Origin of the sequence: Peteryoungia rhizophila, from assembly GCF_004912145.1 — a bacterium.
GTDB classification, from domain to species: domain Bacteria; phylum Pseudomonadota; class Alphaproteobacteria; order Rhizobiales; family Rhizobiaceae; genus Allorhizobium; species Allorhizobium rhizophilum.
This window is the reverse complement of sequence record NZ_STGT01000005.1, coordinates 394,477-452,147: the sequence shown is the minus strand read 5'-3', so window position 1 is coordinate 452,147 and position 57,671 is coordinate 394,477. Positions and strand designations below refer to the sequence as shown.

Genomic DNA, 57,671 nt, shown 5'->3' with positions numbered 1-57,671 from the left:
AATGCATCGGCATGACGCCCTTCGACGGCAGGAGGTAGTTCAAGACGGTGAAGACAGACTTCTTCATTTCGCCGGCATAGGACGTGCCGCCGATGAGCACGATGCCGTTGGTCAGGTCGCAGGCAATCACAGTCTCTGTGCGGCAGCCGTGGCGTGCCGGATCGGCGCGGAAGCTCGGCAGGTCGATGATCGTCAACTTGGGCAGGAAGCCTTCCAGAGCCGCACGGTCGGGGCGAATCAGCAGGTTGCGGATGAAGAGCGAGTGCCAGGCGAGTTCCGTCACGACGCGCGTCGGCAGAGCGTTGTCCGTGTCGGCCCCTCCGATCAGGTCCTGAACGAATAGGTCCTTGCCCTCGACATGGGCCAGCATGTCCTGATGCAAGACGGCGAAATGCTCCGGCGACATCGGCTTGTTGTTGTCCCACCAGATCTGGTCACCAGTCTTTGCGTCGCGAACGACGAACTTGTCCTTCGCTGAGCGGCCCGTATGCTGACCGGTCAGCGCGCGCAGAGCACCGTCAGCAGTCAGTTCGGCTTCACCGCGACGGACCGCCTCTTCGTAAAGAGCAGCTTCAAGGAAATTGTAGCGAACACTGTCGGCCTTTCCCAAGCCGATTTCCTCGATCCCCGCAGCCGGGTTCCTCACGCCGAATTCCTCCATGGTGCGCTTCCTCTCACATGGGCCAAAACTTTGAATGAGTGAAAACTAAACGGCACAGCCCCGAAAAGCAAGGCGACACCTGAAAAAATATAATGATATCAATTATTTAATCGATTTAAACTGGAAAATGACCTTTTTAAATCGTTTAGTTCCGCTTCCATTCCACTTCGACAGGCGGAGATTAACGAACCGAATTTGCAGTTTGACGGAAATCTGCCCGGCACGCCCCTTCCCCTCTGCCACAATTTGTTCCACCTTTATCCCCATATCGCACTGCCATGGAACCAGAGCTGGCTGGACAGACCAGGAGCAGCGCAACGATGACGGAGACGTATATCATGCAGACGATCGCCCTCGTGGATGACGACCGCAACATTCTGACTTCGGTGTCCATTGCGCTCGAAGCGGAAGGCTACAAGGTCGAAACCTACACCGACGGCGCCTCGGCTCTCGACGGTCTCCTCGCCCGTCCGCCGCAGCTGGCCATCTTCGACATCAAGATGCCGCGCATGGACGGAATGGAACTCTTGCGCCGCCTGCGTCAGAAGTCCGACATTCCGGTGATCTTCCTCACGTCGAAGGACGAAGAGATCGATGAACTCTTCGGCCTGAAGATGGGCGCGGATGACTTCATCACCAAACCTTTCTCGCAGCGGCTGCTCGTCGAGCGCGTGAAAGCGATCCTACGCCGCTCGGCGAGCCGCGAGAGCTTTGCGGCCGGCAACGGACCTGCAAAGGGCAGCCCCGAGCAGCAGGCCCGGACACTTGAGCGTGGCCAGCTCGTGATGGACCAGGAGCGTCACACCTGTACCTGGAAGGGTGATCCGGTGACGCTCACGGTGACGGAGTTCCTGATCCTGCAATCGCTTGCGCAGCGCCCCGGTGTCGTGAAGAGCCGTGACGCGCTGATGGATGCGGCTTATGACGAGCAGGTCTACGTGGACGACCGCACGATCGACAGCCACATCAAGCGGCTGCGCAAGAAGTTCAAGATGGTCGATACCGACTTCGACATGATTGAAACCCTGTACGGCGTGGGCTACCGGTTCCGCGAAGCAGCGTGAGATCTCGTCGACATGGCCCCTACTGACGAAAAGGCGGGCCATGCAGACGGGCGAAAGGCAAAGGTTTGACCCAGCAGGTTGACGAAGGACATATGGAGGAGCCGGAAACCGGCTCCGAACAGCGTCGGCTGTTCACCCATCCCTTCACGCTCATCCGGCGGATCTTCGGCCATGCGCTTTTTTCGAGCCTGACGCGCCGCATCGTCTTCTTCAACCTCGCTGCGCTGATCGTGCTGGTTGCCGGCATCATGTATCTCAATCAGTTTCGCGAGGGGCTGATCGATGCCCGCGTGGAAAGCCTGCTGACCCAGGGCGAGATCATCGCTGCAGCCGTCTCGGCCTCGGCCTCGGTCGATACGAACTCGATCACGATCGACCCCGAAAAACTCCTCGAACTTCAGGCCGGCCAGAGCATCACGCCCGTGCCGAAGGATGAGGATCTGGAATTTCCGATCAATCCCGAGCGTGTTGCGCCCGTTCTGCGGCGCCTGATATCGCCGACGCGGATTCGCGCGCGCCTGTTCGACGCCGATGCCAATCTGCTGCTCGATTCGCGGCATCTCTATTCCCGCGGGCAGGTGCTTCGCTTCGACCTGCCGCCTGTCGACAACGATTCCACCAGCTTTACCGACTGGATCACGCGCCTCTTCAACACCATCCTGCAACCGGGAAACCTGCCTGTTTACCGTGAAGCACCAGGCGGCGACGGTTCGATCTATCCCGAGGTGATGAACGCATTGACCGGTGTACGCGGTGCCGTGGTTCGCGTGACGGACCAGGGTGAACTGATTGTTTCCGTCGCAGTCCCTGTCCAGCGATCGCGTGCGGTTCTCGGCGTGCTGCTTCTGTCGACGCAGGCCGGTGACATCGACAAGATCGTGCATGCCGAGCGTCTGGCCATTTTGCGCGTGTTCGGTGTGGCGACACTCGTCAACATCGTTGTTTCGCTGCTGCTTTCGTCTACCATTGCCAATCCCCTGCGCCGACTGTCGGCCGCCGCCATTCGCGTGCGTCGTGGCGCAAGGGAGCGCGAGGAAATCCCGGATTTTTCCATTCGCCAGGACGAGATCGGCAATCTCTCGATCGCGCTTAGAGAAATGACGACCGCACTTTACGACCGGATTGATGCCATCGAGAGCTTCGCCGCGGATGTCAGCCACGAGCTGAAGAACCCGCTCACCTCGCTGCGTTCCGCCGTCGAAACGCTGCCGCTGGCAAAGACCGACCAATCCCGGCAGCGGTTGATGGATATCATTCAGCACGATGTACGGCGCCTGGACCGCCTGATCAGCGACATCTCGGACGCCTCGCGCCTCGATGCGGAACTCGCCCGCTCGGACGCCAAACCGGTTGATCTGGAGGTTCTGGTCTCCAGCCTTGTCGACATCTCGCGAGAAATCCGCAGCGGCAAGAAAGCGGTGAAGATCGACTATATGATCGACCAAAAGCAGGGGTCGAACCAGAGCTTCATGGTGAATGGCCATGACCTCCGTCTCGGCCAGATCGTCACCAACCTGATCGAAAATGCGCGGTCCTTCGTGCCTGAGGACAGCGGTCGCATCCTCGTCAAACTCTCGCGCAACCGAAGCCGCTGCCTGATCCAGGTAGAGGACAACGGACCCGGCATCCAGGCCGAAGACATCGACCGCATCTTCGAACGCTTCTATACGGACCGGCCCGAGGGCGAGAGTTTCGGACAGAATTCGGGCCTTGGGCTGTCTATCAGCCGGCAGATTGCCGAAGCCCATGGTGGCACGTTAAGAGCCGAGAATGTGATGGATCCCGCAACGGGTCGCATCGTTGGTGCACGCTTCATGCTCTCCCTGCCCGTCGAGACATCGACGTGAACACAACACCCGCCAACATTCATGGCACCGCAATTAGCGTTGACGGCATCGGGCTCTTGTTCCTCGGTCCGTCGGGCAGTGGCAAGTCGAGCCTTGCCTTCGACTGTCTCGCCGAGGCTCGACTGGGACATCAGCCCGGCGCGCTGATCGCGGACGATCGTGTCTTCATCCTTCCAGACCGGAACAGGGTCATCGCCCGCTGCCCTGATGCAATTCGGGGCCTGATAGAGCTCCGATACTCGGGCATCGTCTCAGTCGACCACGTCACTGAAGCAGAAATTCACTTTGCGGTCTTGCCGGTTCCCTCCAACGAAGTGGAACGTCTACCGCCGAATGATGAGCAGGCCGAGATCGCTCCTGGTGTTCGGCTGCCGGCCATCCGGGTGCCTCTCTGGAGCCGATTTCCGCTCAGCCTTATCTTCGCGCGCATTCAAAGTCTGAGAGAGAACGGCTAGGACACACGCTGTTTTGGCTTGCACTTCGCGCTTCGATGGACATGATGGCGTCCCACTGATGGACGAAACGCCAATCTTGAGCTATCTGGCGATAGTTGCGCTAAGGGGCAGTAGAGAATGATCGGACTTGTGCTTGTCACGCATGGCAAGCTGGCTGAAGAGTTTTACCATGCGGTGGAACATGTCGTCGGCCCACAGAAATGTATTGAGACCGTTTCGATCGGCCCCGAAGACGACATGGACCAGCGTCGCCAGGATATTCTTGATGCCGTGCTGCGTGCAGACGATGGTCACGGGGTGATCATCCTGACCGACATGTTCGGAGGCACGCCTTCGAACCTCGCGATTTCCGTCATGAACACAGGTCGGATCGAAGTGATCGCCGGCGTCAATCTACCCATGCTGATCAAGCTCGCCGGTGTTCGCGGCGACAATGACATGGACAGATCCCTCGTCGAAGCCTCCGAGGCCGGACGCAAGTATATCAACGTCGCAAGCCGTGTTCTCAGTGGTAAGTGACGTCATGACTGATCCGATCTCTCGTGATCTTCTGATCATCAACAAGCGCGGCCTGCATGCTCGAGCCTCGGCGAAGTTCGTCCAGATGGTGAGCGGGTTCGATGCGAAGGTCAGTGTATCCAAGGATGGCACGACCGTCGGCGGCACCTCCATCATGGGGCTGATGATGCTCGCCGCAAGCCCCGGCTGCTCGATCTCCGTCTCTGCCTCTGGCAACCAGGCGCAGGATGTGATGAACGCCCTCGCGGCGCTCGTCGCTGATCGCTTCGGTGAAGAGATGTAAAGCATCGCGACATAAAGACATAAAGACTTCTTTATGTCAGATTGCGTTCAAGGCCTTTCCCTGCTAGAAGACAGCCCAAGCCCTGCAGAGACATCTGCGGGAGAGCCAGTTAATCCGTCCGCCATCAGATGCGGATCGGGTCGGATCCAGCCGGAGAATCCCATGAGCAAACATGACTACGTGATCGCAGATATCGGTCTTGCCGATTTCGGCCGCAAGGAAATCAGCATCGCTGAAACCGAAATGCCGGGCCTGATGTCCTGCCGCGAAGAATTCGGCACCAGCAAGCCGCTGAAGGGCGCGCGGATCACCGGCTCGCTCCACATGACCATCCAGACCGCCGTTCTGATCGAGACGCTGGTCGCTCTCGGCGCCGAGGTTCGCTGGGCCTCGTGCAACATCTTCTCGACGCAGGACCATGCCGCTGCAGCAATCGCTGCTGCCGGCATTCCGGTTTTCGCCATCAAGGGCGAATCGCTCACGGATTACTGGGAGTACACCGACAAGATCTTCCAGTGGACCGATGGTGGCGTGTCCAACATGATCCTCGATGACGGTGGCGACGCCACCATGTACATCCTGCTCGGCGCCCGTGCCGAAGCCGGCGAGGACGTTCTATCCAATCCCCAGTCGGAAGAAGAAGAAATTCTGGTTGCGCAGATCAAGAAGCGCCTGGCTGCAACGCCCGGCTGGTTCACCAAGCAGCGCGATGCAATCAAGGGCGTCACCGAAGAAACCACCACCGGTGTTCATCGTCTGTACGAACTCGCCAAGAAGGGCCTCCTCCCCTTCCCGGCGATCAACGTCAACGATAGCGTCACCAAGTCGAAGTTCGACAACAAGTATGGCTGCAAGGAATCGCTGGTCGACGGCATTCGCCGTGGTACCGACGTGATGATGGCCGGCAAGGTCGCCGTCGTCTGCGGCTACGGCGACGTCGGCAAGGGTTCTGCGGCCTCGCTGCGTGGCGCCGGCGCCCGCGTCAAGGTGACGGAAGTCGACCCGATCTGCGCCCTGCAGGCTGCCATGGACGGCTTTGAAGTGGTCACGCTCGAGGACGTCGTTTCCTCGGCCGACATCTTCATCACCACCACCGGCAACAAGGACATAATCCGCATCGAGCACATGCGCGAGATGAAGGACATGGCGATCGTCGGCAACATCGGCCACTTCGACAACGAGATCCAGGTCGCCTCGCTCAAGAACCTGAAGTGGACGAACATCAAGCCGCAGGTCGACATGATCGAGTTCCCCAAGGGCAACCGCATGATCCTGCTCTCGGAAGGCCGCTTGCTGAACCTCGGCAACGCGACGGGCCATCCGTCGTTTGTCATGTCGGCCTCGTTCACCAACCAGGTTCTCGGCCAGATCGAGCTGTTTGCGAAGAACGACGAATACAAGCCGGGCGTCTACGTTCTGCCGAAGCACCTGGACGAAAAGGTCGCCCGTCTGCATCTCGAAAAGCTCGGCGTGAAGCTGACGCAGCTTTCGGACGAGCAGGCAGCCTATATCGGCGTCACGACGCAGGGTCCGTTCAAGTCTCAACACTACCGCTACTAAAATATAGCTGGATAATATCTACATCTAGTAGGCGGCGCCTTGACAAGGGCGCCGCTTTCTTTTTTGGGCTCCGGCCTTCCCGGCCCTATCCATCGAAGGTATTGTTTTAGGACTTGATTCGTGAACTGCACGAGCGGTCCGCGGATACGGATGTCTTGTCGACGATGCGGCACATAATAAGACGGAGACAGACCGAAAATGTCGGTACATCAACGCGCCCCGCGTCAGCGGGATACGGCTATGACGGCCGGTTTTCCAAGCCTATGGCGGCCAACTTCAGACCTGACGACCGGTGTGCTGCGTAGAGTGGCGCAGCGCCCCGCCGTGGCGGGGATGCGGTACTTGCTGACCTGCGGCAGCGCCCTTGCGGGCCTCCTGGTCCCTGGCTTCGCTCATGCACAATCCGCCGGCGCTCCAGTGCGCGGTTTCAACAGCATCGATGTAGCGGGCTATGCGGTCCTTTTGGGTACGGTTTCCGCTGCGCTGATCTTCGCCGCCGTGCTTCTTCGCCAGCGCAACAGGCTCGATGGCGAAGTGCGTGAACTGCGCTCGGCCTATTCCGACAGCCAGCACAGAATTTCTCGATACGAGACCCTCATCGCCCACAACAATCGGCGCACCGTGATCTGGGAGGGCCATAACGGCAAAGCAGAGCTTCTCGGCCAGTTGCCCGCAGAGACCGGTGCCCCGCAGCAGGATCCAGACTTCCTCGCTTTCGGACGCTGGTTGAAGCCGCAGTCGGCAAGTGAGGTCGAGCGCGCCATCGAAGGGCTGCGCCTGAATGCCAAGTCCTTCGAGCTGGTGGTAGAAACCCAACGTGGTGAAGTGCTCGATGTCCAGGGTAACCTCTATGGCGGCCGGGCCTTCGCGCATTTCGTCGCTCTCGACAACCTTCGCGCCGAGCTCGCCGAGCTGAAAATCGAACGAAATCGCCTTCGTAGCTCGATTGCGACCTTCGAATCGCTGCTCGATTCGATCGAGCAACCGGTCTGGCAAAGAGATGGCGAGGGTCGCCTCGTCTGGGTCAACCAGGCCTATAGCGAAGCCGCCGAGGCCTCCTCGCCCCAACTGGCGGTGCAGGAAGGGCGCGAGATCCTGGGCACGCTGACCCGCGAGAAGATCAAGGCGTCCGCAACACCGGAATCACCGTTCCATGACACGGTTTCGACGGCCGTGCGCGGCGCGCGCACCTTCTTCGACGTGGTGGACGTTCGCGGTCCGGGGGGCTCCTGCGGCATGGCGATCGATGTGTCATCGGCGGAGACGCTTCGCGAAGAATTGACCCGGACGCTCAAAAGCCACGCCGACACACTGGACCACCTCGCGACACCGGTGGCCATCTTCGATGCAGACCGCCGTCTGCAGTTCTACAACCAGGCCTTTCAACAGCTTTGGGGCCTCGAAGCCAAATTCCTCGAAAGCCGGCCCGATCATGCCGAGCTGCTCGATCGGCTGCGTGCCGCGCACAAGCTGCCGGAACAGCTGAGCTGGAAAGCCTGGAAGGAGAATTGCCTCTCCGTCTACCGCGCTTTGGAGACGCAGACGGATCTCTGGCATCTGCCGAACGGCCAGACTCTTCGCGTGATTGCCTCCACCCACCCTCAGGGTGGTGCCACCTGGGTCTTTGAAAACCTCACCGAGCAGGTCAATCTGGAAACCCGCTACAACACACTGGTCCAGGTCCAGGGCGAAACCATCGACCATCTGTCGGAGGGCGTTGCCGTATTCGGGCCCGATGGCCGGATCCAGCTTTCCAACCCCGCGTTTCGCGCGCTCTGGGGCATCAGTGAGGCGCAGGCGGCCGTAGGGACTCATATCCGCCTGCTCGAAGCCGCATGCGGGCCATCCTATGACAAACCGGACGGCTGGAAGGCCTTCGGCAAGATGATCACCAGCTTCGAGGACGAGCGGCCGTCGAGCCAGGGCACGCTGGAGCTCTACTCCGGCCTCGTGCTCGACTACGCCGTGACACCGCTGCCGAATGCGCAGACCATGCTCACCTTCGTCAACATGACAGACAGCGTGCGTGCGGAACGGGCGCTCAAGGAGAAGAACGAGGCGCTGCAGAAGGCCGACGAGCTGAAGAACGATTTCGTCCAGCACGTCTCCTACGAGCTGCGCTCACCCCTCACCAACATCATCGGATTCACCGACCTCCTGAAAACGCCGACAATCGGCCCGCTGAACGAACGGCAGGCCGAGTATATCGACCACATTTCGACTTCGTCTTCCGTGCTGCTCACCATCGTCAACGACATTCTCGATCTCGCGACCGTCGATGCCGGGATCATGCAGCTCGACTATTCTGAAATCGATCTGAGCGATCTGCTGGACGATGTCTCGATGCAGATGACCGACCGATTGCAGGAAGGTGGCGTGACACTAGAAATCGCAGCGCCCGCGCAACTCGGCCATCTGATCGCCGACCGGCAGCGATTGAAGCAGATCCTCATCAAGATCCTCACCAATGCCGTCAATTACGCCCCCGAAGGCTCGGTTGTCTCGATGAAGTGCTGGCGCGAGGCCAATGATTTTGCCTTTTCGGTCAGCGATAGCGGCTGCGGCATGAGCCCGGATCTCGTATCATCAGCCTTCGATCGCTTCTCGACGAGCGCCAAAGGCGGCAAGCGGAGCGGGCCGGGCCTCGGTCTCTCGATCGTCCAAAGCTTCGTCAATCTGCACAAGGGCGACGTGAAGATCGAAAGTGCACCTGGAAACGGAACGACGGTTCAATGCCGAATTCCTTCTGCCAGTCTACCGCAGTTGATCGCCGCCGCCGAATGAGCGCAGAGGCCACCCCGCTTTCCATCCACCTCGCCGACGATGCAGCGACTGCACTCTTCGGCGAGGATTTGCTTCTTGCCCTTCAGATCGGTGATTGCGTCGCGCTCTACGGTGATCTTGGTGCCGGCAAATCGACGCTCAGTCGCGCCCTGATCCGTGCCTTGGCGGGGGATCCCGATCTCGAAGTCCCAAGCCCGACCTTCACGCTGGTTCAAAGCTACGACCTCAAGATTCCCATTGCGCATTTCGACCTCTACCGGCTTTCCGATGAAAGCGAACTGGACGAACTTGGGCTGGAGGAGGCTCTGGCTGAGGGCATATGCCTCATCGAATGGCCAAGCAAAGCCGGTCGTGCGCTGCCGAAGAACCGAATCGAGATCCATCTCGCATTTGCCCCTGATGGTGGCAGGACCCTCACCATCCAGGCGCCGGAGGGCAGACTCTCCAGGCTGCGGCGAGTGATCGAGATCCGGCGCTTTCTCGATGGCCATGGTCACAAAGAAGCCCACAGGCAGCACCTGACGGGCGACGCCTCTAACCGGGCCTATGAGCATGTCTACCCTGTCGACGGGAGCGCGCGTCTTGTTCTGATGGATGCGCCGAAGCGCCCAAACGGTCCGCCGATCCGGGACGGCAAGCCCTATTCACAGCTCGTGCATCTTGCCGAGGACGTGCGTCCCTTCGTAGCGATCGGACAGGCGCTCAGGGAGCGGGGCTTTGCGGCACCCAACGTGCTGGCACAGGATCTCGACGCGGGCCTGCTGCTTCTCGAAGATCTTGGCGAAGACGGCGTGCTCGATAGTGAGGGCCGGCCGATCGCAGAGCGCTACCGTGCCAGCGCTGCATGCCTGGCTGCCATTCATGACAAGCCATTTGACAGAGAAATTGTCCTTCCGGGCGGCCATCGGCACAGGATCCCGGATTTTGATCGCGCCGCAATGAAGTTTGAGGGCGAACTTTTGCTCGACTGGCACCTGCCCTGGAAGCGTGACGGACAGCTGGCAACGGTGGAAGAGCGAACGCGTTATCTCGCCATCTGGGATAAACTGATCGACGAGATATCGGATGCGGACACATCCATCGTGATGCGTGACTTCCACTCGCCGAACATCATCTGGCGTGAAGACCGCGACGGCTATGACCGTGTTGGCTTGATCGACTTTCAAGATGCAATGATCGGGCCGGCCGCCTATGATCTCGTGTCGCTGGTCCAAGATGCCCGAGTGACCATCGAGCGACCCCTGATGGATCAATTGATGGCCGACTATCTTTCCCTCCGCGCCATGGGGCCGGACTTCGACGAATCCCGGTTCCTCAAGAGCTGGGCGATCATGTCGGCGCAACGCGCCTGCAAGCTGAACGGGCTCTGGGTGCGTCTGAAGGATCGTGATGGAAAACCAGGCTATATGCGCCATCTTCCGCGCACGCTCTGGCATCTCACGGTGGCTTTTGAACATCCGGTTCTCGCCCCCTTGCGAAACTGGTGCATAGAGGCTGGAATCGAGCTTCCCGAATCACCGGCCTAAGGCAAGATGATCATCAAGCAAGCCATGGTGCTGGCGGCCGGACTCGGTACGCGGATGCGCCCCATTACAGAGACGATGCCGAAGCCGCTGGTTCGTATCGGCGGAAAGCCGATGATCGACTATGTGCTCGATGCGCTTGTTGCGGCCGGTGTGCAGACTGTCGTCGTCAATGTCCATCATCATGCCGACCAAATGGAGGCGCATCTCGCTAAAGAGAAGCGCGCGGAGATCCGGGTCTCGGACGAGCGAGACAGGCTGATGGATTCTGGCGGCGGCCTGGCCAAAGGTCTCAAGCTGCTCGATCAATACCACCCAGCGCTGGTGATGAATGCCGATCTGTTCTGGATTGGTGAGCCGGAGGGTGAGCCGAGCAATCTTGTCCGGCTAGCAGGACAGTTCGATCCCTCGCGCATGGACATGTCCATGCTCTGCGTGGATCAGGAGCGCACCACAGGCCACAATGGCAAGAATGATTTCTCGATGGCGGAAGACGGGCGGCTCACCCGCTATGTTGCCGACGCCCCGAACCCGGTCGTGTACGCTGGTGCTCTGGCTCTGATGCCGCGTCTCTTCGACGATGCGCGTGACGGCCCCTTCAACCTGAACATCTATTTCGATCGTGCGATTGCCACCGGTCGCCTGTTCGGCACCGGCCTTAACGGTCAATGGCTGACCGTCGGCACACCTGATGCGATCGCGCCTGCCGAAGCCGTGGTCGCTCGATACGGCGGGAGCCGTTGAGATGGTGAGCAAGGCGCCGCGTCTGCTGACGATCCCTCCGGGCCGGCCCTTTCTCAGGACGCTGACGGAGGCGCTTCTCGATGGCCGACTGATCGACGGCTTCCGCTATGATCCGGATCATCCGCTGGCTCTGGCCGGCGTCACCCTGCTCGTGCCCACCCGACGTGCAGCGCGCGCGCTACGCTCCGAATTCGTCGACCTGCTGGGCGGGCGGGCTGCCATTCTGCCCGATATCCGGACACTCGGTGAGACCGACGACGACAGCGGTTTCTTCGATCTCGATGCGCCCTCACTGATGGACCTCGCGCCGCCGGTCAGCGGGACCGTCATGCTTCTGGAGCTCGCGCGCCTGATCCTGGCCTGGCGCAACCAACTGCCTGACATCGTGCGGTCGATACATGCCGATACGCCGCTCGTGGCACCGGCGAGCCCGGCAGATGCCGTCTGGCTGGCGCGGGCACTCGTCGAACTGATCGAGGCGGCGGAGACGGAAGGATGTGACTGGAGCGATCTGGAAAAGCTTCAATCCGCAGACTTCGGGTCCTGGTGGCAATTGACGCTGGAGTTTCTCAAGATCGCCACAAGCTTCTGGCCGGCGCGCCTGCAGGAATTGGTGCGATCCTCTCCGGCGCGCCACCGCGATGCCGTGCTTCGGGCCGAAGCAGAGCGTTTTCGCAGACAGGGTGCGGATGGGCCCGTCATCGTTGCGGGTTCGACAGGTTCGATCCCGGCAGCAGCCGAGTTGATCGCTGCAATTGCCGAACTCGACCACGGCGTCATTGTCCTGCCGGGGCTCGATCTCGACATGCCCGACGAGGACTGGCTGAAGCTGAACGACAGGGATGTTTCTCTGATACGACCTAGCCCTGCGGTGCGCGGGCATCCGCAATATGGCCTCGCCCATCTGCTGCGCCACATGAAACTCGAACGATCGGATGTCCTGGTCCTTGAACCATCTGAACCCGCGTTGCGGGATCGTGCCGAATTGCTGTCGCGCGCCATGGCCCCTGCGGAGGCAACCGACACCTGGAAGATCTGGCGACAGAGCATCGAGGACAGCCGTATGCTCGATGCGTTCCACGATGTAGCGCTGATCGAGACGGCCAATGAGCGCGAGGAGGCGACGGCAATCGCGATCGCGCTTCGGCTTGGGCTCGAAGATGCTTCTGATAACCCAGAAAGCCGCGTGGCGCTGATCACACCCGATCGCGCGCTGGCGCGGCGGGTGATGTCGGAGCTCGCACGGTTCGGCATCGAAGCGGACGATTCGGCGGGTACGCCGATGACCGGAACCCAGGCCGCCATGCTGACCCAAGTGGTGGCCGAGGCATGCCTGCGTCCGGGCGATCCGGTGGCGATCGCATCCTTGATCAAGCATCCGCTAGCCCGTTTCGGCTTCTCCGCCGAAGAGATGCGCAAGGCTGCGGACACGCTGGAACGTATTGCGCTCCGTGGCGGGCTGGCAGTACTCGATCTCGCGGAGATGGAGACGCTCTTCGCGGGAGGGCTCGAAACGCATCTAACGGACCGTCACAAGCCGCAATGGCGTATTTCGATCAGCCCCGAAGAGATCGAACTTGCAAGAGAGCTCGCCAACCGGATGACTGTGGCGGTCGAACCGCTCGTCTCGGCGCTGGTGCGCTCGCGCGACGGACGCGTTCTGTCGCAGCAACTGACGCTCAGCGACTGGGCGGAACGCACAGGACGCGTGCTTGAGGCCGTCACCATCGACGAGCGCGCCGATCTCGCCGGTCTCTGGGGCGATGCGGCGGGCGAGGCCCTCGCTCGGCTTCTAGCCGAAGTGCTGGAGACGGACGGCCAGATCGAGGCGGATGGCCCGCAATGGGTGGATATCCTCACGGCGCTCATGGCCGGCCAGGCGGTGAAGCCGCGGGCCATGCGACATCCGCGCGTCTTCATCTTCGGTACGCTGGAAGCCCGATTGCAGAACGTCGACATGATGGTGATCGGGGGGATGAACGAAGGCAGCTGGCCTAGCCAGACCAAGAACAATCCCTTCCTGTCGCGCGTGATGAAGACGGAAGTTGGTCTCGAGCCGCCGGAACGGCAGATCGGCCAGGTGGCCCATGACTTCCAGATGGCTTGTGGCACGCGGAAACTGATCTTCTCGCGTTCGCTGCGACAAGGATCGGCGCCGACCGTTGCCTCGCGCTGGCTCCAGCGTTTGATGGCTCTTGGCGGGCCAATGCTTGAAGACGAGATGCGAAAGCGCGGCCAGATCTATCGGCGCTATGCCGACCTGATCGACCAGGGTGAAAACCAGGCTCCGGCTCAGCGCCCCGCGCCACGGCCGCGCGCCGAGCTACAACCCCGGGCCTTCAGCTTTTCCGAGGTCGGGCGCTTCCGGCGCGATCCCTACTCGATCTATGCGCGGCGCATCCTGCGTCTCGATCCCGTCGATCCCTTCAACCAGGATCCGGGGGCGGCCGAGCGCGGAACGCTCTACCACCGCATCGTCGAGCGCTTCATTCGGGAGGACCATGATCCCGCCCGTCTCGATGCGCTCGCGATACTCCATCGAATCACCGACGAGGAGTTCCTGGCCGAGGCCCTGCCGCTCCATATCGACATCGTCTGGCGCCAACGCTTCTACAGCGTGGCTTCGGCATTCCTCGACTGGGAGCGCCAGCGGAGACCGGAGATCAAGCGATCGCTGACGGAGCTGCGCGGCAAGGTCTTGCTGCGCCCGATCGATGTCACCATCAGCGGGATTGCCGACCGTATCGATATCCGGGGCGGCGGCTTCGCCGATATCATCGACTACAAGACGGGTCTCAACCCGAGCGCCAGTCAGGCGCGCAGCCTGCTCGACCCGCAGCTCGCGCTCGAAGCTGCGGCCCTTTTTGAAGGTGCCTTCAACTCTGCGGGTGAGGTGAAGCCGCTCAACCTCGTCTATGTCCGTCTGCGGCCCGGGGACCGGTTCTCGGCGGACCAAGTGAACAACGAGATGGCAACCCGGGGCGACAGCAAGAAGTCTGCGCTTGAACTGGCCACACAATCCGTCGGCGAACTCGGTCGCTTCGTCCAGGCACTGCAGAGTGGTGAACGCGGCTATGTCTCCCGTCTGATCCCGGCGGAGCAAAATAGCTATGGCGGCGAATACGATCACCTCGCGCGCGTCGCGGAGTGGTCGACGGCGGAAGCCGAGGAAGGAGCCGGGGATGAGTGAAGAACGCTTTGCCCTGGACGAACTCCCGACCGGCAGCGACCCCGCCGCCTGGCTCGGCTGGACGACGCTTGCCCAGTCGCGCGCCTCCCATCCCGGCCAGTCGGCCTGGGTTTCTGCCAATGCCGGCTCCGGCAAGACACATGTGCTGACGCAGCGGGTAATCCGGCTCCTGCTGGCTGGCGCCCGCTCCTCGTCCATTCTCTGCCTCACCTATACCAAGGCCGCAGCGTCCGAAATGTCGAACCGCGTCTTCGAGCGGCTGGCGGAATGGGCGACACTTGACGATCGGGAGTTGGCCAAGCGGATTGCAGCCATCGAGCAGAAGGAGCCGGACCGCGCGACGCTTGCCGCCGCACGCCGACTGTTCGCAAAGGCGCTGGAAACGCCGGGTGGCCTCAAGATCCAGACCATCCACGCCTTTTGCGAAGCGCTGCTGCATCAGTTTCCGCTGGAAGCCAATGTCGCCGGGCATTTCAATGTGCTCGACGACCGGGCCGCCGTAACCGTTCTCGCCGAAGCGCGCAGATCCCTGCTCACCGCCACCTCGACGGAGAATGATGCGGCGCTCGCCGAAGCCTTCTCCCAGGTGTTGAGCATCGCAGACGAAAGCGGGCTCGAAGCGCTGATTGCCGATACCGTGGCCAATCGCCATGCTGTCAGAGACTTCCGGCAACGGGCGGAACGGTCCGGTGGCCTTGATGCGACCTTGCGAAAGGGCCTGGGCATCGGTCCGCTGGAGAGCGAGAGCAGTCGCGCCGAGGATTACTGGCCTCTCGCGGGGCTGTCGGGGGGCAATTTCAGCCGCTACATCCAGCTTGCGCTTGAAAAGGGCGGCGAGAAGGTGCGGGCCGTGGCGGACGTGCTGGAGCGGGCGCTGGTGGAGGCGGATCCGCTGGAGCGTGCGAAGCTGCTCGATCAGGCCTTCCTGACGGCGCAGGAAGCCCCAAAGGCCGACAGCTCGCTGATTGCCGCCGCCATGACGAAGGTGGTGCCGGATCTCAAGGATGCCGTGATTGCGGCTCGCGATCATGTGGTCGCCATGCGGGATCGGCTGCGGATCTTCCGCATGTACGAGGCGACGCGTTCGGCACTGACCCTGGCCGTGCGTCTCGACACCGACTACGAGGAGCTGAAAAAGCGGCGTTCGCAGCTGGATTTTGAGGATCTGATTGTGCGGACCGCGCGGCTTCTGACACGCGGTGATGTCGGTGCCTGGGTGCATTACAAGCTCGATCAGGGCATCGACCACATTCTCGTTGACGAAGCGCAGGACACGAGCCCGGTGCAATGGGACGTCATCCGGTCACTGCAAGAGGACTTCTTTACAGGCTTGAGCGCGCGGCCGGGGATCCGGACATTCTTTGCCGTGGGAGACGAGAAGCAGTCGATCTATTCCTTCCAAGGCGCACGCCCGGAGCAGTTCTCTCAAGAAGCGCGCCAGACCGCACAGGCGGTGACCGAGAGTGGACAGAGCTTCAACACGGTGCGCCTGCCGCTCTCCTTTCGCTCGACGCAATCGGTTCTCACCGCTGTCGACCAAGTCTTCAGTCTGCCGGAAAACAGCCGTGGCTTGAGTGCCGGCGGCGATCCCGTCATCCATCAGTCGAGCCGCATCGGGCATCCGGGGATTGTCGACGTCTGGGACATGATCGCGGCGGAGAAGCAGGAGAAGGACGAGGACTGGACCGCGCCCTTCGACGCGACGCCTGAAAGCGCACCGTCGGCCATTCTCGCACGGCGCGTGGCGCACCAGATCAGCCTGATCGTCGGACGTGAGACGATCATCGAGAAGGGCAAGAAGCGGCTGATCCGACCCGGCGATATCCTCGTCCTCGTCCGCAAGCGCGACGGTTTCGTCAACGCGCTGACACGTTCTCTGAAGCGACCTTACAACATACCGGTCGCCGGTGCTGACCGGCTGAAGCTGACAAGCCATATCGCCGTCCAGGACATGCTGGCGCTTGGACGTTTCCTGTTGCTGCCTGGGGATGATCTTTCACTGGCTTCGCTCTTGAAGAACCCGCTCTTCAATCACAGCGAAGAGGATTTGATGGAGCTCGCTGCGGAGCGGCCGGAAGCCCAGAGCCTCTGGGCGAGACTGACAGAACAGGCGCAGACTGACGGTGCGTGGAAGAAGACATGCGACCGGCTCAACCTGTTTCTCGAACAGGCGCGGGAGTATTCGGTCCATGATTTCTACGCCCGCGTGCTCAGCGTCCATGGTGGCCGCAGAGCTTATCTCGGCCGCCTCGGTTCCGAGGTCAGCGACATCATCGACGAGTTCCTGACCTTTGCACTCGCCTTCGAGACCAGCGGATTGCCCGGGTTGCAATCTTTTGTCTCGACGCTGGAAATGGAAGCGCCAGAGGTCAAACGCGAACAGGACAAGGAACGCAACGAAGTCCGGATCATGACGGTGCATGCCTCGAAGGGTCTCGAGGCCCCGATCGTCTTCCTGATCGATGGCGGCTCGAAGCCGTTCAATTCGAACCATGTGGCAAAGCTCCGGATCATCGGGACGGCGGAAGGCACCCCCTTCCCCATCTGGGTGCCGTCGAAGTCGCTTGGCAATTCGATCTCCGCCGCCGACATGGATCGGCGCAAGGATCAGGCCGAAGAGGAGTATCGCCGCCTGCTCTATGTCGCGATGACACGGGCCGCCGACCGCCTCATCGTTGGCGGCTATCGCGGCGTGCAGGATACCGGCGAGATCTGGCACAAGATGATCGCGCGTGCTCTCAGCGCCGACGAAACGCGCTGCAGGCCTGTCGAATTTACCGGGCCGGATGGACGCTGGAACGGATTGCGCTGGTCGCTGGGCGAGGCAGAGCTCGATCTGCCCGTTAGCGAAGAGAGCGCCGAAAGCGAAGAGAGCCATGGACTTCCCTCCACGCTCTGGAAACCGCTGCCGCCTCCAGTCAGTCTGCCCAGGCCGCTCAGCCCATCGGGTGCCGGCAGTATCGTGGTCGACGAAGACGAGGACGCGCTGACGGCGTCCGCGCTGTTTTCAACGGCGGAAAAGGCCGATCTTGCCTTGCAGCGAGGGCGGCTGATCCATCGGATGCTGCAGAATTTGCCGGGCTTTGCAGAGAGTGACCGACGAGAGGCAGCCGAGCGGTATGCTGAGCGCGCCGCCCGTTTCTGGCCGGCAGAGCAACGCCAGCGACTGGTTTCCACCGTCATGACCGTCCTGGAAGACGAGGCGCTTCGCCCACTTTTCGATCACGGCAGTCGCGCAGAAGTGTCGGTCATGGGCACGATGCGCCTCAAAGGAGAATTGCGCGCTGTCTCGGGACGGATCGACCGCATGGCCGTGCTTGCCGACCGGGTGATTATCGCGGACTACAAAACGAACCGGAATCCACCGCTGGAGGCGGCCCAATCCCCCCTCTCCCACCGAGTGCAACTCGCAATCTATCGCGAGATCCTGAAGCCGCTCTATCCCGGCAAGCAGGTCGAGTGCTGGCTGATCTATACCGAAAACGGCAGTCTCATTCCCCTCGATGAAAGCCTTCTTCAGCGCTCTCTTGCCGACCTCGAAACATCGTGAGATACCGCATATTGAAATTGCTGCCCTGCGGCATCACATATCTAGTCAATTCCGTATCTATGAAGGGAGAGCCCGATGGCTACCGTTAAAGTCGACAAGTCCAATTTCCAGGCCGAGGTTCTCAACGCTTCCGAACCGGTTGTCGTGGATTTCTGGGCCGAATGGTGCGGCCCGTGCAAGATGATTGCGCCGAGCCTCGAAGAAATCTCCAACGAACTCGCCGGTAAGGTGAAGATCGTTAAGCTCAACATCGATGAAAACCCGGAACTGGCTGCCCAGTTCGGCGTTCGCTCGATCCCAACGCTTGCCGTCTTCAAGGGTGGCGAAGTGGCCGACATCAAGGTGGGTGCAGCCCCGAAGACCGCGCTGTCCAGCTGGATCGCCGGCGCGGCATAAGCTTCGTGGCATTGATGAACAAAGAAAAAGCCCGGTTTTGACCGGGCTTTTTTCATGTGGGGATGGTGCCGTTTTCGGAGAGCACATTGCCCGCGAGATAAAGCGAGCCACCGATCATAATTCGGGGTGGGACCGATCCCTCCATCTTCTGCCGGATTGCTTCAAGAGCTTCCCCCACGGAGCTCATCGGCAAGGCCTTCAAACCCGCCTCGGCAGCGGATTGGGCCAGGGCTACGGGATCAAGCCCGACATCCGAGCCGAGGATCGGCACTGTGTAGACGTTGTGCGCAATATCGACGAAGGCGCGGAGATAGCCGATCGGATCCTTGGTGTTGATCATACCGATGACCAGGCACAGCGGCCGTGCCTGACGCTCTTCCATGGAAGCCATGGCTTCCGCGATCACCTCGCCAGCGCCGGGATTATGGCCACCGTCCAGCCAGATCTCGGAGCCTTCAGGCGCCCTTTCCACCAAACGACCTTCCGTCAGCCTTTGCAGGCGGCCCGGCCATTCGACAGAGAGCATGGCTTTTTCGGCAGCCTCTTCGGTCACCGAATAGCCGGCAGCCTTCACGGCACGGATGGCGGTTGCAGCGTTGCCGATCTGATGGCGACCGGGCAGTCGCGGCAGTGGCAGGTCCATCAGGCCGTACTCGTCCTGGTAGACGAGTCGACCGAATTCCTCATAGGCGAGGAAATCCTGCGCGAAGACGGTGAGCGGACAGCCGAGACGCTCGGCTGTGTTGATCAGAACGTCCTTGGCACCGTCGAATTCCTGGTGACCGATCACGACGGGAACGCCGCGCTTCATGATGCCGGCCTTTTCGGCGGCGATCAGCTCGACCCTGTCGCCGAGATAGGCCTGATGATCGAGCGAGATCGGCTGGATGATACAAACAGCCGGTTTTTCGACGACATTCGTGGCGTCGAAGCGTCCTCCAAGGCCCACTTCAAGCACGATCACATCAGCGGGCTGCTCGGAGAAAAGAATGAAGGTGACTGCTGTCAGGATCTCGAAGACGGTGATCGGTTTGCCGCCATTGGCATCGGCCACGCGGCGAAGGGCATCGGCGAAGAGCGCATCGTCGACGATCTGCCCGCGGCGGCCTTTGACCCCGATGCGATAGCGCTCGTGCCAGCGCACCAAGTGCGGAGACGTGTGGACGTGGACGGATAGGCCCTGAGCTTCCAGAAGGGCCCGGCAAAAGGCCGTCGCCGAACCCTTGCCATTGGTGCCAGCCACATGGATGACCGGCGGCAGATTCAGATGCGGATTGCCCAGAACCTCGAGGAGGCGCCGGATGCGGTCGAGCGAGAGATCATAGCCCTTGGGGTGCAGCCCCATAAGCTTTTCGATCTCGGCGTCGGCCAGGCTGACGATGGGGGCTGTCATCACATTCGTTCCGCGAGCGCGGCCTCACAGAAAACGCGGCTCAGGCCGAGGCCTTCTCGACCGGCTCCGCCACCTTCGCGGGCACCGCCACATCGTTGGCAGGTCGCTTGGTCATGATCTTCAGGACGCGCGCGAGCGTGTCCGGAATTTCATGACGCTTGACGACCATATCGACCATGCCGTGCTCAAGAAGATATTCCGAAGTCTGGAAGCCTTCCGGAAGCTTTTCGCGGATCGTCTGTTCGATGACGCGCTTGCCGGCAAAGCAGATCTCAGCACCCGGTTCTGCGATGTGGAGATCGCCCAGCATGGCATAGGATGCGGTTACGCCGCCGGTGGTCGGGTTCGTCAGAACGACGATGTAGGGCTGTCCTGCTTCCTTCAGCATGTCGACAGCAACCGTCGTGCGGGGCAGCTGCATGAGCGAGAGGATGCCTTCCTGCATGCGTGCTCCACCCGAAGCCGGGAACATGACCAGCGGGCACTTCTCCTTGATGGCGCGCTCGAAGGCCTTCACGATCGCTTCGCCGGCGGCGATGCCGAGCGAACCACCCATGAAATTGAACTCGTGGACGACAGCGACGAGCTTCAGGCCCTGCACGGTACCTACGCCAGCGAGGATCGTGTCTTCCTGATCGGTCTTGACGCGGCTATCCCTCAGGCGATCGGTGTATTTCTTGGAATCGCGGAACTTGAGCGGATCCTGCGCCACCTTCGGCTGCGGCAGGGCTTCAAACTGGCCACCGTCGAAGAGGTCTGTCAGGCGAGCCTTTGCCGGCATCTTCATGTGATAGCCGGAGGCCGGGATGACCCACTTGTTCTCTTCCAGGTCCTTGTGGAAGACCATCTCGCCCGTCTCAGGGCACTTGATCCAGAGGTTTTCCGGAACTTCGCGGCGACCCAGCATGGAATTGATGCGCGGGCGCACATAGTTGGTGATCCAGTTCACGCGGCTTACTCCTGATGTTTCGAGCCCATATGGGGTGCTTATTCGGCAGCAGCAAGGCGTGCGGAACGCACGCCGCTGGCCAGTCCGCGCACCAGCGTGACGACGGCCTGAACCGTGTCCGCCGTTGCCTTCCCATCGGCTGTGAGATTGATGGCAACCTGATTGACGATTGCGGTACCCACCACGACGCCATCGGCATTTGCGCCGATCAGGCGAGCATGCTCGGCGGTCTTGACTCCGAAGCCAACGCAGATCGGCAGGTCCGTGTGAGCCTTGATGCGCTGCACGGCGCCGGCCACACGCGAGGGATCCGGAAGTGACGAACCGGTGATCCCGTTCATCGAGACGTAGTAGACGAAGCCCGAGGTGTTCTTGAGAACCGTCGGCAGGCGCTTCTCGTCAGTCGTCGGTGTCGCCAGGCGAACGAAGTTTATATCGCGGCTGCGGGCCGGAATGCAGAGTTCATCGTCCATTTCCGGCGGCAGATCGACGACGATCAGGCCGTCGATACCGGCAGCCAGCGCGTCATCGAGAAAGCGCTCGACGCCATAGACGTAGATGGGGTTGTAGTATCCCATCATGACGATCGGCGTTTCATTGTCCGTCTTGCGGAATTCACGCGCAAGATCGAGCGTGCGCACGAGGGTCTGGCCGGCCTTGAGGGCGCGCTGGCCAGCAAGCTGGATCGCGGGGCCATCGGCCATCGGATCCGAGAAGGGCATGCCGAGCTCGATGACGTCGGCGCCGGCTTCCGGCATGGCCTTCATGATCGCGAGCGACGTGTCATAGTCCGGATCGCCACCCATGAAATAGGTGACGAGTGCCGGGCGGCCTTCTGCCTTCAGGGCAGCGAAACGTTGGTCCATACGCGCAGTCATGATCAGAGCCCCATACCGAGAATCTTGCCGACAGTGAAGATGTCCTTGTCGCCGCGGCCGCAGAGGTTCATCACGATGATCTGGTCCTTGTCCATGCCAGGCGCACGCTTGATGACTTCGGCGAGTGCATGGCTCGGCTCGAGCGCCGGGATGATACCTTCGGTGCGGGTCAGCAGCTGGAAGGCGGCGAGCGCCTCGTCGTCCTTGATCGGAACATACTCGACGCGCCCCATGTCCTTGAGCCAGGAATGCTCGGGGCCGATACCAGGATAATCGAGGCCGGCGGAGATCGAGTGACCTTCCTTGATCTGGCCGTCGCCATCCTGCAGCAGATAGGTGCGGTTTCCATGCAGGACGCCGGGCGTACCTGCGGTCAGCGAAGCGCAGTGCTCCTCGCCTTCGAGACCCTTCCCACCGGCTTCGACGCCAACGATGCGGACACTCTCGTCATCCAGGAAGGGATGGAAGAGGCCGATCGCGTTCGATCCACCTCCGACGGCAGCAATCAGCATGTCCGGAAGACGGCCTTCAGCTGCCATCATCTGCTCGCGGGTTTCGCGGCCGATCACCGACTGGAAGTCTCGGACCATTTCCGGATAGGGATGCGGGCCGGCTGCCGTGCCGATCATGTAATAGGTGTCGTCGACATTGGTGACCCAGTCGCGCAACGCCTCGTTCATGGCGTCCTTGAGGGTGCCATGGCCAGAGGTTACCGGCTTCACCTCGGCACCGAGCAGCTTCATGCGGAAAACGTTCGGCGCCTGGCGCTCGACGTCGGTCGCGCCCATGTAGACGACGCAAGGAATGCCGAAACGAGCCGCAACCGTGGCTGATGCCACGCCATGCTGGCCAGCGCCTGTTTCGGCGATGATACGGGTCTTGCCCATGCGCTTGGCGAGCAAGATCTGGCCGAGGCAGTTGTTGATCTTGTGCGAACCGGTGTGGTTGAGCTCGTCGCGCTTGAAATAGATCTTCGCGCCACCGAGTTCTTCCGTCAGACGCTCTGCATAATAGAGCGGGCTCGGACGACCGGTATAGTGGGTGTTGAGATGCGCCAGTTCCGCCTGGAATTCCGGATCCGTCTTCGCCTTTTCCCATTCCGCCTGCAAATCGAGGATCAGCGGCATCAGCGTCTCGGCGACGAAACGGCCACCAAAGATGCCGAAACGGCCGTCTTCGTCGGGACCTTCACGGAAGGAATTAGGTTTCGGTGACTGGTTCACTTGACACTCCCTGAAACCGGCTGTGCTCGACTTGCCTCGGCAACTGCCGCAAAAAACTCGTCCATCATCTGAAGATCCTTGACGCCCGGGGCGGATTCCACGCCAGACGACACATCGATCGCCCGGGCTCCGGTTTCGCGCAGGGCCTCTGCGAGATTGGCCTTGTTCAGGCCTCCGGAAAGCATGTAATCCACGCTGTCGTCAAGCGAACGCAGCAGACGCCAATCGAAGGTGACACCGTTGCCGCCCGGCAAGTCGGATCCCAACGGCGGCTTTGCGTCAAAAAGGAAACGATCGGCGATACCAATATAGGGCTCGATACGCTTAAGGTCATCGGCATCACGAATAGAAAAAGCCTTCATGATGGGCAGCCCGGTCACGGCCTTTACCGTCAGCAGGCGCTCAGGGGTCTCGTGGCCATGGAACTGTAGGATATCGGGGCGCATCAGCGCGATGATTTCGTCAAGATCGTCATTGTCGGCATCAACAGTCACCGCGACGCTCTTGACCCGGCCGCGAACACGGTCGGCGAGCGTACCTGCAATATCCGGTTCGATATTGCGCGGGCTCTTTTCGAAGAAGATAAAGCCAATATGGCTCGCGCCGCGAGCAGCCGCACGATCGACCGCCTCCGGCGTCTTCAGTCCGCAGATCTTGATATCGGGTCTCATGGCAGCGAAGTCGCACGAAATCAAAAAAGAGTCGAGCCAATTTGCGACAAAGGCTGAATGGTCGCGGATCGCTTAAGCGAAGTCGATGGCGTGGAGGGCCGAGCCGTGGCGCTTCAGCCAGGCCTTGGCCTCATCCATCTGGGGGCAAAGCTCTTTACAGAGTGCCCAGAAGGCCGGGCCGTGGTTCATCTCGCGCAAATGCGCGACCTCATGCGCGGCGAGATAGTCAATCACCAAAGGCGGCGCCATGACGATGCGCCACGAGAAGCTGAGCTTGCCATCCCAGGAACACGAGCCCCAGCGGCTGCGGGTATCCTTGAGGGTCATGCTCTTGACCGGCTTGCCGACATTGCCGGCATGAAGAGCAACGAGCCGCTCGAGGTCATGGCGCGCTTCTTTCTTGAGGAAATCAGCGACACGACGGGGCAGGTGATCCTCAAGGCCGCTGACGCTCAGCACATAGCCTATCTCGCTGTCGATCGATTGGGTGAGCCCCCTGACCTGCCCGGTATGGATAATGCGATGGGGAACACCGCGCAGCATGATTTCTCCACCATCCTCAATGCTTCCAGCCGGTTTCTGCCGCTTGAGCTTGGTGCTGAGCCAGCCTTGATGACGGTCGAGAAAGTCGTCGATATCCCGTTCGCGTAATCCCGGCGGAATGGTCATCTTCAGGGCACGACCACCGGGCTCGATCCGCAGAGTGATGCGGGTCGCGCGGATATTCTTGCGGATGGTCAAAGGGACGGACTGTCCATCGACGGCAATCGCGCGCTCCAGCCGGATCGCCGGGGCTCTCTGGGGTGTGAGCTTTTTCAGCAGGGGAAACATGATCCGTGTTTTAGCCGATTCGTCGTGGGGTCGCGCATTAAAAAAGGCCGGCGCGCAGGCGCCGACCTCCATTTCATCTCGTGAGTACCCGGCACATCAGTTGCCGGTGAAGCCCTGGGTTGGACCCGCTTCACCTGCAGTCTTCATCTGCTGGCGGTCACGCATGAAGCGGTCGAATTCTTCCTGATCCTTCGCCCGGCGCAGCTCGCGGGCGTAGTTGTCGAATTCAGCGCGCATCTCGTCGAGACGGCGACGCTCTTCATCAAGACGCTCGAGTTCTGCCTTGCGCCAGTCGTCGAAGGCGACATTGCCGGTCGGGCTGGCAGCGGTATAGCTGTTCGTGCGGCACCAGGCGAAAGCGCTATCGGCTTTCTGATTGGCTTCGCGCTTGAAGTTCTGGAACTTCTCACCGAACAGGATATAGGCAAGCATGGCCAGACCGAGCGGCCAGAAGACCATGAAGCCGAGCACCATCAGAGCGACGGTTGCCGGAGTCCAATCCGGCCGGAGCAGTGCTGACTGGTTCATCATCGATAACCTCGTTTTGCGCGGACAACGGAATGCTGTCCGATGGTTTCGATGTGGGAAATGGAGCCCTGCCCTTCAAGAAAAAAGCGGACCCAATCGGAGAACCGACTGAATCCGCTGCTTAAATTCGAAACGACGAAGTATCAGTTGGCCTTGCCACCCTTGATGACACGCTTCACAGGCGTTGCCGCCTTGACGTTCTTCGTGTGGGTCTTGGCAAACTGGACGATGCGCGGAGCGATCTCGCGACGGAAACGCGAACCGTTGAAGACGCCGTAGTGCCCGACATCGGGCTGCATGTAGTGCAGACGCATGTGCTCGGGAATGTTCGTGCAGATGGTCTGCGCCGCCTTCGTCTGGCCAAGACCGGAGATATCGTCGTTTTCGCCTTCCACAGTCAGAAGCGCGACATTGCGGATTGCGGATGTGTCGACCCGCTTGTCACGATGCATCATCTCACCCTTCGGCAAGGAATGCTTGATGAAGACGGTGTCGACCGTTTGCAGATAGAATTCCGCCGTCAGGTCCATTACCGCCAGGTATTCGTCATAGAAGTCGCGATGTTTCTCGGCGGGTTCCCCGTCATTCTTGACGAGGTGCATGTAGAATTCCTTGTGGGCGACCATGTGCCTATCGAGGTTCATCGACATGAAGCCCGACAGCTGAAGGAAGCCCGGATATACGGCGCGCATGACGCCCGGCTGCGGCCACGGCACCTGCATGATGACATTGTCGCGGAACCATTCGAGCGGCTTGTCTTGTGCCAGCTGATTGACGGCCGTCGGGTTGATGCGGGTGTCGATCGGACCGCCCATGAGTGTCATCGATGCCGGAGCACAGGTGTCTCCGTCAGCTTCCATCACGGCGACAGCGGCCAGAACGGGTACGGATGGCTGACAAACGGCGACGACGTGCGTGTCCGGCCCAAGGTGGTGAAGCATGTCGATGACGTAGTCGATGTAGTCATCCAGGTCGAAGTCACCCTCGGTCACCGGCACCATGCGGGCATCGATCCAGTCGCTGATGTAGACATCGGCGCTTGGGAGCAATGCTTCCACCGTACCGCGCAACAATGTTGCATAGTGGCCGGACATGGGCGCCACAATCAGGATGCGCGGACCCTTGTCAGCGCCGGCCGGCAGGTGACGCTTGAAGTGGATCATGTCGCAGAAAGGTTTGCGCCAGACGATCTCTTCCTCGACCCTAACACTCTCCCCATCGACCGTCGTCGTCGGGAGACCGAAGGCCGGCTTGCCGTATCGGCGTGTCACACGTTCGAAAACCTCGAAACCTGCGGAGAAAGTACGCCCAACGACAGTGTGCGACCATGGGTTCAGGGGGTTTTTCCAAGCGAGGTTCATCGCGTCAGCGCTTGCCCGGAACGGTGCCATGAAAGCGTGGTTGAGTTCGTAGAGCTGATAGAACATGGGGTCGATACCTCTGCCTCAGACCAAACTGGTCTGCGTTCATTCGCTAGACTAACAGACTTTGTGCATTGCAAAAGCCCGGATTTCTCCTCGGCCATCGCAGCCTGTTGTCAATTGCCTGCCTATGATGATGACCAACAAGGCTTAAAGTTCCACCCTCAGCACTCGGTTAATCAGCAATCACAGTGTTCACCCGATTTTGCATCCCCTACCCTTTCCGAGGCTTGCGATTTGCTGTTTGTTCCCAAACGTCATCCCAAGACACGAATGAAGGAACATCATGACCTCCAGCAACAACCGTACATCCGAATACAATGTCGATCCGATCTTTCTCGATCGATGGTCGCCGCGTGCCTTCGACGGCAGCGTCATGCCCAAGGAAGATCTGCTGACGATTCTCGATGCAGCCCACTGGGCGCCGTCCGCGTTCAACTATCAGCCTTGGCGGTTCGTTTATGCGCTGAAGGGTACGGCCGAGTTCGATAAGTTTCTCGACATCCTGATCGAGTTCAATCAGGGCTGGGCAAAGAACGCGTCTGCGCTGGTCTTCGTTTTCTCGGACACGCTGAGCCGGCCTGCAGACGGGTCGGAACCCAAGTCCTATCGCAGCCATAGTTTCGATGCGGGTGCCGCCTGGGGGCTTCTTTCGCTTCAGGCGATCAAGTCGGGCTATTTCGCCCATGCGATGACGGGGTTCAGTTTCGACCGTGCGCTTTCTGAACTGGGCGCACCGGAAGGATTTCATGTGAATGCGGTGGTCGCCATCGGCAAGCCCGGAGACAAGGAGGCCCTGCCCGAAGGCCTACGTTCGAGGGAAGCTCCGAACGATCGCAAGCCTCTGGCCGAAGTCGCCTTCGAGGGCCGCTTCTGAACTGACGCGTTCATCGTTTCACGTGAATCACGTTAACCATGCCGCCGGTAAAGTCTGTTGAAAAAGAAAGGGCCGCTTCACTCGAAGCGGCCCCATTTTGTTCGATGTGAAGTGGATCAGATATCGAGGTTGGCGACGCTCAGGGCGTTTTCCTGAATGAACTCACGCCGCGGCTCGACTTCGTCGCCCATCAGGCGCGAGAACAAGCCATCGGCGTCGGTCGCATCATTGACCTTGACCTGCAGCAGCGAACGAACATTCGGATCGAGCGTGGTTTCCCAGAGCTGCTCGGCGTTCATTTCGCCGAGACCCTTGTATCGCTGCATCGACAGGCCCTTGCGACCGGTGGCGAAAATCGAGTCCAAAAGCGCGCGCGGTCCCGACATCTCGCTTCGGCCGTCCTTGCGGGTCAGAACCGGCGGTTCGGAATAGATCTCACGCAGGCGTGCCGACATCTGGTCCATGTGGCGGGCGTCGGCGGAGCCAATCAGCGCCACATCGACCGACGCAACTTCCTTGACACCACGGACAATGCGCTCGAAGCGCAAGCCACCTTCGTCGGTGACGAAGCCCTGCCAGCCCCGCTCCGTCTCTTCTGCGATCATATCGAGGCGGCTCGCAACCAGAGCTGCGGTAGCCTCGGCCTGCTGGCGATTTCCGGTCAGTTCCGGATTGAGGGCCCCAGCGATGGCCGCCTGTTCGATGACGTTGCGGCTATAGCGGGAATGTAGGCCGTCGATCAGCGAGCGCAGACGCAGCGCATCCTGGATCACCTCTCGCAGGTCCGGTCCGGCACGGACCTCGCCATTGGCCAGCGTCAGGGTGGCTTCCTCGAGGCCCATGGTAATCAGGTAATCTTCGAGTGCCTTTTCGTCCTTCAGATACTGAACGGACTTGCCGCGGGCTACCTTATAGAGCGGCGGCTGCGCGATGTAGAGATGGCCGCGCTCGATCAGTTCCGGCATCTGGCGGAAGAAGAAGGTGAGCAGCAGGGTTCTGATATGGGCACCGTCGACGTCAGCATCTGTCATGATGATGATCTTGTGGTAGCGCAGCTTGTCGGCGTTGAATTCATCCTTGCCGATCGATGTACCCAAAGCGGTGATCAGCGTGCCGATTTCCTGACTCGACAGCATCTTGTCGAAGCGTGCACGCTCGACGTTCAAGATCTTGCCTCGCAGCGGGAGGATTGCCTGGTTTTCGCGGGAACGGCCCTGCTTTGCGGAACCACCTGCTGAGTCACCCTCGACGAGGAAGAGTTCGGACTTGGCCGGATCGCGCTCAGAGCAGTCGGCGAGTTTGCCCGGTAGCGACGCGATATCGAGGGCGCCCTTGCGCCGGGTCAGTTCACGCGCCTTGCGCGCGGCTTCACGAGCGACTGCGGCCTCGACTACTTTGCCGACAAGGATCTTCGCTTCCGTCGGATGCTCCTCGAACCAGGTGCTGAGCGCTTCATTGACGAGGTTTTCGACGACCGGGCGCACTTCGGAGGAAACCAGCTTATCCTTGGTCTGGGACGAGAACTTCGGGTCGGGAACCTTGACCGACAGCACAGCCGTCAGACCTTCGCGGCAGTCTTCACCCTGTAGGCTTACCTTCTCCTTTTTGGTGATGCCGGAGCGATCGGCATAGGAGGTCACCTGACGGGTCAGTGCGCCACGAAAACCGGCCATATGCGTGCCGCCGTCGCGCTGGGGAATATTGTTGGTGAAGCAGAGGACGTTCTCATGGTAGCTGTCGTTCCACCACATGGCGACTTCGACAGTGATGCCGTCTTTCTCGCCCTTGATGGCGACTGGCCTATCTACCAGCGGCTTCTTCGAGCGATCGAGATAGCGGACGAAGGCTTCCAGACCGCCATCGTAGAGCATTTCTTCCTGGCGGATGTCTGACTTGCGCTTGTCGGTCAGCAGAATGCGAACACCGGAATTCAGGAATGCAAGTTCGCGAAGGCGATGCTCCAGTATACCATACTCGAAATCCACATTGGTGAAGGTCTCGGTGCTGGGAAGGAAGGTCACTTCCGTTCCCGAACGACCTTCATATTCACCGATCACCTTTAGCGGCCCATCGGCCACGCCGTGGGTGAAAGTGATCTCGTGCAGCTTGTTATTGCGGCGGATTTTCAGAATGAGCTTGACCGAAAGCGCGTTGACGACCGAAACGCCAACGCCGTGCAGACCGCCGGAGACCTTGTAGGAATTCTGGTCGAATTTGCCGCCCGCATGGAGCTGCGTCATGATGACTTCGGCAGCGGACACACCTTCGCCGGTGTGGATGTCCGTCGGGATGCCGCGACCGTTGTCGGTCACGGTGACCGAGCCGTCAGCATTCAGCGTCACAGTGACGATATCGGCATGGCCCGCCAGAGCCTCGTCGATCGCATTGTCGACGACTTCGTAGACCATGTGATGCAGGCCGGAGCCGTCGTCCGTGTCACCGATATACATGCCGGGGCGCTTTCGGACGGCGTCCAGTCCCTTCAGAACCTTGATCGAGTCTGCGCCATATTCGGCCGGTGCATCATTTTCCACGATCGGCAAGTCGGTCATTCAGCAATCTTTCCAGTCAATTCTCAAAGGCCCGGCTGATTCGAATCAGCAGCTTCAAGTGGCCCGACTATAGGGGTTTTGGCCTGAGTTCCAAAGGCAAGGGCGTTGTTTCTCGTGGATATAGAGGGCATTTCAAGCCCATCACGGCCGTTTTTTGGCGGTATCCAGGATATCCTGCATTTCTCGTATCACATCTGGAGGTAGCTGGCGAATCAGCTTGGCCAGATCATTGGCAAAGGCGGTATACTCGGGCTTCATTCCGGAAGTATCCAAGACGACGCGGGGATCAGACCGACCGGCGGTCGAGAAGAGTTCCTCGGCCTCATCCCAGATGATGTTGAAGTATCCGGCCACGCGCTGCAGGAAGTCGAAGTTCGGTAGGCCGCGCTTGCCGTGCTCCAAGGCCGATAGATAGGCCGGCGACACGCCGATGGCCGCTGCCATCTCCTTCTGGGATACACCCTTGCGCTCCCGCAATTCCCGTAAAGCACTACCGAAGGGTGTCATCGACGGTCCTGCCCGCGACGGGAGAGCCGCACATAGAGGGCGCCCTCCCCGCCGTGCTGACGGCCGGCCGGTTCGTAGGACGAGATGATGAAACGAAATTCCGGCATGGCGAACCAAAGGGGTACCGCACGCTTCAGCGCGCCCTCGCTGCCGAGCGAACTGCCTTTGCCCGTGATGACCAGAACATGTCTCAGCCCGCGCTCATGGGCGCGGATCAGGAAGTCGAGGAGCATACCATGCGCCTCACTCTGGATCAGACCATGGAGGTCGATACGAGCTTCCAGCGCCAGATGACCGCGAGAGAGCTTGCGCTTGACGGGCTTTTCCAGAGGATGATGGATATGCGCTGCCGGTTTACGATCGGCTTCGCTGCTGTTTGTGGGAGACGACAGGGCGGCCCGGCTCAGAGCAGGCACTTGCTTCTCTTCGGCGGGCGTCGCGAACTGCTCCTCGAAGCCCAGCAGTTCTTCCATACGCCCAGGCATGGGACGGGTCGAACGCGCGACCTTGCCCCAGAGGATGCGATCTTCCGGATTGAGCTTTGGTCCACCCGACACTCAGACAAACCTCTCTGCCGCCTGCTTCGGGATCAGTATATAGAAATCCGCCTGATTGTGCACGGCACCGGCCAATTCGCCGGCCTCATCTCCAGACCCCGTAAAGATATCGCCGCGGGCCGGCCCGACGATCGCGGACCCCGTGTCGAGCGCCAGCATGGTGCGTGCGAATTCACGCCCGCCATCCATATGGGTCAGGCCTCTCGCATGGATGAAGAAGGGAAATCCGAAGGTATGGATCTGGCGATCGATTGCGAGAGACCGCCCTGCAATCAGAGGCACTTTCGCGGCGGCAATCGGCCCGCGCGACAGATCCTCCACTTCGGCTTCCCGAAAGAAGATGTAGGACCTGTTGTGCCACAGGATTTCATCGATCCTCTCGGGGTGTTCACCCAGCCAGGTCCGGATCGACTGCATCGAGATCTTCGTCTCCGGGATCTCACCCAGATCGATCAGGAGACGGCCGATGCCCGAGAAAGGGTGCCCGGCCTTCGCGGCATAGGTTATCCGCCGAAGCCGACCGTCCGGATATCGCAAGCGGGCGGCGCCCTGGACATGGGCAAAAAAGACATCGACCTTCGAGCGAGCCCAGGCGATCTCGAGACGCCTGCCCTCGAGCCAGCCCTGATCGATCGCTCGCCGGTCCGGATAAGGCACAAGCCCCTCATCCGTCTGCATGGCGAAGGCATAGGTCGGATCGAGATCAGCCGGTCGATTGGTTTCAGTTACATCCACCAGGTCCAGGGGGCGGCGATAGATTGGATGGCGATACCGGTCATCCTGCGCATCACTGACGGCCACCTCCGGCTCGTAGAAGGCTGTAACGACACCTGATCGGGTATTGTTGGGTTCGATGCGGAAAGGTCGGGTCTCTCGTTCGAAGAAAGACCGTGCCTCTCTGGCATCGCGTGGCGAGGCTCGGCTTGCGCGTTCCAGCAGCGGTGCAAGGTCTTCTGCGGTGAGCCCCAGTGCGCCCGCCTTATATGGTTTGACCGACTGCAGGTAATTCCTGCAGTCGGTCATGGCAGCCCAGAGAGATGAGGGATCGTCGAGCCTCCAGCCCGGCAGGTCTTCGAATGAGACCGGCCTCAGGCGAAACGCGGAACCGGCCTCGCTCATTGTTCCGCTTCGGTCGCGATCAGCTTCCAGTTCGGATCGCGGGAGCGAACGTCGCGCGCGAAAGTCCAGACGTCATTGACCTCAGCCACAGCCTCCGCGTCACCATCGATGATCGTGCCGTCCTTATCGTAGGTCGCCGTGATCAACTGGCTGACGATGCGAACCGTCACCTGCTCCTCGTTGTCGCGCGCGGAAGCCTGAGTGATTTCGGACTTCTCGATACCAACGAAGGTCGACTTCACCGTTTCACCCCTGCTTTCGCGATCTGCAATCGCGCTTTCAAAGCCTTCAAAGACTTCGCGGGAGAGGAGGCCTTTCAGCGTTTTCCGATCGGCGTCCGCGTAGGCCATGACAATCATCTCGTAAGCGATCTTCGCACCATTCAGGAACTCCTTCGGATTGAAGCTCGGATCGTGACGCAGAAGTTCGCGAAGCTGATCGTTCAAGACTGTGCCGGCAGGCGCATATGCGTCGACCGCGCTGAAGCGTTCTTCACCTGTTGCATCTTCACGGCGCGGCAGCGTGACCACCTTGCCGTCGTCACGAGCGGCACCCTTCGGCAGATCACGCTGTGCAAGTGGATCGAAGGGCTGCTTTTCGTTGCCCGTGCGTCGACCCAGAACGCTGCGAAGCTGGAAAAAGATCAGCACCGCGGCGACCAGGAAGAATAATGTAACGAAATCGCTAGATCCCATGAATACCGCCAGGCTTGATTGAATTTGTTTTTTCAATCTCCCATATAGTCTGCAGCGCCGCATCATTCAAATGGCGAGACGCATTCTTTGCAGCGAGTGTGCGCCGACTCTTGCGATATCCGGATCACAATGGCGTTTGGAGTCATCTATGCGCCTACCCCTGGTGCTCTTTCTCATCGCACCGCTCGTTGAAATCGCGAGTTTCATCATCGTCGGTCAAGCAATTGGTGTGCTGCCAACACTCGGGCTCATCGTGCTGTCAGGCGTGGCAGGCGTGGTTCTTCTGCGCTTCCAGGGTGCGGGCATCCTTCGCCGGCTGCAGAGCGAGGCTCAGAAGGGTGTCGATCCGGGACGGGAACTGGTTCATGCGGCACTGCTGGCCGTTGCAGCCTTCCTGCTCATCGTGCCCGGATTCTTCGGGGACATCATCGGCATTCTGCTCTTCCTGCCATTCGTAAGGGACTTGGCCTGGCGCATGATCAAGCCGCGGATCGTGGTGAGCAGCACATTTGCGAATGGTGGTTTTCGCACAGCACGGCCGGCGGACGACAATGTCGTCGACCTCGATGACGACGAGTTTCAGCGAGAGCCCGGCCCAAACTCGAAAAACCCCGACTCCCCTTGGCACGGTCCACGGATCGGCCGTAACTGACGCAGCGCGACCCTTGCCGGCCTCAGGGTTGTAAGGTGAAGGTTCAAATGTTAGATGGCCTTAGCATTTCATCTTCAAGGACACGCCCTATGGCCGACAACAATCAGGGAACGACATCTCCGTCCCTCAACATTCTCGCCCAGTACATCAAGGATTTCTCGTTTGAAAATCCGGGTGCACCGCGGTCGCTTCAGGCGCGGGACAAGGCGCCGGCCATCAACATCAATGTCAATGTTAACGCCAACCCGCTCTCGGACAACGACTTCGATGTCGTGCTGACCCTGAATGCGGAAGCCAAGGACGGTGACAAGGTCGTCTTCGTGACCGAGCTGGTCTATGGCGGCGTATTCCGGATCGCCGGTTTTCCGCAGGAGCACATGCTGCCGGTTCTCTTCATCGAGTGCCCGCGTCTCCTCTTCCCGTTCGCTCGTCAGATCATTGCCGATGCCACGCGCAATGGCGGCTTCCCGCCGCTGATGATCGACCCGATCGACTTTGCTCAGATGTTCGCCCAACGCGTTTCCGAAGAGCAGTCGCGCGCGAAGAACCAGGCAGTTCCCAACTAATTTCTCGACGTCCGAGCATCGATGTGGAAAGGGCCCTAACCGGGCCCTTTTTCACGCGCTGTATTTGGACCAGATCGCCCTATCTTTCAGGCGTGCGACGAGCTTGGCGTGGCCTTCGACTTCAATGGCCGAGAGGCGCGGTGGCAAGGATCGTGGCCTCTCGTAGCTGATCTCCACGATGTCGGTCATCTCGACGGACTGGTTTCGCCGAGTATCGACCGAGGTCAAACCCAAAGCGGCCTGCCGACCTCCGAGCATCTCGATGTAGACTTCCGCCAGCAGTTCGGAGTCGAGCAATGCGCCGTGTTTCGTGCGGTGCGAATTGTCGATGCCATAACGACGGCACAGGGCGTCCAGAGAATTGGGACCCATCGGATGCTTGCGGCGCGCGAGTGAGAGCGTATCGATCACCAAGTCAGACGGCACTGGCGGAATCGAAAGTCGGTCGAATTCTGCGTTGATAAACCCCATGTCGAACGTGGCATTGTGAGCGATCCACTTGGCGCCTTCGAAGAACTCCTGCAGATCTGCGACGATGTTCGCAAAGACCGGCTTGTCCTTCAGGAACTCATCCGTGATGCCATGGACCGCGAGCGCGTCCGGGTGAACCTTGCGGTCGCCTGGATTGATGTAGACATGAAAAGTGCGACCCGTCGGGAAGTGGTTGAGCAGTTCGATGCCACCGATTTCGATGACGCGGTCCGCCTTGTTGTCGAGGCCCGTGGTTTCCGTATCGAAGATGACTTCACGCATGATTTGCCGAGCCTGACTGTTTGCTCAATTCGTTGAGGATGGATCTCACCTGCGCGCGCGCGCTGTCAATCCCTTGACCCGTGTCGATCACATAGTCTGCACGCGCGCGTTTCTCTGCATCCGGCATTTGACGTGCGAGAATGGTCTCGAATTTATCCTGCGTCATCCTCGGTCGGGAGAGCACGCGCTGTCTCTGGATCTCGGGTGCACAACTGACGACGACGATTTTGTCCATTCGCACTTCTCCTCCGGTTTCGAACAGGAGCGGAATATCCAGAACCACGACGGGCGTGCCTTGCTCGCGGTGGTGATCGAGAAAGCGCTTTTCTCGATCACGCACCAAGGGATGAACAATTTCCTCGAGTAGTTTGAAGTTAGCCGGATTCTTCGCCAGATTCTGGGATAACAACTGGCGATCCACCACTCCTCCTACGATGGTGTTCGGAAAAACTTCGGAGATCGGTTTCACCGCTTCGTTGCGGTAGAGGTCATGAACGACCTTGTCGGCATCGTTGACTGGAACGCCTTCGTCAGCGAAGAGCCCCGCCGTGGTCGATTTTCCCATCCCGATGGATCCGGTCAGTCCAATGACGATCATGCATGGTCCTCGATGTCCGCGATAATGAGGTTCCGTAACTCCTCGGTCACCTCGGGCATTCGGCCGAACCATTTCTCGAATCCCGGTGCCGCCTGGTGCAGCAACATTCCGAGCCCGTCGACGGTGCTCAATCCCACCTGCTCAGCCTGAAGCAGAAAGGGTGTCTTCAATGGGACATAGACAATGTCCGTGACGAGCGCATCACTCATCATCCGATCGAACGGGAGCTGCGGAGCCTCAGCCCCATCCATGCCAAGGGAAGTCGTATTCACGAAGAGGCCTGCGCCATCGAGCAGTGAAGGCAACGAGTTCATCCCGTGAGCTTCAAGCGGCGCACCGAAGCGATCCACGAGTTCGCGGGCGCGCTCCAGGGTGCGGTTGACGACATGGATTTCCGCGATTCCGCGATCACGCAATGCCTGAAGAACGGCACGGCTTGCACCTCCCGCTCCTAGGATTACAGCCCTTTGGGCTCGATCCCATCCTGGCTGGCGCGCGTCGAGATTGGCAAGGAAGCCAATGCCGTCGGTGTTCGTGGCGTGAAGGCGGCCCCCTTCACGCCAGAGGGTATTTGCGGCGCCGAGCTCTTCTGCGAGGGGATCGACCTGGTCAGCGAGAAGGCAAGCGGCTTCCTTGTGTGGGATCGTGATGTTTCCCCCACGATAAGGAGAAGCCTCCGTTTTCAGATTGGCGATGAATTCCGGAAATTCGCCAGGGGTGATTGCGATCTTGTCATAGGACCCATCTAGTCCGTACTTGGCGAGCCAATGACCATGGATAAGAGGAGAGCGGGAATGCTTGATCGGGTAGCCGGCGACAAAAGCACGGGGAGAAATTGTTTCACGTGAATCACGCATGGTTAATTCCATGTTGCCGAAGGGCGGCAAGGAGCGGAAGAAGCGGCAAACCCAAAATAGTGAAGTAATCACCGGCGATGGCATCGAAAAGCTGAACGCCCTCCCCTTCCAGCTGATAACACCCAACGCTGGACAAGATTTCCGGGCCGTTCCTTTCAAGATAGCCGGCCAAAAATGCATCAGAGAAATCGCGGACCTGCATGCAAGCGCGCGACACCTCGCTCCAGAGCACTCGGCCATCCTGAACGAGGCAGACGGCGCTATTGAGAAAATGCGCCTGTCCACGCAGACTTTCGAGTGTCTCCCTGGCCTCGTCGATGGAGGTCGCCTTGTGAAAGATCCTCGGGCCGAGTGACATCGTCTGGTCGCAACCTATGACAACGGCGCCGGAGTACTCGCGTGATACGGCTGTCGCCTTGGCGATCGCCAGATGCCTTGCGATCGTGACCGGATCTCGGTTCGCCGCCGGCATTCGTTCTTCGATTGCACGCTCGTCAATCGATGCCGGAACGGCAACAAATTCTAGACCGGCATTTTTCAAGAGCGTCTGGCGGGCCATGCTACCCGACGCAAGAATCAAGGGTGATCCCATGATGGAAACCTTCGTGATGGCAATTTCTCTCGCTTAGCGCGGCTTGGGGCGGAGAGCAACGATGGCGGCGGCCGTCTCTTCTATCGAGCGGCGCGTTACATCGATCACGGGCCAATTGTTGCGCGCACAAAGTGACCGCGCATATTTAAGCTCCTCGGTGATGGAGGCGCGATCGACATACTCGCTTCGGTCATAACCCGGGGTGGCGCCGAGTATCCGATTTTCGCGGACCTGCGAGATGCGATCCGATGTTGCGATCAAACCGACGATCAGCGGTCGCTTGGCCGTGAGCAGCGAGTCTGGCACAGGCATGCCTGGCACGATCGGCAGGTTTGCGGTCTTGATACCCCTGTTTGCCAGATAGATGCTGGTCGGCGTCTTCGATGTACGGCTGATGCCGATGATGACGACGTCAGCCTGGTCATAGTCCTCCGGCGCCTGGCCATCGTCATGATCCATGGTGAAATTCAGAGCCTCGATGCGCGCGAAATAATCCGCGTTCAGGACGTGCTGTGCGCCCATCCTCCCCCGCGACGGTGCTCCCAGATAGGCCTGGAACTTCTCGATGATCGGCGCGAGTACATTCACACAGGGCAAGCCGAGCTCGTGGCAACCGGTCTCGATGAGTGCGGCAAGGTCGTGATCAACGATCGTGTAAAGAACGATCCCGGGTTCGCGATCAATCGCTTCGATCAGTGCCTTGATCTGCTTTTTGCTACGGATGAGCGGATAAACGTGTTCAATCGCATTCGATCCGCGGAATTGCGCCGCCGCCGCACGGCCGGCCGAGATCAGAGTCTCCCCGGTCGAGTCAGATATCAGGTGGAGATGGAAGAAGTTTTTCCGGTTCTCCACGATGTTCTCCGTACCCTGTTGATAGATTGGGATAAACAGAGGTAGCGGCGGCAGGTCGCCGGGAGCAAGAGGAAAAGTGCCAATTTATCCACAATCCGACCATTGGGGGCGTAGGATTACCGCACCCTGTGAATTGTGGTGATGGCGGTCGTTAAGCACGCAGCTATCGACTCATGATGCCCAGTTAATGAATTCATCGACCGGTAGCGAAGAGCTTGGAATCTCGGGTTAATTTCGAGTTGTCCCCATTATCCCCATTCTGAGCCTTGATTATCCTATCAGAGGCGAGAGATTCTCGCTTGGCAGGAACAAGCTGTGATCCAGGATTAATCCTTGATAGTCAGAGACTCTTAGAAATAGAAGAAGATTCAATATCTCTTTTCTTTATTGAAAGGGCTTGAGCCTTGAGCACGCCGAACCGTAAAATCCTGGATGTTCTGAATGGGAAGACGGTCAGTCCGCCTCCGATCTGGCTCATGCGGCAGGCGGGCCGCTATCTTCCCGAGTACCGGGAAACGCGGAAGAAGGCCGGGAGTTTCCTGGATCTCTGTTATTCGCCGGAATTCGCGACAGAGGTCACGCTTCAACCGATCCGCCGCTATGGCTTCGATGCGGCGATCCTGTTTTCCGACATCCTCGTCATTCCGGACGCCTTGAAGCGCAATGTGACTTTCACGGAGGGGCATGGTCCGCAGATGGATCCCATCGACCCGGACGGGATTTATGGATTGTCAGCTGACGGTGTGCTCGATCACCTGAAGCCTGTCATGGAGACAGTGTCGCGGCTCCGCTCGGAGCTTCCACAGGAAACGACCTTGCTGGGTTTCTGCGGGGCGCCCTGGACGGTTGCGACTTACATGATCGCGGGACATGGAACGCCTGATCAGGCACCTGCCCGCCTTTTCGCCTATCGTCATCCCGAAGCCTTTCAACGGCTACTCGACATCCTTGCCGAAATTTCTGCCGACTACCTCGTTGCGCAAATCGATGCTGGCGCCGACGCGGTGCAGATCTTCGATTCCTGGGCGGGTGTCCTCGGAGAAACCGAATTCGAAGCTTTCGCCGTGAAGCCGGTCCGACGGATCATCGCTTCTGTCCGGGCGCGGAGGCCTCAGGCAAAGGTGATCGCCTTTGCCAAGGGAGCCGGGATACTGCTGAAACGCTACCGTCAGGATACTAATGCCGATGCAATCGGGCTGGACTGGTCCGTTCCGCTGAGCTTTGCCGCTGAGCTGCAGAAGGATGGGCCTGTGCAGGGCAATCTCGATCCAATGCGTGTGGTTGCCGGCGGGGTTCCGCTTCGAGACGGGATAGATGCTATCCTTCAGGCCCTGGGCCAGGGGCCACTGATCTTCAATCTCGGTCATGGGATCACGCCGCAAGCCGATCCCGCCCATGTCACCGATCTGGTGAACCAGGTGCGAAACGTCCGGTGAGATGATGGAAAAGCAGATCGATACCCATCCCGGCGCACGAGCCGCGAAAAAGGCGGCGACTGCCCTCGCCTTTTTCGTGATTGTCGGTGGCGCGATTATGCTGGCCGGCCCAGACCAGGCCTATCCCTGGATCAAGGCCCTGCACATCATCGCGATCATTTCATGGATGGCCGGCATGCTCTACCTGCCGCGCCTGTTCATCTATCACTGCGATTGTGATCCGTCGTCCGCGCAAGCGCAAACCTTCGCCGTCATGGAAGAGCGGTTGATGAAGGTGATCATGAACCCGGCGATGGTCGTATCCTGGGCATTCGGGCTCTATCTCGCCTGGCAGGTCTTCGGGTTTCAGGGCGGCTGGCTTCATGCGAAGATCGCGGCAGTGATTGCGCTGTCCGGCGTGCATGGCTATTTTGCCAAGGCCGTGAAGTCGTTCGGCCGCGGTGAATACATCCGTACACCGCGCTTCTGGCGCATGATGAACGAGGCGCCCACCCTGCTGATGATCGTCATCGTTGTTCTCGCCGTGGTGAAACCCTTCTGAGTCTTTCGGGTCTTGGTGCTTTATTTTCACCGGAACTGGCTTTTCGCTTGCGGTCGAATCCCGGAGTCGCTATTTTCGCGCCACCTCCTCTATTGGCTTGCGTATTATTCAGTCATTTGCGGCCTTCGCGATCGTACCGAATTCAACCAGCTCGCCGTTCCCCTTAAAAATCTATCTGACGTGGTCCCCTCTTCATGGCTGAAATGAAGCTACAAGAACTCAAAAGCAAATCGCCGACCGATCTCCTGACCTTTGCCGAATCGCTCGAAGTCGAAAACGCGAGCACGATGCGCAAGCAGGAGCTCATGTTTGCGATCCTCAAAATGCTGGCGAGCCAGGACGTGGAGATCATCGGCGAAGGCGTCGTGGAAGTTCTTCAGGATGGCTTCGGCTTTTTGCGCTCCGCCAATGCCAACTACCTGCCCGGTCCGGACGATATCTACATTTCACCGTCTCAGATCCGCCGCTTCTCGCTGAAGACGGGCGACACGGTTGAAGGTCCGATCCGTGGGCCGAAGGAAGGCGAACGCTATTTTGCCCTCCTCAAGGTGAACACGATCAATTTCGAAGATCCCGAGAAGATCCGCCACAAGGTCCACTTCGACAACCTGACGCCGCTTTATCCCAATGAGCGGTTCAAGATGGAACTGGATGTTCCAACGTCCAAGGATTTGTCGGCCCGCGTGATCGACCTCGTGGCACCGCTCGGCAAGGGTCAGCGCGGCCTGATCGTCGCACCGCCGCGTACCGGCAAGACCGTTCTCCTGCAGAATATCGCGCATTCTATTACGGCCAATCATCCAGAATGCTACCTCATCGTTCTGCTGATCGACGAGCGTCCGGAAGAAGTCACCGACATGCAGCGTTCAGTGAAGGGCGAGGTTGTATCGTCGACCTTTGACGAACCCGCTGTACGGCATGTGCAAGTGGCGGAAATGGTCATCGAGAAGGCCAAGCGCCTGGTCGAACACGGTCGTGACGTCGTCATTCTGCTGGATTCGATCACGCGTCTTGGCCGCGCCTACAACACCGTTGTTCCTTCCTCCGGCAAGGTCTTGACTGGTGGTGTCGATGCGAACGCCCTGCAGCGTCCGAAGCGTTTCTTCGGTGCCGCGCGTAACATCGAGGAAGGCGGCTCGCTGACGATCATTGCGACCGCGCTGATCGATACAGGCAGCCGTATGGACGAAGTCATCTTTGAAGAGTTCAAGGGCACCGGTAACTCGGAAATCGTGCTCGATCGCAAGGTCGCGGACAAGCGCATCTTCCCGTCCATGGATATTCTCAAGTCTGGCACCCGCAAGGAAGACCTTCTTGTTCCACGTCAGGATCTGCAGAAGATCTTTGTCCTGCGTCGTATTCTGGCGCCAATGGGAACGACCGACGCCATCGAGTTCCTTATCGACAAGCTCAAGCAGACGAAGAACAATGGCGACTTCTTCGACTCCATGAACACCTAACCATCGGGAGATTGCTTCTCCCGGACACGGTGGCGGCTGTGGAGTGATCGCATGAGCACTCAAACTGAAACCATCTTCGCTCTGGCCTCCGGAGCTCTTCCAGCCGGCGTTGCTGTCATCAGGATCAGCGGGCCGGCTTCATTCCCTATCGTCCAAGCTCTAATCGGTGAGATTCCGACTGCACGCTATGCTGCCCTACGCAGCGTACGAACGCGGGACGGCGAATTTCTGGATCGCGGGCTTGTCCTCATATTTCCGGGACCATCCTCGTTCACGGGGGAAGATTGCGCCGAGCTTCATCTCCATGGAGGCAGGGCTGTCGTGACAGCCGTTCTTCGATCTTTAGCCGGATTCCCTGGTAGCAGACTTGCGGAGGCCGGTGAATTCTCGCGCCGAGCATTCGAGAATGGAAAAATGGACCTCGTTGAGGTGGAGGGATTGGCGGACCTTCTGGCGGCTGAGACGGAAATGCAGCGCCGGCTGGCAAGTGAACAGGCCAATGGAAAGCTCTCGGCGGTCTACGATGAATGGAGAGAGAAGCTGATCTTCGCCCGTTCGATGCTTGAGGCCGAACTCGACTTTAGCGACGAAGGTGACATACCCGGTTCCGTGTCTGAGGTGATCTGGAAGGATGTTGCAGTTCTCAAGAGCCAAATCGACGAAGCTATCGCCAATCTGAAGGCCGGTGAGATCATTCGAGATGGGTTCAAGGTTGCTCTGGCCGGCCCACCTAATGCCGGCAAATCGAGCCTCATGAACGCACTGGCGCAGAGGGATGTGGCCATTGTGACACCGATTGCAGGCACTACGCGTGACATCGTTCGATGCGAGCTCGACATTGAAGGCTACAAAGTTGAAATTTTCGACACTGCGGGGCTCCGGGACACTGAAGACCCAGTGGAGCAGGAGGGCATCAAGCGGGCGTATCGTACGATCAACCAAGCCGATCTGGTCCTCCAGTTGGTCGATCTGTCGGATGGAAAGGCTGATACGCAGGAGGTTGTTCCTGGTGCCGTGCGGATCGGGACGAAACTGGACTTGGCAGAGCTGCGAGAACAAACTGATTCGGTGCCGTTCTCATTCGGCGTTTCCTCGGTTACCGGTCATGGATTAGGAACGCTGCGCCATCATCTTGTCGATGCGGTCAAGCGCAGCACGAACTTGGGAAGCCTTGCAATTCCGAGCCGCTTGAGGCATGCAGAACGCCTCCAGGCAGCGTCGTCTTACTTGAACGACGCATTAACTGAGCGGATGAAGCCTTTGGAGCTTCGCGCCGAGGATTTACGGCTCGCATCCAGTGAACTTGCGCGGGTGACGGGTCGAATCGATACCGAAACGCTTCTGGGTAAAATCTTTTCTGAATTCTGCGTCGGCAAGTGATTCACGTGAAACAGGTCTATCAGAACATGTCTGATCAAGCATTCGACGTCATCGTCGTCGGTGGTGGGCACGCAGGGACAGAGGCTGCCGCCGCCGCTGCGCGTATGGGCGCTATGACAGCGCTTGTGACCCACCGGGCCGATACGATCGGCGTCATGTCCTGCAATCCGGCGATTGGCGGGCTTGGAAAGGGCCATCTTGTCCGTGAAATCGATGCCCTTGATGGCATAATGGGCCGTGCGGCCGACCTCGGTGGGATTCAGTTCCGTATGCTGAACCGAAAGAAGGGCCCTGCCGTGTGGGGCCCCCGCACGCAGGCAGATCGCAAGCTTTATAAAGAGGCCGTGCAAAGACTCCTGTCGGACTATCAGAATCTCGAGATTATCGAGGCTGGCGTAACCAGGTTCATTCGTGACTCTTCCGAAATAAATGGAGTTATTCTGGACGATGGGCGATCGCTTTCTTCCGGTGCGGTCGTCCTGACGAGCGGGACCTTCCTGAATGGGTTGATCCATATCGGAGACCGCAAGATCCCCGCAGGCCGTGCCGGTGAGCCGCCGGCCCTGGGGTTGAGTGGTGATCTTGTCGCTCTTGGCTTGAGACTGGGGCGCTTGAAGACGGGTACCCCGGCGCGCCTGGATGGGAAGACGATCAGGTGGGAAATGTTGGAGATGCAGGAAGCCGATCCTGATCCCATCCCATTTTCCTTCATGACAGAATCGATTTCGACCCGACAGATTGCTTGTGGCATTACCCGAACCATATCGGAGACCCATCGCATCATTCGAGATAATATTCATCGGTCGGCGATGTATTCTGGTCAAATTGAGGGTGTTGGGCCGCGCTACTGCCCGTCGATCGAAGACAAGATCAATCGGTTCGGTGATCGGGACGGGCACCAAATTTTCCTTGAGCCTGAAGGACTTGACGACGATACTGTCTATCCAAATGGGATATCGACCTCTCTACCTGAAGAGGTTCAAGACGCGTTTATTCGGTCAATTCCAGGACTTGAGAATGTTCGGATTCTTCAACCTGGCTACGCCATCGAATATGATTATGTCGATCCGCAGCAGCTCGATCTGTCGCTTTCGGTAAAGTGCGCCCGAGGTCTCTTTCTCGCGGGCCAGATCAATGGGACAACGGGATATGAAGAGGCCGGCGCGCAGGGACTACTCGCTGGTCTCAATGCTGCCCGGCATGCTGCCGGGAAAGGGATGATTTCTTTCAGTCGCACGAATTCCTATATCGGTGTCATGGTCGATGATCTCACTTCGCGTGGTGTTGCTGAGCCTTATCGGATGTTCACGTCTCGTGCGGAGTACCGTCTTTCGTTGAGAGCTGATAACGCCGATATGCGATTGTCACCGCTTGGGATCGAGTTGGGCTGCGTAGGTCCTGTGAGGGCCAAGAAGTTCAAGACCTATGAGGTGCAACGTCAAGGGCTCTTTGACACTCTTGAAACTTTGATTGCGTCCTCGGCGGCGATGGCACTGGCAGGAGTATCGGTCAACCAGGACGGCCGGCGCAGATCGGCCCGAGAAGTACTGTCCTATCCCGACCGATCTTGGGATGATGTTGTTCGGATCTGGCCGGACCTTGCTTCCAAGGACAGGAAGATTGCGGATCTCGTTGCAATCGATTGTCTCTACCATGTTTACCTGGAGCGACAGAACGCGGACGTCATCAGCGTAAAGTCGGAGGAAGATAGACAAATTCCGGGAGATTTCGACTATGATTCCCTTTCGGGTCTATCGAACGAGCTGAAGTCCAAGCTCACGGCGCTGCGGCCTTTGAATGTTGCTCAGGCGTCGCGGCTTGAAGGTATGACTCCCGCTGCTGTTGCGCTGTTGATTGCGCACCTTCGCAAGATTCCTCCAATTGGCTTGGCTTCGTGAATGCAGAAAATCCCTGGCGCTGAATTTGACCTCACTGTTTCACGTGAAACGCAGGAGCGGCTCGAGAGCTTTGCCAAGCTTTTCCTCAAGTGGTCGAAAAGCATCAATCTCATTGCTCCATCGACAGTTGAGCAGCTGTGGACGCGCCACATACTCGACTCGTTGCAACTCCGTAACGTTCTTGAGCTTTCAGGTCGCTGGATCGACCTTGGAAGTGGAGGCGGCTTCCCTGGGATCGTCACTGCAATTCTTCTGGCGGAGGCCCAGGAAGGTTGGATCGATCTTGTCGAGAGTAATCAGAAGAAGTGCAGCTTCCTCAGGATGGCCCTCGCCGAGACTGGCGGCCGCGGTGCCGTTCACCCAGTGCGAATCGAGGATGCCGCTGGAAAGCTCCCGGCCCCGGATTTCATATCTGCTCGTGCACTAGCCGAACTAGATCTGCTCTTCGACTACGTCATCCCATGGACAACACAAAATCCCGACGTGAAGCTGATCTTCCATAAAGGACGGGATTATCGATCCGAGGTCGATAAAGCGCGTGGTCGCTGGGACTTCGATCTGGTAGAACATCAGAGCGTGGTCGAGACGGACTCCGTAATCTTGGAAATAGCCTCGCTCACGCGCAGGGTCTAACGCTTCGGGTGCCAAATGAGTCTCGAAAAGAACCGCATCATTACCATTGCCAATCAAAAGGGCGGTGTGGGCAAGACGACGACAGCCATCAATTTGGCAACCGCGCTCGCGGCCATCGGCGAGCGCGTTCTGATTGTCGACCTCGATCCTCAGGGTAATGCCAGTACTGGTCTCGGTATAGACCGGCGCGCGCGCCGTCTCTCGTCCTATGATGTGCTGATCGGTACCCATTCCGTATCAGAGGCTGTGCTCGAAACTGCTGTGCCAAACCTCTCGATCGTTCCCTCAACCATGGATCTCCTTGGTTTCGAGATGGAGATTTCACAGCAACCGGACCGCGTCTTCCGGCTCAAAAAGGCTCTCAATCTGGATGATGCGCGTAGCTACAGCTATGTCCTCCTGGATTGTCCTCCGTCGTTCAACCTGCTGACGATGAATGCCATGGCGGCGGCGCATTCCGTGCTTGTCCCATTGCAATGCGAATTCTTCGCTCTGGAAGGTCTCAGCCAGTTGCTCGATACGATCAACCAGGTTCGTCAGACTGTAAATCCGACGCTCGATATCCAGGGCATTGTTTTGACAATGTTCGATTCCCGCAACAATCTGGCACAGCAAGTCGTCAGCGACGTTCGCGAACATCTGGGTGAGAAGGTCTATGCGACACTAATCCCTCGCAATGTGCGCGTCTCTGAAGCGCCGTCGTATGGTAAGCCGGCTATCCTTTACGATCTCAAATGCGCCGGCAGTCAGGCCTATCTGCAGCTCGCTTCAGAAGTCATTCAGCGTGAGCGGCAGAGAAAAGCGGCCTAATCTTCGTATAAGGGTGTGAGTATGAGCGAAGACGTATCGAAGCGGCGGCTCGGCCGTGGTCTTGCGGCGCTGATCGGCGAAATGGATCAGCCTGTTCCGGTTGGTGAACCTCGTCCGGCCGTTAATCCGGATCGCACGATTCCCATCGAATTCGTCGCCCGCAGTCCGAAGAACCCGCGTCGGTACTTTGATGAAGCCGAATTGCAGGATCTGGCGGGCTCCATTCGCCAGCACGGGATTGTTCAGCCAGTCGTCGTCCGCACCGTCAGTACGGATCGCTATGAGATCATTGCTGGCGAACGACGCTGGCGTGCCGCGCAGCTCGCCGGATTGGTCGATATCCCTGTCATCGTTCGCGATGTCGACGATCGGACAGCGCTCGAGCTGGCTATCGTCGAAAATGTCCAGCGCGCAGACCTCAATCCCCTCGAAGAGGCATTGGGTTACGAGCAGCTGATTGCCGAGCATGGCTATACTCAGAACGATCTCGGCGAGATCATCGGCAAGAGCCGAAGCCATGTCGCCAACAGCCTCAGATTGCTGAAGCTTCCTGATCCGGTGCGCGACATGCTGGCTGATGGCAGCCTGTCTGCGGGGCATGCGCGAGCACTGGTTTCCACGTCCGATCCGGTCACTTTGGCCAAGACGATTGCTCAGAAAGGCCTCTCCGTTCGGGATGCGGAGAAGCTGGCGCAAAATCACATCAAGGCACAGCAGGACCCTGTGCCAGCCGACAATAGGGAGCCGAAGGATTCGGATACGATTGCGCTTGAGCGGAGCCTGTCCGATCGACTCGGCCTTTCCGTCACGATCAACCACAAGGGTAGTGGCGGACAATTGAAGATCAATTACAAGACGCTCGACCAGCTGGAAGAGATCTGCCGGCTCTTGGAGGCGCGCTGATCAGGCGCGTCGGTTGCGTCGCGCTGACTGCAGGGTGGTCGCCAACAGTGTCTGAATCGCGAGATTGTCTTCGAGGGATGAATTCTGGCGGCTTTGAAGGATAGCAGCATTCAAGCGGCCTGTTTCGCGGGCAAGGTCAGAACTGTTCCAGTTCCGTAATGCTTTCTCCATGATCGGCTTTCGCTTGAAATGGATGCCGCGTCCCAGAGTCTGCATGACCTGAGGGGCCTGCTGTTGGCGCTCCTCCATCTCCAACCGCATTGTTTCCAGAGTTTGCAATTGCTTCATCGTTCCCTGAAGGACGAGAAAGACGGCAGTTTTAGATGCGATGACCTTCTGCACGGCGTGCAGGAAGCCATCGGGATCGCCGGAAAGAACGGCATCCACGACTTCGTCGGTCGATACCGCACTTGCGTCGCCTACGATGTCGATGACGTGAGCTTCATCGATCAACTCATCTTTCAGGCAGTAAAGAATCAGCTTCTGAACTTCGTTGCGGGACGCGATGCGATCTCCGCCGATCGAGTCGAGCAACAGTTGCCTTGCGGCAGGTGTGATCCGCATGTTTGACGCTGCCAGTTCGGCATCGATCAGGCCGTTGAGTGCCCTCGCGTCGTCCTGGTAGCAAGCGATACAGGCAATGCTACGTTCACCTTCGGCGACTTTGCGAAGTGCCGAGCCCTTCTTGAGGTCACCGGCTTCAATCAGGACATAGCTACCTTCAGGAGGATGCGAAGCGATGTGCGCCAACCCGTCCACAAGCTGCTTTTCGTTGGCAGCACCACGGATCCAGATAAGCTTTTCCCCTCCGAAGAGACCAAAAGCATTGACTTCGTCAAGCAACCTCCCCGGATCCGACTGAATATCGGACGCGTCGAGCTTGATAACTGCGAACCCGTCTGTCAGGTCGACGCCCGTGGACCTTGCTATCTGGGCACCGCGCTCGGCAACGAGCCCGCGATCAGGACCGTAAACGACGAAGAGCCGATAATGCCGGACCGACTTCTGTAGAAAACCTTCGAACTCGTGAGACTTGATTTCAACCATGGCCGCAGTCAGCGACCGAGAGCCATGGTGAGATCGGCATAAATGAGTTCGGCAAGTTCCCGAGCCGCGCGCGTCTCCGCGTCGCGCCTCGCACGAAGTTTGGCGAACTCCTGACGTGGGTAGTCAAACAGGGCTACCGTCTGACGTCGTCCGGTTCTTATAACGGTATCATCCGAGATACGCTTCAGGGTGTAGGTTCCAGTCGCAACTGCACGGCCTGCGTTGGGCGTATCCGCACCCGTCTCCAGGAGGACACCTGCAATCGAGCTCGCGACTGTCAAGTCGACTTGGTATTCCGGTGTCTTGGTTTCATCTCCGCCACTGGTGAGGAAGATCAGACGGTTGCGGGTCTCGAGCCCGACGCGGCTTCTGGCTTCGGAATAGGCTATCGCCGCCAGGGCGCCTCGCGTCTCACCATTCGCGTCCTGATAGAGAGGACGCGCCTGGCACCCTGCGAGGAGCAGAGCTGCACCGATCAGAAGCGAGCGCCGAAGCACTGTGGATGGCTTGAGTTCACAGGACAATATTCACGATCCTTAGCGGGACAACGATGATCTTCTTCGGGGCCTGACCATTGAGAACGGCCTTGACGGCGTCCAGAGCCAGCACGGCTTCTTGAACTGCATTCTGGTCTGCGTCGCGCGCGATTGTCAATTCGGCGCGCTTCTTGCCGTTGATCTGCACAGGCAGAACAATTTCATTTTCGGCGACCAGCGCTTCATCGAACTGCGGCCATGGAGCTTGGGCTACCAATCCCTCGTTTCCAAGGACGGCCCAGGCTTCTTCGGCCAGGTGGGGGGTCATGGGAGCGATAAGCTGTACGAGGATTTCGGCGGCATTGCGAACCGCTGCGACATAGGCGGCATTGCCCTGCCCTGCCGCAACATTCGTTAGAGGTGCGGCAAGCGCGTTGACCAGTTCATAGATGCGCGCGATCGCCTTGTTGAAGGCCAGCTTGTCCAGATCTCCCTGAACCGCCTTGAGCGTCTTATGCGCTATCTGCGAGACGGGGAGCCCGTCGCCCTCCTTAGCCGGATTCGCCGGAACCGAAGCGAGACGTTCCGCCGCTTCAGCAACCAGACGCCAGACGCGTTGTACGAAGCGGTGTGCGCCCTCGACACCCGACTCTGACCAAATCACATCGCGGTCCGGGGGCGAGTCCGAGAGCACGAAGAAGCGCGCGGTGTCGGCACCATAAGAATCGATGATGTCGTCTGGATCGACGACATTCTTCTTCGACTTCGACATCTTCTCGATCGAGCCGATTTTCGCTTCCTGGCCGCTTTTCAGCAGGTATGCACGGCGCGCTCCGTCGATTTCGTCGATCCGCAGATCTGCCGGCGCCACCCACTCGCGTTGAAGTCCTTCTCCGATGCTGTAGGTTTCGTGGACGACCATGCCCTGGGTGAACAGACCCTTGAAAGGCTCCTTCAGCCCCACATGCCCCGTCTCGCGCATGGCGCGCGTGAAGAAGCGGGAGTAGAGCAGATGCAGGATCGCATGCTCGATGCCACCGATATACTGGTCCACCGGCAGCCAATGGCTGGCAACCGCCGGATCCGTCGGGTTGTCTTCCCAAGGGGCCGTAAAGCGGGCGAAATACCAGCTGGAATCGACGAAGGTGTCCATCGTGTCCGTCTCGCGACGAGCATCCTTGCCGCAACAAGGGCAAGCGACATGACGCCAGGTGGCGTGACGGTCTAGCGGATTGCCCGGTTTGTCGAAGCTCACATCGTCAGGCAGCTTTACCGGCAGATCCTTCTTGGGAACTGGAACGACACCGCAATCATCGCAGTGGATGACCGGAATCGGGCAACCCCAGTAGCGCTGGCGGGAAATACCCCAGTCACGCAGGCGGAAGTTGACTTTGCGTTCGCCTTGCGGGGCGCCGTTCAGTTGCTGCGATGAAAGGCGGTTCGCCACTTCTTCGAAGGCTTCGGTGGTCGAGAGCCCGTCCAGGAAGCGCGAGTTGATCATCACGCCGTCATCGGTGAAGGCAGTCTCACCGATCGCGAAGCTCGCAGCATCGCTATCTTTGGGCATAACGACCGGTACGACCGGCAGGTCGTATTTGCGGGCGAAATCCAGATCGCGCTGGTCGCCGGAAGGGCAGCCGAAGATCGCGCCCGTGCCGTATTCCATCAGGACGAAGTTGGCGACATAAACCGGCAGTTCCCAGCTCGGGTCCAGCGGGTGCCTTACGCGGATGCCGGTATCGACGCCCTTTTTCTCGGCGGTTTCGAGCGCTGCCAGCGATGTGCCTGCGTTGCGGCATTCCTGACAGAAAGCTTCAACGGCTGTGTCACGGGCTGCAGCTTCTTTCGCCATCGGATGATCAGCGGCGATCGCCAGGAAGGAGGCGCCGAAGAGGGTGTCAGGACGGGTCGTGTAGACGGTCACGTCGCCGGCTTCGCTGCCGGATGCGACTTCCCAACGGACCAACATGCCCTCGGAACGACCAATCCAGTTTTTCTGCATCAGCCGGACCTTTTCCGGCCACTGGTCAAGCTCATCGAGCGAGTCCAGCAGGTCTTGGCTGAAATCGGTGATCTTGAAGAACCACTGGGTCAATTCGCGCTGTTCGACCAGCGCGGCCGAGCGCCAGCCCCGACCGTCAATGACCTGCTCGTTGGCGAGCACGGTCATGTCTTCCGGGTCCCAGTTGACCTTGGAATTCTTACGGTAGACGAGGCCCTTTTCCAGAAAGTCCAGGAAGAGGTGCTGCTGACGATGGTAATAGTCGACATCGCAAGTCGCGAATTCGCGCGACCAGTCGAGCGACAGGCCCATGGACTTCAGCTGGCCACGCATGGTGGCGATGTTTTCATAGGTCCAGGCTTTGGGATGAACCTTGTTCTTCATCGCCGCATTTTCGGCCGGCATGCCGAAGGCGTCCCAGCCCATCGGGTGAAGTACATTATAGCCGCGGGCACGCTTGTAGCGCGCCACGACGTCGCCCATTGCGTAGTTGCGGACGTGGCCCATGTGGATGCGTCCCGACGGATAGGGGAACATCTCGAGGACGTAGTATTTCTCGCGCGGATCAGCATTGTCGGTCTCGAAGACCTTGTCTTCGGACCATTTCGCCTGCCAACGGGGCTCGGCGTCGCGCGGATTGTAACGTTCGGTAGCCATGGGTCGCATTTCCGGGAATAGCATCAAAAAGAGAGGGCCGACCTTCATCATGAAACCGGCCAAGCGTCAAGTTTTTGAGGCATTCGGGCGGGCTTTCGGCGCCGGTCCTTGCCATGCCTGAATGCTGCGGCTAACCCCTTGCAGACAGATCTGATAACGCCAGATATCAGGCAGATGATCACGAGGGTAAAACATGTCGGTTGAAGAGCGGCTCCAAGACGTCCGGGACAAGATCGTAAAGGCAGCGTTGGAAGCCGGTCGTGAGCCGGATTCTGTCTCGCTGGTTGCCGTATCAAAGACTTTCGACGCAGAGCATATCCGGCCCACCATCAATGCGGGCCAGCGGGTTTTCGGAGAAAACCGGGTGCAAGAGGCACAGGGCAAATGGCCTTCTTTGAAAACGGAAGTGCCGGATATCGAGCTGCACCTCATCGGTCCGCTCCAATCCAATAAGGCCGAAGATGCAGTTGCTCTGTTCGATGTCATCGAGACTGTCGACCGGGAAAAAATTGCCCGTGCCCTCGCGGCAGAAGCAAAGCGACAGGAGCGGCTGGTTCGATTTTACATCCAGGTCAACACAGGGCTCGAGCCCCAGAAAGCAGGCATCGCCCCTGACGATCTAGGACCCTTCGTCGCGCTCTGCAGGGGCGAGCTGGCGACGCAAGTCGAGGGTTTGATGTGTATCCCGCCTGTCGACGAGAACCCGGGACCCCATTTTGCCCTACTTGCCAAACTGGCAGAAGAGAATGGCCTCCCTAAGCTGTCGATGGGCATGTCGGGTGATTTCGAGACTGCCATCGGCTTCGGCGCGACCAGCGTGCGCGTCGGATCTGCGATTTTTGGCGTACGTTAAATTGCGTTAGACCTTTGGCATAGCGCTTTGGTCTCTCTTCCCTCCTGTCTTCGTCGATCCTAAAATGACGGTAAAGGCGAAAGCCGATGCGTTGTCATGGGAGGATCGACATGCGCGAGAACTATCAGGACATCTATGATTCCTGGAGGGCGAAACCGGAAAGCTTCTGGGGCGCTGCTGCGGAACAGATCCACTGGTTCAAGGCACCAGATGCTGTCTTCGACGCTTCGCAAGGGAGCTATGGCCGTTGGTTCTCCGGCGGAGAAACGAACACCTGCTTCAACTGTCTTGACCGTCACATCGAAGCTGGCCGTGGCGCCGAGACGGCGGTCATCTACGACAGTCCGATGACCGGCCAGACCGCGCGCTACAGTTATGATCAGATGCTCGTCGAGGTGTCCGCGATCGCCGCGGTGCTGCAGAACCACGGCGTGGTCAAGGGTGATCGGGTTATCATCTACATGCCGATGATCCCGGAGGCCGTCTTCTCGATGCTCGCCTGCGCACGCATCGGTGCCGTGCATTCGGTGGTCTTTGGCGGGTTTGCCGCGCATGAGCTTGCCACACGCATCAACGATTCCGGCGCGAAGGTGGTGATCGGCGCGAGCTGCGGTCTGGAGCCTGGTCGTATCGTTCCCTACAAACCCCTGCTAGACCAGGCGATCGACATGGCGAAGGTCAAGCCGGACTTCTGCCTTGTCCTGCAACGTGACCAATATCATGCACCGTTGCGCTACGAGCATGGTGACGTCGATCTTGCCCTGGCGATGGAGCAGGAGAAGATCAACGGCACCACCGTCGAGTGCGTGCCGGTTGCGGCGACCGACCCGCTCTACATTCTCTATACATCAGGCACGACAGGAGAGCCCAAAGGGGTGGTGCGTGACAATGGTGGCCATATGGTCGCACTCAACTGGACCATGAAGAACGTTTATGGCGTCAAGCCGGGCGAAGTCTTCTGGGCCGCGTCGGATATCGGCTGGGTCGTCGGTCATTCCTACATCGTCTATGGGCCGCTGCTGGCGGGCAACGCCACCGTTGTGTTCGAAGGTAAGCCTGTCGGCACTCCCGACGCAGGTACATTCTGGCGCGTGGTCAGCGATCACGACGTGAAGGTACTATTCACCGCTCCGACGGCATTTCGTGCGATCCGCCGTGATGATCCGGAGGGTGAGCATGTCGACCGCTACGATCTTTCAGGACTGCGTGCACTGTTCCTTGCGGGAGAGCGCGCCGATCCCGAGACTTTGAAATGGGCGGAGCGCATCCTCAAGATCCCGGTCATCGACCACTGGTGGCAGACGGAGACGGGCTGGGCGATTGCCGCCAATCCCGCTGGAATCGGCCTTCTTCCGGTAAAACATGGATCGCCGGCGAAAGCGATGCCGGGTTATGCGCTCGAAGTCCTCGACGACGCGGGCCATCCGGTCGCACCGGGAACGCTCGGCAATATTGTTGCCAAGCTCCCTCTGCCCCCAGGATGCCTGGTTACCTTCTGGAATGCGGACGAGCGTTTCCGATCCTCGTGCCTGGAAGAGTTCCCCGGTTACTACAAGACGGCCGATGCTGGCATGATCGACGAAGACGGCTATGTTTTCGTCATGGCTCGGACCGACGATATCATCAATTGCGCAGGTCACCGCCTGTCGACGGGCGGCATGGAAGAAGTCTGTGCTATGCATTCCGATGTCGCGGAATGTGCAGTCATCGGGATCGCGGACGAGCTTAAGGGGCAGATCCCCTGCGGCTTCCTGGTGCTGAAAAAGAACGTGCACCGCGACCATGCGCTGATAGCCAAGGAGGTCGTCCAACTGGTGCGCGACGAGATCGGCCCGGTGGCTGCCTTCAAGATGGTGCTGATGGTGGACCGCTTGCCGAAGACCCGCTCTGGAAAGATCCTGCGAGGAACGATGCAGAAAATCGCGGATGGCCTCCCCTGGAAGATGCCGGCTACGATCGATGATCCCGCGATTCTGGACGAGATTACCGCCGTCCTGCAGGCGCATGGCCAGGTTCCCGGGACCGCAAAGACGACCGCGAGCGCCTGACCTGATCTCGAGGCAATAAAAAACCCCGGCTGCCAGAGGCTGCCGGGGTCAAAAGTAGGTGCGCTCGATCAGTACTGATCGTCTTCCTCGTCGTTCGGACGATCGGATTTCAGCGACTGCAGCTTGGCAAATACGGCGTTGGCATCGATTTCCTTCTCTTCCTCGCGCTCGTAGCTGAAACCGGCATTCTCGGTTTCGCTCGCAGACTGGAGGGTCGCGCCAAGTTCGGCAGCGGTCGGCAGCGGACGGCCCTTGGATGCCTTTTCGACTTCCAGGTCGAGGTCGATCTGGCTGCAGAGGCCGAGTGTGACAGGGTCCATCGGTGCCAGATTGGCAGAATTCCAGTGGGTGCGGTCGCGGATCTGCTCGATCGTCGACTTCGTCGTGCCGACGAGGCGGGAAATCTGCGCGTCTTTCAGTTCGGGATGGTTGCGGACCAGCCAGAGAATGGCATTCGGACGATCCTGACGCTTCGAGACCGGCGTGTAACGCGGACCGCGGCGCTTGGAATCGGGCACGCGAACCTTCGGCTCGGAGATCTTCAGCTTGTAGTTCACGTCCTTTTCAGCGCGTGCAATTTCGTCACGCGACAGCTGTCCGGTCGCGATCGGGTCGAGGCCCTTGATGCCCTGGGCTGCTTCGCCGTCTGCAATGGCCTTCACCTCGAGCGGGTGCAGCTTGCAGAACTGCGCGATCTGGTCGAATGACAGCGCGGTATTGTCGACGAGCCATACAGCGGTCGCCTTCGGCATGAGCAGTGTCTGGGCCATGGATACAATCCTTCTGAGGGTCCGCGCCGGTTGTCGCGGGCCGTGGGTTTAAACCACTATTTCCGGGAATTCGGCGTCCTTATAGCGATTATGTAACGAAATTGCAATTCGCGAAGTCGCGAATGACCTTTGTCTAATTGCTGGCCGTTTTTCAGCTGCTATGTATGTCGGCGATAGGCCGGGGAGGACGGTCCTGGTCGCCAGTAGTGGCCCGTCAACATGAGGAGGAATTCATGTCAGCCAAAACCTATCCGGTGCTGAAATCGGCAAAAGTCCGCGCTCTGATCGATGAAGACAAGTACCAGAAATGGTATCAGGAGAGCATCGAAGACCCTGAAAAGTTCTGGGGCAAGCATGGCAAGCGCATCGACTGGTTCAAGCCCTACACGAAGGTCAAGAACAGCTCCTTCAAGGGCAAGGTCCCGGTCAAATGGTTCGAGGATGGCCTGACGAACGTCTCCTACAACTGCATCGACCGCCACCTGAAGACGCATGGCGAACAGACCGCCATCATCTGGGAAGGTGACAATCCCTATATCGACAAGAAGATCACCTATAACGAGCTTTACGAGCATGTTTGCCGCATGGCGAACGTCCTGAAAAAGCACGGTGTCAAGAAGGGTGACCGGGTCACCATCTACATGCCGATGATCCCGGAAGCAGCCTATGCGATGCTTGCCTGTGCGCGCATCGGGGCCATTCACTCGGTCGTGTTCGGCGGCTTTTCGCCGGAAGCGCTGGCTGGTCGTATCGTCGACTGTGAGTCGACATTCGTCATCACCTGCGACGAGGGTGTGCGCGGTGGCAAGCCGGTGCCGCTCAAGGAAAACACCGACATCGCCATCGACATCGCCGCGAAGCAGTATGTCATCGTCAACAAGGTCCTGGTCGTGCGCCGCACCGGCGGCAAGATCGGCTGGGCTCCGGGCCGCGACATCTGGCATCACCAGGAAGTGCATACGGTCAAGGCAGAATGCCCGCCGGTGAAGATGAAGGCGGAGGATCCGCTGTTCATTCTCTATACGTCAGGTTCGACCGGCAAGCCCAAGGGTGTCATGCACACGACCGGCGGGTATCTGGTCTATGCCTCGATGACGCATGAATATGTCTTCGACTATCACGATGGTGACGTCTACTGGTGCACAGCCGATGTCGGCTGGGTTACCGGCCACTCCTACATCGTCTACGGGCCGCTTTCGAACTGTGCCACGACGCTGATGTTCGAAGGCATTCCGACCTTCCCCGACCAGGGACGGTTCTGGGAAGTCATCGAGAAACACAAGGTCAACATCTTCTACACCGCACCGACGGCCATCCGCTCGCTGATGGGCGCCGGCGACGAGTTTGTGAAGCGTTCGGACCGTTCGTCGCTTCGCCTTCTCGGCTCTGTCGGCGAGCCGATCAATCCTGAAGCCTGGGAATGGTATTACAATGTCGTCGGGGAGCAGAAGTCGCCCGTCGTCGATACCTGGTGGCAGACGGAGACCGGCGGCATCATGATCACGCCGCTGCCTGGTGCCACGGCGCTGAAACCTGGTTCGGCAACAGTGCCGTTCTTTGGGATCAAGCCCGAGCTCGTCGATAATGAAGGCAATGTGCTGGAGGGTGCCACCGACGGCAATCTCTGCATCACCGACAGCTGGCCAGGGCAGGCGCGGTCGGTCTATGGCGATCACGATCGCTACGTTCAGACCTACTTCTCGACCTACAAGGGCAAGTATTTCACCGGCGACGGCTGCCGCCGCGACGAGGATGGATACTATTGGATTACCGGCCGCGTCGATGACGTCCTCAACGTGTCGGGTCACCGCCTTGGTACTGCGGAAGTCGAATCGGCGCTGGTGTCGCACCATCTGGTGTCGGAAGCTGCCGTCGTCGGTTACCCGCACGCCATCAAGGGTCAGGGCATCTACTGCTACGTCACGCTGATGTCCGGTCACGAGGGCAATGATGCGCTGCGCGCAGACCTGGTGAAACACGTCCGCACGGAAATCGGGCCGATCGCGACGCCGGACAAGATCCAGTTCTCGCCGGGTCTGCCGAAGACCCGTTCGGGCAAGATCATGCGCCGCATCCTGCGCAAGATCGCCGAGGACGATTTCGGCGCGCTTGGGGATACTTCAACGCTGGCCGATCCGGCCGTGGTCGACGATCTGATCGCCAATCGGCAGAACAAGCTCGCTTGATCGCTGTTACCCGGAAATAAAAAGGGGCTCCGATTGGGAGCCCCTTTTTCATGTTCAGCCATCCGGGCAGGGGCGCCTGCTTTTGGTTCTGCCCTGATAAGGTTCCGCCAGACCAATTTTTAGAAGCTGTTCTGCAGGACGTGTCCCATCTTCAAGCGTCAAATCGGCGACCACGCGGCCGAAATACTTGTCGCCCGAGATCGCGGTGAGCAGGACCATTTGCTGGCCATCCATCAATCCTGTTAGTTCGCTCTTTGCTCGCAGAGCCGCCTCGCGAAAAGCCGGGCATTTCGACTTGAGCTCGGGGGCGTCGATGCCTCGAAGACGAACATAAGTGCTGACCTTGTGATCGGGCCAAGGCATGGCTTCCACAAGCACGGTGTCACCGTCCACCACCTTCACCACCTGCGCCTTCACAGGGCCACCGATCTCCTCGCTAGCAGCGCTCCCCGGTGTGGCTACACCGAGGATGAGGAATACGGTCACAGCAGAGAGGGCTCTTCGGAACATAATAGGAACATATTCCGATGTGCAGCCCAAATCAATGGGGAATTATTCCTCAGAAATCGATTGCGCGGCCCTTGATCTCCCAGTCACCGAAGCGCGCAGGATCCGCACCGCCGCGGCCTCCGATCTCCGGTGGCATCTCCGGGGCTGCCTCCTTGCGGCGACGCTCATCCGCTTCCGCAAGGGCTCGTTTTGCGGCAGGGCTCAGTTCACGCGGCTGTTCCTCCACCACGCTGGGATCGGCTTCACGATCTTCTGACATCATATCGTCCTTTGCTGAGACGGCATTTCATGCGCAAACATTGAAATTGGGGTCACCGCTTTTTAAATCAACAGGCGAAAACGGCAATAGAATTGCCGGTAGCGCTGCTTTTAGAGGACCACGACATGAATACCATGCGGACTGCCATGCTG

General features: G+C 59.3%; 52 protein-coding genes (2 of these 52 only partly in view). 27 read left to right on the top strand and 25 right to left on the bottom strand.

Going from position 1 to position 57,671, the window contains the following annotated elements; genetic code table 11:
• Positions 1-661: the start of a phosphoenolpyruvate carboxykinase gene (locus E9677_RS21120; RefSeq protein ID WP_136560020.1), read on the bottom strand. It extends 950 nt beyond the left edge of the window; only the first 661 of its 1,611 coding nucleotides appear in the window; the start codon lies at positions 659-661; its stop codon lies off the left edge, out of view.
• 338 nt (positions 662-999) lie between these two features.
• Here E9677_RS21120 and E9677_RS21115 point away from each other — a divergent pair, with 338 nt between their 5' ends.
• The 12 genes from E9677_RS21115 (at position 1,000) to trxA (ending at position 18,576) form a co-directional block, all read left to right on the top strand.
• On the top strand, positions 1,000-1,725 hold the full coding sequence (locus tag E9677_RS21115) for a response regulator transcription factor (RefSeq protein WP_006724182.1): 726 nt from the start codon (positions 1,000-1,002) through the stop codon (positions 1,723-1,725).
• A gap of 65 nt (positions 1,726-1,790) precedes the next feature.
• Complete coding sequence (locus tag E9677_RS21110; RefSeq protein WP_136560018.1) at positions 1,791-3,572, top strand: sensor histidine kinase; 1,782 nt, start codon at positions 1,791-1,793, stop codon at positions 3,570-3,572.
• Complete coding sequence (locus tag E9677_RS21105) at positions 3,569-4,027, top strand: HPr kinase/phosphorylase (protein WP_136560017.1); 459 nt, start codon at positions 3,569-3,571, stop codon at positions 4,025-4,027. Before E9677_RS21110 ends, E9677_RS21105 begins: the two co-directional genes overlap by 4 nt.
• 117 nt (positions 4,028-4,144) lie before the next feature.
• The gene (locus E9677_RS21100) at positions 4,145-4,546 is read left to right on the top strand and encodes a PTS sugar transporter subunit IIA (protein WP_136560016.1); all 402 of its coding nucleotides are present in this window, start codon (positions 4,145-4,147) and stop codon (positions 4,544-4,546) included.
• A 4-nt stretch (positions 4,547-4,550) separates the two neighbouring features.
• On the top strand, positions 4,551-4,829 hold the full coding sequence (locus E9677_RS21095) for an HPr family phosphocarrier protein (protein ID WP_136560015.1): 279 nt from the start codon (positions 4,551-4,553) through the stop codon (positions 4,827-4,829).
• A 162-nt stretch (positions 4,830-4,991) separates the two neighbouring features.
• Positions 4,992-6,389, top strand: a complete 1,398-nt coding sequence (gene ahcY / locus E9677_RS21090; RefSeq protein ID WP_136560014.1) for an adenosylhomocysteinase — start codon at positions 4,992-4,994, stop codon at positions 6,387-6,389.
• A gap of 417 nt (positions 6,390-6,806) precedes the next feature.
• Positions 6,807-9,173 carry a PAS domain-containing sensor histidine kinase gene (locus E9677_RS21085; RefSeq protein ID WP_235883050.1) on the top strand — a complete coding sequence of 789 codons (2,367 nt, stop codon included), beginning with the start codon at positions 6,807-6,809 and terminating at the stop codon, positions 9,171-9,173.
• The gene (gene tsaE / locus E9677_RS21080) at positions 9,170-10,699 is read left to right on the top strand and encodes a tRNA (adenosine(37)-N6)-threonylcarbamoyltransferase complex ATPase subunit type 1 TsaE (RefSeq protein ID WP_136560013.1); all 1,530 of its coding nucleotides are present in this window, start codon (positions 9,170-9,172) and stop codon (positions 10,697-10,699) included. The genes E9677_RS21085 and tsaE overlap by 4 nt, the downstream gene beginning before the upstream one ends.
• A 6-nt stretch (positions 10,700-10,705) precedes the next feature.
• Complete coding sequence (locus E9677_RS21075; protein ID WP_136560012.1) at positions 10,706-11,440, top strand: nucleotidyltransferase family protein; 735 nt, start codon at positions 10,706-10,708, stop codon at positions 11,438-11,440.
• A 1-nt stretch (position 11,441) separates the two neighbouring features.
• Positions 11,442-14,630, top strand: coding sequence for a double-strand break repair protein AddB (gene addB / locus E9677_RS21070; RefSeq protein WP_136560011.1), 3,189 nt, complete (start codon positions 11,442-11,444; stop codon positions 14,628-14,630).
• Positions 14,623-18,180, top strand: coding sequence for a double-strand break repair helicase AddA (gene addA / locus E9677_RS21065; RefSeq protein WP_136560010.1), 3,558 nt, complete (start codon positions 14,623-14,625; stop codon positions 18,178-18,180). The genes addB and addA overlap by 8 nt, the downstream gene beginning before the upstream one ends.
• 75 nt (positions 18,181-18,255) lie before the next feature.
• Positions 18,256-18,576 (top strand): thioredoxin, encoded by a 321-nt coding sequence (trxA, locus tag E9677_RS21060; RefSeq protein ID WP_136560009.1) that lies wholly within the window; start codon positions 18,256-18,258, stop codon positions 18,574-18,576.
• 52 nt (positions 18,577-18,628) lie between these two features.
• On the opposite strand, the gene E9677_RS21055 is transcribed toward trxA, so the two are convergent.
• From E9677_RS21055 to E9677_RS21020, 8 genes are all read right to left on the bottom strand, one after another.
• Positions 18,629-19,969 (bottom strand): bifunctional folylpolyglutamate synthase/dihydrofolate synthase, encoded by a 1,341-nt coding sequence (locus E9677_RS21055; RefSeq protein WP_205910179.1) that lies wholly within the window; start codon positions 19,967-19,969, stop codon positions 18,629-18,631.
• A 40-nt stretch (positions 19,970-20,009) separates the two neighbouring features.
• Entirely contained in the window at positions 20,010-20,918 is a 909-nt protein-coding gene (gene accD, locus E9677_RS21050; RefSeq protein WP_136560008.1) for an acetyl-CoA carboxylase, carboxyltransferase subunit beta, read from the bottom strand.
• A 38-nt stretch (positions 20,919-20,956) separates the two neighbouring features.
• Positions 20,957-21,796, bottom strand: a complete 840-nt coding sequence (trpA, locus tag E9677_RS21045; protein ID WP_136560007.1) for a tryptophan synthase subunit alpha — start codon at positions 21,794-21,796, stop codon at positions 20,957-20,959.
• 2 nt (positions 21,797-21,798) lie between these two features.
• Positions 21,799-23,019, bottom strand: coding sequence for a tryptophan synthase subunit beta (trpB, locus tag E9677_RS21040; protein WP_136560006.1), 1,221 nt, complete (start codon positions 23,017-23,019; stop codon positions 21,799-21,801).
• The gene (locus E9677_RS21035) at positions 23,016-23,690 is read right to left on the bottom strand and encodes a phosphoribosylanthranilate isomerase (protein ID WP_136560005.1); all 675 of its coding nucleotides are present in this window, start codon (positions 23,688-23,690) and stop codon (positions 23,016-23,018) included. Before E9677_RS21035 ends, trpB begins: the two co-directional genes overlap by 4 nt.
• 72 nt (positions 23,691-23,762) lie before the next feature.
• Positions 23,763-24,521: a M48 family metallopeptidase gene (locus tag E9677_RS21030; RefSeq protein ID WP_136560058.1), complete on the bottom strand. Its 759-nt coding sequence runs from the start codon at positions 24,519-24,521 to the stop codon at positions 23,763-23,765.
• Between the two features lie 96 nt (positions 24,522-24,617).
• Positions 24,618-25,049 carry a DUF2852 domain-containing protein gene (locus E9677_RS21025; protein ID WP_136560057.1) on the bottom strand — a complete coding sequence of 144 codons (432 nt, stop codon included), beginning with the start codon at positions 25,047-25,049 and terminating at the stop codon, positions 24,618-24,620.
• A 143-nt stretch (positions 25,050-25,192) separates the two neighbouring features.
• Entirely contained in the window at positions 25,193-26,476 is a 1,284-nt protein-coding gene (locus tag E9677_RS21020) for a polyhydroxyalkanoate depolymerase (RefSeq protein ID WP_136560004.1), read from the bottom strand.
• A 280-nt stretch (positions 26,477-26,756) separates the two neighbouring features.
• Here E9677_RS21020 and E9677_RS21015 point away from each other — a divergent pair, with 280 nt between their 5' ends.
• Positions 26,757-27,347: a nitroreductase family protein gene (locus E9677_RS21015; RefSeq protein WP_136560003.1), complete on the top strand. Its 591-nt coding sequence runs from the start codon at positions 26,757-26,759 to the stop codon at positions 27,345-27,347.
• A gap of 116 nt (positions 27,348-27,463) precedes the next feature.
• On the opposite strand, the gene gyrB is transcribed toward E9677_RS21015, so the two are convergent.
• The 5 genes from gyrB to E9677_RS20990 all read right to left on the bottom strand — a co-directional run bounded on the left by gyrB (position 27,464) and on the right by E9677_RS20990 (position 32,777).
• Positions 27,464-29,899 carry a DNA topoisomerase (ATP-hydrolyzing) subunit B gene (gene gyrB, locus E9677_RS21010; protein WP_136560002.1) on the bottom strand — a complete coding sequence of 812 codons (2,436 nt, stop codon included), beginning with the start codon at positions 29,897-29,899 and terminating at the stop codon, positions 27,464-27,466.
• 141 nt (positions 29,900-30,040) lie between these two features.
• Positions 30,041-30,406: a helix-turn-helix domain-containing protein gene (locus E9677_RS21005; protein WP_136560001.1), complete on the bottom strand. Its 366-nt coding sequence runs from the start codon at positions 30,404-30,406 to the stop codon at positions 30,041-30,043.
• Positions 30,403-30,963 carry a Smr/MutS family protein gene (locus E9677_RS21000; protein WP_136560000.1) on the bottom strand — a complete coding sequence of 187 codons (561 nt, stop codon included), beginning with the start codon at positions 30,961-30,963 and terminating at the stop codon, positions 30,403-30,405. Before E9677_RS21000 ends, E9677_RS21005 begins: the two co-directional genes overlap by 4 nt.
• Positions 30,964-32,082, bottom strand: coding sequence for a murein transglycosylase A (mltA, locus tag E9677_RS20995; protein ID WP_136559999.1), 1,119 nt, complete (start codon positions 32,080-32,082; stop codon positions 30,964-30,966).
• A complete protein-coding gene (locus tag E9677_RS20990; protein ID WP_136560056.1) occupies positions 32,079-32,777 on the bottom strand; it encodes a Tim44/TimA family putative adaptor protein in 699 nt (232 codons plus the stop codon). The genes mltA and E9677_RS20990 overlap by 4 nt, the downstream gene beginning before the upstream one ends.
• Positions 32,778-32,925: 148 nt before the next feature.
• Here E9677_RS20990 and E9677_RS20985 point away from each other — a divergent pair, with 148 nt between their 5' ends.
• Both E9677_RS20985 and secB read left to right on the top strand, forming a co-directional pair.
• Positions 32,926-33,429 (top strand): FxsA family protein, encoded by a 504-nt coding sequence (locus E9677_RS20985; protein ID WP_136559998.1) that lies wholly within the window; start codon positions 32,926-32,928, stop codon positions 33,427-33,429.
• A gap of 89 nt (positions 33,430-33,518) precedes the next feature.
• Positions 33,519-33,995: a protein-export chaperone SecB gene (gene secB / locus E9677_RS20980; RefSeq protein ID WP_136559997.1), complete on the top strand. Its 477-nt coding sequence runs from the start codon at positions 33,519-33,521 to the stop codon at positions 33,993-33,995.
• A 51-nt stretch (positions 33,996-34,046) separates the two neighbouring features.
• Here the strand turns inward: secB and dnaQ are convergent, their stop codons facing one another.
• Genes dnaQ through E9677_RS20955 form a run of 5 tightly spaced genes read right to left on the bottom strand, consistent with a single transcriptional unit; the run spans position 34,047 to position 37,650 of the window.
• Entirely contained in the window at positions 34,047-34,748 is a 702-nt protein-coding gene (gene dnaQ, locus E9677_RS20975) for a DNA polymerase III subunit epsilon (protein WP_136559996.1), read from the bottom strand.
• Positions 34,741-35,346, bottom strand: a complete 606-nt coding sequence (gene coaE / locus E9677_RS20970; protein ID WP_136559995.1) for a dephospho-CoA kinase — start codon at positions 35,344-35,346, stop codon at positions 34,741-34,743. Before coaE ends, dnaQ begins: the two co-directional genes overlap by 8 nt.
• Positions 35,343-36,203, bottom strand: coding sequence for a shikimate dehydrogenase (locus tag E9677_RS20965; RefSeq protein ID WP_136559994.1), 861 nt, complete (start codon positions 36,201-36,203; stop codon positions 35,343-35,345). The genes coaE and E9677_RS20965 overlap by 4 nt, the downstream gene beginning before the upstream one ends.
• Complete coding sequence (locus E9677_RS20960; protein ID WP_136559993.1) at positions 36,196-36,795, bottom strand: Maf family protein; 600 nt, start codon at positions 36,793-36,795, stop codon at positions 36,196-36,198. The genes E9677_RS20965 and E9677_RS20960 overlap by 8 nt, the downstream gene beginning before the upstream one ends.
• Positions 36,796-36,828: 33 nt before the next feature.
• Positions 36,829-37,650 carry a pyruvate, water dikinase regulatory protein gene (locus tag E9677_RS20955; RefSeq protein WP_136559992.1) on the bottom strand — a complete coding sequence of 274 codons (822 nt, stop codon included), beginning with the start codon at positions 37,648-37,650 and terminating at the stop codon, positions 36,829-36,831.
• A 404-nt stretch (positions 37,651-38,054) separates the two neighbouring features.
• On the opposite strand from E9677_RS20955, the gene hemE reads away from it, so the two are divergent.
• The 8 genes from hemE to E9677_RS20915 all read left to right on the top strand — a co-directional run bounded on the left by hemE (position 38,055) and on the right by E9677_RS20915 (position 46,711).
• Entirely contained in the window at positions 38,055-39,086 is a 1,032-nt protein-coding gene (gene hemE / locus E9677_RS20950) for a uroporphyrinogen decarboxylase (RefSeq protein WP_136559991.1), read from the top strand.
• Positions 39,087-39,090: 4 nt separating this feature from the next.
• Positions 39,091-39,627 carry a protoporphyrinogen oxidase HemJ gene (gene hemJ, locus E9677_RS20945; RefSeq protein WP_136559990.1) on the top strand — a complete coding sequence of 179 codons (537 nt, stop codon included), beginning with the start codon at positions 39,091-39,093 and terminating at the stop codon, positions 39,625-39,627.
• 194 nt (positions 39,628-39,821) lie between these two features.
• Positions 39,822-41,087, top strand: coding sequence for a transcription termination factor Rho (gene rho / locus E9677_RS20940; protein ID WP_110791477.1), 1,266 nt, complete (start codon positions 39,822-39,824; stop codon positions 41,085-41,087).
• 51 nt (positions 41,088-41,138) lie between these two features.
• Complete coding sequence (mnmE, locus tag E9677_RS20935) at positions 41,139-42,467, top strand: tRNA uridine-5-carboxymethylaminomethyl(34) synthesis GTPase MnmE (protein ID WP_136559989.1); 1,329 nt, start codon at positions 41,139-41,141, stop codon at positions 42,465-42,467.
• A 26-nt stretch (positions 42,468-42,493) separates the two neighbouring features.
• Positions 42,494-44,365 (top strand): tRNA uridine-5-carboxymethylaminomethyl(34) synthesis enzyme MnmG, encoded by a 1,872-nt coding sequence (mnmG, locus tag E9677_RS20930; RefSeq protein WP_136560055.1) that lies wholly within the window; start codon positions 42,494-42,496, stop codon positions 44,363-44,365.
• On the top strand, positions 44,366-44,998 hold the full coding sequence (gene rsmG, locus E9677_RS20925; RefSeq protein ID WP_136559988.1) for a 16S rRNA (guanine(527)-N(7))-methyltransferase RsmG: 633 nt from the start codon (positions 44,366-44,368) through the stop codon (positions 44,996-44,998).
• 15 nt (positions 44,999-45,013) lie between these two features.
• Entirely contained in the window at positions 45,014-45,808 is a 795-nt protein-coding gene (locus E9677_RS20920) for a ParA family protein (protein WP_136559987.1), read from the top strand.
• Positions 45,809-45,829: 21 nt separating this feature from the next.
• Positions 45,830-46,711, top strand: a complete 882-nt coding sequence (locus E9677_RS20915; RefSeq protein ID WP_136559986.1) for a ParB/RepB/Spo0J family partition protein — start codon at positions 45,830-45,832, stop codon at positions 46,709-46,711.
• Here E9677_RS20915 and holA read toward each other — a convergent pair whose 3' ends face one another.
• From holA to leuS, 3 genes are read right to left on the bottom strand one after another with little or no spacing between them, the layout of a single operon-like run.
• Positions 46,712-47,758: a DNA polymerase III subunit delta gene (gene holA, locus E9677_RS20910; RefSeq protein ID WP_136559985.1), complete on the bottom strand. Its 1,047-nt coding sequence runs from the start codon at positions 47,756-47,758 to the stop codon at positions 46,712-46,714.
• 8 nt (positions 47,759-47,766) lie between these two features.
• The gene (locus E9677_RS20905) at positions 47,767-48,282 is read right to left on the bottom strand and encodes a hypothetical protein (protein WP_136559984.1); all 516 of its coding nucleotides are present in this window, start codon (positions 48,280-48,282) and stop codon (positions 47,767-47,769) included.
• Positions 48,272-50,893 (bottom strand): leucine--tRNA ligase, encoded by a 2,622-nt coding sequence (gene leuS, locus E9677_RS20900; RefSeq protein WP_136559983.1) that lies wholly within the window; start codon positions 50,891-50,893, stop codon positions 48,272-48,274. The genes E9677_RS20905 and leuS overlap by 11 nt, the downstream gene beginning before the upstream one ends.
• A gap of 193 nt (positions 50,894-51,086) precedes the next feature.
• Here leuS and E9677_RS20895 point away from each other — a divergent pair, with 193 nt between their 5' ends.
• Together E9677_RS20895 and E9677_RS20890 are read left to right on the top strand one after the other, a co-directional pair.
• Positions 51,087-51,746 (top strand): YggS family pyridoxal phosphate-dependent enzyme, encoded by a 660-nt coding sequence (locus E9677_RS20895; protein WP_136559982.1) that lies wholly within the window; start codon positions 51,087-51,089, stop codon positions 51,744-51,746.
• Between the two features lie 110 nt (positions 51,747-51,856).
• The gene (locus tag E9677_RS20890) at positions 51,857-53,794 is read left to right on the top strand and encodes a propionyl-CoA synthetase (RefSeq protein ID WP_136559981.1); all 1,938 of its coding nucleotides are present in this window, start codon (positions 51,857-51,859) and stop codon (positions 53,792-53,794) included.
• 68 nt (positions 53,795-53,862) lie between these two features.
• On the opposite strand, the gene E9677_RS20885 is transcribed toward E9677_RS20890, so the two are convergent.
• Positions 53,863-54,564 (bottom strand): DUF1013 domain-containing protein, encoded by a 702-nt coding sequence (locus tag E9677_RS20885; RefSeq protein ID WP_136559980.1) that lies wholly within the window; start codon positions 54,562-54,564, stop codon positions 53,863-53,865.
• Between the two features lie 233 nt (positions 54,565-54,797).
• On the opposite strand from E9677_RS20885, the gene acs reads away from it, so the two are divergent.
• Complete coding sequence (acs, locus tag E9677_RS20880) at positions 54,798-56,750, top strand: acetate--CoA ligase (RefSeq protein ID WP_136559979.1); 1,953 nt, start codon at positions 54,798-54,800, stop codon at positions 56,748-56,750.
• A 54-nt stretch (positions 56,751-56,804) separates the two neighbouring features.
• Here the strand turns inward: acs and E9677_RS20875 are convergent, their stop codons facing one another.
• Both E9677_RS20875 and E9677_RS20870 read right to left on the bottom strand, forming a co-directional pair.
• Positions 56,805-57,167 carry a thermonuclease family protein gene (locus tag E9677_RS20875; protein WP_235883049.1) on the bottom strand — a complete coding sequence of 121 codons (363 nt, stop codon included), beginning with the start codon at positions 57,165-57,167 and terminating at the stop codon, positions 56,805-56,807.
• A 142-nt stretch (positions 57,168-57,309) separates the two neighbouring features.
• Positions 57,310-57,519 (bottom strand): DUF1674 domain-containing protein, encoded by a 210-nt coding sequence (locus tag E9677_RS20870; RefSeq protein ID WP_136559977.1) that lies wholly within the window; start codon positions 57,517-57,519, stop codon positions 57,310-57,312.
• 125 nt (positions 57,520-57,644) lie between these two features.
• On the opposite strand from E9677_RS20870, the gene htpX reads away from it, so the two are divergent.
• Positions 57,645-57,671, top strand: partial view of a zinc metalloprotease HtpX gene (gene htpX / locus E9677_RS20865; RefSeq protein WP_136559976.1) — the 5' portion only. 936 nt of this gene lie beyond the right edge of the window; 27 of the gene's 963 nt are visible here — the first part of the coding sequence; the start codon lies at positions 57,645-57,647; the stop codon falls past the right edge of the window.

Bases quoted from the DNA above. Each gene is read 5' to 3' on its own strand.
- E9677_RS21115 (WP_006724182.1), top strand. From the start codon at position 1,000: ATGCAGACGATCGCCCTCGTGGATGACGACCGCAACATTCTGACTTCG.
- E9677_RS21100 (WP_136560016.1), top strand. From the start codon at position 4,145: ATGATCGGACTTGTGCTTGTCACGCATGGCAAGCTGGCTGAAGAGTTT.
- E9677_RS21095 (WP_136560015.1), top strand. From the start codon at position 4,551: ATGACTGATCCGATCTCTCGTGATCTTCTGATCATCAACAAGCGCGGC.
- ahcY (WP_136560014.1), top strand. From the start codon at position 4,992: ATGAGCAAACATGACTACGTGATCGCAGATATCGGTCTTGCCGATTTC.
- tsaE (WP_136560013.1), top strand. From the start codon at position 9,170: ATGAGCGCAGAGGCCACCCCGCTTTCCATCCACCTCGCCGACGATGCA.
- E9677_RS21075 (WP_136560012.1), top strand. From the start codon at position 10,706: ATGATCATCAAGCAAGCCATGGTGCTGGCGGCCGGACTCGGTACGCGG.
- addB (WP_136560011.1), top strand. From the start codon at position 11,442: ATGGTGAGCAAGGCGCCGCGTCTGCTGACGATCCCTCCGGGCCGGCCC.
- addA (WP_136560010.1), top strand. From the start codon at position 14,623: ATGAGTGAAGAACGCTTTGCCCTGGACGAACTCCCGACCGGCAGCGAC.
- trxA (WP_136560009.1), top strand. From the start codon at position 18,256: ATGGCTACCGTTAAAGTCGACAAGTCCAATTTCCAGGCCGAGGTTCTC.
- E9677_RS21055 (WP_205910179.1), bottom strand. From the start codon at position 19,969: ATGACAGCCCCCATCGTCAGCCTGGCCGACGCCGAGATCGAAAAGCTT.
- trpA (WP_136560007.1), bottom strand. From the start codon at position 21,796: ATGACTGCGCGTATGGACCAACGTTTCGCTGCCCTGAAGGCAGAAGGC.
- E9677_RS21035 (WP_136560005.1), bottom strand. From the start codon at position 23,690: ATGAGACCCGATATCAAGATCTGCGGACTGAAGACGCCGGAGGCGGTC.
- E9677_RS21030 (WP_136560058.1), bottom strand. From the start codon at position 24,521: ATGTTTCCCCTGCTGAAAAAGCTCACACCCCAGAGAGCCCCGGCGATC.
- E9677_RS21025 (WP_136560057.1), bottom strand. From the start codon at position 25,049: ATGAACCAGTCAGCACTGCTCCGGCCGGATTGGACTCCGGCAACCGTC.
- E9677_RS21020 (WP_136560004.1), bottom strand. From the start codon at position 26,476: ATGTTCTATCAGCTCTACGAACTCAACCACGCTTTCATGGCACCGTTC.
- E9677_RS21015 (WP_136560003.1), top strand. From the start codon at position 26,757: ATGACCTCCAGCAACAACCGTACATCCGAATACAATGTCGATCCGATC.
- gyrB (WP_136560002.1), bottom strand. From the start codon at position 29,899: ATGACCGACTTGCCGATCGTGGAAAATGATGCACCGGCCGAATATGGC.
- E9677_RS21005 (WP_136560001.1), bottom strand. From the start codon at position 30,406: ATGACACCCTTCGGTAGTGCTTTACGGGAATTGCGGGAGCGCAAGGGT.
- mltA (WP_136559999.1), bottom strand. From the start codon at position 32,082: ATGAGCGAGGCCGGTTCCGCGTTTCGCCTGAGGCCGGTCTCATTCGAA.
- E9677_RS20990 (WP_136560056.1), bottom strand. From the start codon at position 32,777: ATGGGATCTAGCGATTTCGTTACATTATTCTTCCTGGTCGCCGCGGTG.
- E9677_RS20985 (WP_136559998.1), top strand. From the start codon at position 32,926: ATGCGCCTACCCCTGGTGCTCTTTCTCATCGCACCGCTCGTTGAAATC.
- secB (WP_136559997.1), top strand. From the start codon at position 33,519: ATGGCCGACAACAATCAGGGAACGACATCTCCGTCCCTCAACATTCTC.
- dnaQ (WP_136559996.1), bottom strand. From the start codon at position 34,748: ATGCGTGAAGTCATCTTCGATACGGAAACCACGGGCCTCGACAACAAG.
- coaE (WP_136559995.1), bottom strand. From the start codon at position 35,346: ATGATCGTCATTGGACTGACCGGATCCATCGGGATGGGAAAATCGACC.
- E9677_RS20965 (WP_136559994.1), bottom strand. From the start codon at position 36,203: ATGCGTGATTCACGTGAAACAATTTCTCCCCGTGCTTTTGTCGCCGGC.
- E9677_RS20960 (WP_136559993.1), bottom strand. From the start codon at position 36,795: ATGGGATCACCCTTGATTCTTGCGTCGGGTAGCATGGCCCGCCAGACG.
- hemJ (WP_136559990.1), top strand. From the start codon at position 39,091: ATGGAAAAGCAGATCGATACCCATCCCGGCGCACGAGCCGCGAAAAAG.
- rho (WP_110791477.1), top strand. From the start codon at position 39,822: ATGGCTGAAATGAAGCTACAAGAACTCAAAAGCAAATCGCCGACCGAT.
- mnmE (WP_136559989.1), top strand. From the start codon at position 41,139: ATGAGCACTCAAACTGAAACCATCTTCGCTCTGGCCTCCGGAGCTCTT.
- mnmG (WP_136560055.1), top strand. From the start codon at position 42,494: ATGTCTGATCAAGCATTCGACGTCATCGTCGTCGGTGGTGGGCACGCA.
- rsmG (WP_136559988.1), top strand. From the start codon at position 44,366: ATGCAGAAAATCCCTGGCGCTGAATTTGACCTCACTGTTTCACGTGAA.
- E9677_RS20920 (WP_136559987.1), top strand. From the start codon at position 45,014: ATGAGTCTCGAAAAGAACCGCATCATTACCATTGCCAATCAAAAGGGC.
- E9677_RS20915 (WP_136559986.1), top strand. From the start codon at position 45,830: ATGAGCGAAGACGTATCGAAGCGGCGGCTCGGCCGTGGTCTTGCGGCG.
- holA (WP_136559985.1), bottom strand. From the start codon at position 47,758: ATGGTTGAAATCAAGTCTCACGAGTTCGAAGGTTTTCTACAGAAGTCG.
- leuS (WP_136559983.1), bottom strand. From the start codon at position 50,893: ATGGCTACCGAACGTTACAATCCGCGCGACGCCGAGCCCCGTTGGCAG.
- E9677_RS20895 (WP_136559982.1), top strand. From the start codon at position 51,087: ATGTCGGTTGAAGAGCGGCTCCAAGACGTCCGGGACAAGATCGTAAAG.
- E9677_RS20890 (WP_136559981.1), top strand. From the start codon at position 51,857: ATGCGCGAGAACTATCAGGACATCTATGATTCCTGGAGGGCGAAACCG.
- E9677_RS20885 (WP_136559980.1), bottom strand. From the start codon at position 54,564: ATGGCCCAGACACTGCTCATGCCGAAGGCGACCGCTGTATGGCTCGTC.
- acs (WP_136559979.1), top strand. From the start codon at position 54,798: ATGTCAGCCAAAACCTATCCGGTGCTGAAATCGGCAAAAGTCCGCGCT.
- E9677_RS20870 (WP_136559977.1), bottom strand. From the start codon at position 57,519: ATGTCAGAAGATCGTGAAGCCGATCCCAGCGTGGTGGAGGAACAGCCG.